This is a genomic window from Streptomyces sp. NPDC059443 (assembly GCF_042750105.1).
Lineage (GTDB): Bacteria > Actinomycetota > Actinomycetes > Streptomycetales > Streptomycetaceae > Streptomyces.
On the sequence record NZ_JBHYVM010000043.1, the window covers coordinates 1 to 55117 of the forward strand.

At 72.2% G+C, this 55117-nt stretch carries 53 protein-coding genes; 27 read left to right on the top strand and 26 right to left on the bottom strand.

The window, feature by feature from the left end; genetic code table 11:
* Positions 1 to 129: 129 nt before the first annotated feature.
* Together lysA and ACFXDJ_RS31570 are read right to left on the bottom strand one after the other, a co-directional pair.
* A complete protein-coding gene (lysA, locus tag ACFXDJ_RS31565) occupies positions 130 to 1470 on the bottom strand; it encodes a diaminopimelate decarboxylase (protein ID WP_384663652.1) in 1341 nt (446 codons plus the stop codon).
* 13 nt (positions 1471 to 1483) lie between these two features.
* Positions 1484 to 1852: an SAV_915 family protein gene (locus ACFXDJ_RS31570; RefSeq protein ID WP_384663650.1), complete on the bottom strand. Its 369-nt coding sequence runs from the start codon at positions 1850 to 1852 to the stop codon at positions 1484 to 1486.
* 560 nt (positions 1853 to 2412) lie between these two features.
* Here ACFXDJ_RS31570 and ACFXDJ_RS31575 point away from each other — a divergent pair.
* The gene (locus ACFXDJ_RS31575; RefSeq protein ID WP_384663648.1) at positions 2413 to 4317 is read left to right on the top strand and encodes a putative Ig domain-containing protein; all 1905 of its coding nucleotides are present in this window, start codon (positions 2413 to 2415) and stop codon (positions 4315 to 4317) included.
* Positions 4318 to 4472: 155 nt separating this feature from the next.
* A complete protein-coding gene (locus tag ACFXDJ_RS31580; RefSeq protein ID WP_384661448.1) occupies positions 4473 to 4925 on the top strand; it encodes a hypothetical protein in 453 nt (150 codons plus the stop codon).
* Positions 4926 to 5001: 76 nt separating this feature from the next.
* On the opposite strand, the gene ACFXDJ_RS31585 is transcribed toward ACFXDJ_RS31580, so the two are convergent.
* Positions 5002 to 5316 carry a hypothetical protein gene (locus ACFXDJ_RS31585; RefSeq protein ID WP_384661451.1) on the bottom strand — a complete coding sequence of 105 codons (315 nt, stop codon included), beginning with the start codon at positions 5314 to 5316 and terminating at the stop codon, positions 5002 to 5004.
* A gap of 227 nt (positions 5317 to 5543) precedes the next feature.
* Between ACFXDJ_RS31585 and ACFXDJ_RS31590 the strand changes: the two genes are divergently transcribed.
* The 3 genes from ACFXDJ_RS31590 (at position 5544) to ACFXDJ_RS31600 (ending at position 7698) form a co-directional block, all read left to right on the top strand.
* Complete coding sequence (locus tag ACFXDJ_RS31590; RefSeq protein WP_384661454.1) at positions 5544 to 6611, top strand: permease; 1068 nt, start codon at positions 5544 to 5546, stop codon at positions 6609 to 6611.
* Positions 6608 to 7408, top strand: a complete 801-nt coding sequence (locus ACFXDJ_RS31595; protein WP_384851042.1) for a TIGR03943 family putative permease subunit — start codon at positions 6608 to 6610, stop codon at positions 7406 to 7408. Before ACFXDJ_RS31590 ends, ACFXDJ_RS31595 begins: the two co-directional genes overlap by 4 nt.
* 137 nt (positions 7409 to 7545) lie before the next feature.
* Positions 7546 to 7698: a DUF397 domain-containing protein gene (locus ACFXDJ_RS31600; protein WP_384661460.1), complete on the top strand. Its 153-nt coding sequence runs from the start codon at positions 7546 to 7548 to the stop codon at positions 7696 to 7698.
* Between the two features lie 112 nt (positions 7699 to 7810).
* Here the strand turns inward: ACFXDJ_RS31600 and ACFXDJ_RS31605 are convergent, their stop codons facing one another.
* The 3 genes from ACFXDJ_RS31605 to ACFXDJ_RS31615 all read right to left on the bottom strand — a co-directional run bounded on the left by ACFXDJ_RS31605 (position 7811) and on the right by ACFXDJ_RS31615 (position 10260).
* Positions 7811 to 8182, bottom strand: coding sequence for a hypothetical protein (locus ACFXDJ_RS31605; protein ID WP_384661463.1), 372 nt, complete (start codon positions 8180 to 8182; stop codon positions 7811 to 7813).
* A 92-nt stretch (positions 8183 to 8274) separates the two neighbouring features.
* On the bottom strand, positions 8275 to 8709 hold the full coding sequence (locus ACFXDJ_RS31610; RefSeq protein ID WP_384661466.1) for a hypothetical protein: 435 nt from the start codon (positions 8707 to 8709) through the stop codon (positions 8275 to 8277).
* A gap of 870 nt (positions 8710 to 9579) precedes the next feature.
* Positions 9580 to 10260, bottom strand: a complete 681-nt coding sequence (locus ACFXDJ_RS31615) for a hypothetical protein (RefSeq protein WP_384661467.1) — start codon at positions 10258 to 10260, stop codon at positions 9580 to 9582.
* Positions 10261 to 10480: 220 nt separating this feature from the next.
* On the opposite strand from ACFXDJ_RS31615, the gene ACFXDJ_RS31620 reads away from it, so the two are divergent.
* Positions 10481 to 10645, top strand: a complete 165-nt coding sequence (locus tag ACFXDJ_RS31620) for an integrase (protein WP_384661469.1) — start codon at positions 10481 to 10483, stop codon at positions 10643 to 10645.
* Between the two features lie 173 nt (positions 10646 to 10818).
* Here the strand turns inward: ACFXDJ_RS31620 and ACFXDJ_RS31625 are convergent, their stop codons facing one another.
* Together ACFXDJ_RS31625 and ACFXDJ_RS31630 are read right to left on the bottom strand one after the other, a co-directional pair.
* Positions 10819 to 12342: an aldehyde dehydrogenase family protein gene (locus ACFXDJ_RS31625; RefSeq protein ID WP_384661472.1), complete on the bottom strand. Its 1524-nt coding sequence runs from the start codon at positions 12340 to 12342 to the stop codon at positions 10819 to 10821.
* Between the two features lie 55 nt (positions 12343 to 12397).
* Positions 12398 to 13744, bottom strand: coding sequence for a GAF domain-containing protein (locus tag ACFXDJ_RS31630; protein ID WP_384661473.1), 1347 nt, complete (start codon positions 13742 to 13744; stop codon positions 12398 to 12400).
* A 656-nt stretch (positions 13745 to 14400) separates the two neighbouring features.
* Here ACFXDJ_RS31630 and ACFXDJ_RS31635 point away from each other — a divergent pair.
* Together ACFXDJ_RS31635 and ACFXDJ_RS31640 are read left to right on the top strand one after the other, a co-directional pair.
* A complete protein-coding gene (locus ACFXDJ_RS31635; RefSeq protein WP_384663576.1) occupies positions 14401 to 14583 on the top strand; it encodes a hypothetical protein in 183 nt (60 codons plus the stop codon).
* Between the two features lie 20 nt (positions 14584 to 14603).
* Positions 14604 to 15158: an MOSC domain-containing protein gene (locus tag ACFXDJ_RS31640; protein WP_384663566.1), complete on the top strand. Its 555-nt coding sequence runs from the start codon at positions 14604 to 14606 to the stop codon at positions 15156 to 15158.
* 78 nt (positions 15159 to 15236) lie between these two features.
* Here ACFXDJ_RS31640 and ACFXDJ_RS31645 read toward each other — a convergent pair whose 3' ends face one another.
* Positions 15237 to 16025, bottom strand: coding sequence for a hypothetical protein (locus ACFXDJ_RS31645; protein WP_384663568.1), 789 nt, complete (start codon positions 16023 to 16025; stop codon positions 15237 to 15239).
* Between the two features lie 134 nt (positions 16026 to 16159).
* Here ACFXDJ_RS31645 and ACFXDJ_RS31650 point away from each other — a divergent pair, with 134 nt between their 5' ends.
* The gene (locus ACFXDJ_RS31650; RefSeq protein ID WP_384663570.1) at positions 16160 to 17074 is read left to right on the top strand and encodes an oxygenase MpaB family protein; all 915 of its coding nucleotides are present in this window, start codon (positions 16160 to 16162) and stop codon (positions 17072 to 17074) included.
* On the opposite strand, the gene ACFXDJ_RS31655 is transcribed toward ACFXDJ_RS31650, so the two are convergent.
* Positions 17059 to 17715 (bottom strand): class I SAM-dependent methyltransferase, encoded by a 657-nt coding sequence (locus ACFXDJ_RS31655; protein WP_384851044.1) that lies wholly within the window; start codon positions 17713 to 17715, stop codon positions 17059 to 17061. The genes ACFXDJ_RS31650 and ACFXDJ_RS31655 overlap by 16 nt on opposite strands.
* Before the next feature lie 181 nt (positions 17716 to 17896).
* On the opposite strand from ACFXDJ_RS31655, the gene ACFXDJ_RS31660 reads away from it, so the two are divergent.
* The 5 genes from ACFXDJ_RS31660 (at position 17897) to ACFXDJ_RS31680 (ending at position 23103) form a co-directional block, all read left to right on the top strand.
* Complete coding sequence (locus ACFXDJ_RS31660; protein WP_384663574.1) at positions 17897 to 18694, top strand: MHYT domain-containing protein; 798 nt, start codon at positions 17897 to 17899, stop codon at positions 18692 to 18694.
* Positions 18695 to 18816: 122 nt separating this feature from the next.
* The gene (locus ACFXDJ_RS31665; RefSeq protein ID WP_384851046.1) at positions 18817 to 21609 is read left to right on the top strand and encodes a nitrate- and nitrite sensing domain-containing protein; all 2793 of its coding nucleotides are present in this window, start codon (positions 18817 to 18819) and stop codon (positions 21607 to 21609) included.
* Positions 21609 to 22052 (top strand): roadblock/LC7 domain-containing protein, encoded by a 444-nt coding sequence (locus ACFXDJ_RS31670; protein ID WP_384664068.1) that lies wholly within the window; start codon positions 21609 to 21611, stop codon positions 22050 to 22052. Before ACFXDJ_RS31665 ends, ACFXDJ_RS31670 begins: the two co-directional genes overlap by 1 nt.
* A gap of 17 nt (positions 22053 to 22069) precedes the next feature.
* Positions 22070 to 22450 (top strand): DUF742 domain-containing protein, encoded by a 381-nt coding sequence (locus ACFXDJ_RS31675; protein WP_371614670.1) that lies wholly within the window; start codon positions 22070 to 22072, stop codon positions 22448 to 22450.
* Positions 22450 to 23103 carry an ATP/GTP-binding protein gene (locus tag ACFXDJ_RS31680; protein ID WP_384664066.1) on the top strand — a complete coding sequence of 218 codons (654 nt, stop codon included), beginning with the start codon at positions 22450 to 22452 and terminating at the stop codon, positions 23101 to 23103. Before ACFXDJ_RS31675 ends, ACFXDJ_RS31680 begins: the two co-directional genes overlap by 1 nt.
* Positions 23104 to 23129: 26 nt before the next feature.
* On the opposite strand, the gene ACFXDJ_RS31685 is transcribed toward ACFXDJ_RS31680, so the two are convergent.
* Positions 23130 to 23558, bottom strand: coding sequence for a PPOX class F420-dependent oxidoreductase (locus tag ACFXDJ_RS31685; protein ID WP_384851048.1), 429 nt, complete (start codon positions 23556 to 23558; stop codon positions 23130 to 23132).
* Positions 23559 to 23698: 140 nt separating this feature from the next.
* On the opposite strand from ACFXDJ_RS31685, the gene ACFXDJ_RS31690 reads away from it, so the two are divergent.
* Together ACFXDJ_RS31690 and ACFXDJ_RS31695 are read left to right on the top strand one after the other, a co-directional pair.
* A complete protein-coding gene (locus ACFXDJ_RS31690; protein ID WP_112449847.1) occupies positions 23699 to 24097 on the top strand; it encodes a roadblock/LC7 domain-containing protein in 399 nt (132 codons plus the stop codon).
* Between the two features lie 132 nt (positions 24098 to 24229).
* Entirely contained in the window at positions 24230 to 25063 is an 834-nt protein-coding gene (locus ACFXDJ_RS31695) for a DUF6397 family protein (protein ID WP_384663930.1), read from the top strand.
* Here the strand turns inward: ACFXDJ_RS31695 and ACFXDJ_RS31700 are convergent.
* From ACFXDJ_RS31700 to ACFXDJ_RS31710, 3 genes are all read right to left on the bottom strand, one after another.
* On the bottom strand, positions 25027 to 25428 hold the full coding sequence (locus tag ACFXDJ_RS31700) for a YchJ family protein (protein ID WP_384663932.1): 402 nt from the start codon (positions 25426 to 25428) through the stop codon (positions 25027 to 25029). The genes ACFXDJ_RS31695 and ACFXDJ_RS31700 overlap by 37 nt on opposite strands.
* Positions 25429 to 25460: 32 nt before the next feature.
* Complete coding sequence (locus tag ACFXDJ_RS31705) at positions 25461 to 26363, bottom strand: acyl-CoA thioesterase (RefSeq protein ID WP_384851050.1); 903 nt, start codon at positions 26361 to 26363, stop codon at positions 25461 to 25463.
* Positions 26364 to 26451: 88 nt separating this feature from the next.
* Positions 26452 to 28974 carry a DEAD/DEAH box helicase gene (locus ACFXDJ_RS31710; protein ID WP_384851052.1) on the bottom strand — a complete coding sequence of 841 codons (2523 nt, stop codon included), beginning with the start codon at positions 28972 to 28974 and terminating at the stop codon, positions 26452 to 26454.
* 145 nt (positions 28975 to 29119) lie between these two features.
* Between ACFXDJ_RS31710 and ACFXDJ_RS31715 the strand changes: the two genes are divergently transcribed.
* Positions 29120 to 29911 (top strand): metal-dependent hydrolase, encoded by a 792-nt coding sequence (locus ACFXDJ_RS31715; protein ID WP_384654957.1) that lies wholly within the window; start codon positions 29120 to 29122, stop codon positions 29909 to 29911.
* On the opposite strand, the gene ACFXDJ_RS31720 is transcribed toward ACFXDJ_RS31715, so the two are convergent.
* Together ACFXDJ_RS31720 and ACFXDJ_RS31725 are read right to left on the bottom strand one after the other, a co-directional pair.
* Positions 29908 to 30720 (bottom strand): polysaccharide deacetylase family protein, encoded by an 813-nt coding sequence (locus ACFXDJ_RS31720; RefSeq protein WP_384654960.1) that lies wholly within the window; start codon positions 30718 to 30720, stop codon positions 29908 to 29910. The genes ACFXDJ_RS31715 and ACFXDJ_RS31720 overlap by 4 nt on opposite strands.
* A 99-nt stretch (positions 30721 to 30819) precedes the next feature.
* Positions 30820 to 32205, bottom strand: coding sequence for a glycosyltransferase (locus tag ACFXDJ_RS31725; protein ID WP_384654963.1), 1386 nt, complete (start codon positions 32203 to 32205; stop codon positions 30820 to 30822).
* 141 nt (positions 32206 to 32346) lie between these two features.
* Between ACFXDJ_RS31725 and ACFXDJ_RS31730 the strand changes: the two genes are divergently transcribed.
* The gene (locus ACFXDJ_RS31730; RefSeq protein ID WP_384654965.1) at positions 32347 to 32757 is read left to right on the top strand and encodes a BlaI/MecI/CopY family transcriptional regulator; all 411 of its coding nucleotides are present in this window, start codon (positions 32347 to 32349) and stop codon (positions 32755 to 32757) included.
* A 48-nt stretch (positions 32758 to 32805) separates the two neighbouring features.
* Here ACFXDJ_RS31730 and ACFXDJ_RS31735 read toward each other — a convergent pair whose 3' ends face one another.
* From ACFXDJ_RS31735 to ACFXDJ_RS31750, 4 genes are all read right to left on the bottom strand, one after another.
* Positions 32806 to 34587 (bottom strand): ABC transporter ATP-binding protein, encoded by a 1782-nt coding sequence (locus tag ACFXDJ_RS31735; RefSeq protein ID WP_384654968.1) that lies wholly within the window; start codon positions 34585 to 34587, stop codon positions 32806 to 32808.
* On the bottom strand, positions 34584 to 36404 hold the full coding sequence (locus ACFXDJ_RS31740) for an ABC transporter ATP-binding protein (protein ID WP_384654971.1): 1821 nt from the start codon (positions 36402 to 36404) through the stop codon (positions 34584 to 34586). Before ACFXDJ_RS31740 ends, ACFXDJ_RS31735 begins: the two co-directional genes overlap by 4 nt.
* A 144-nt stretch (positions 36405 to 36548) precedes the next feature.
* Positions 36549 to 39485 carry an FAD-binding and (Fe-S)-binding domain-containing protein gene (locus ACFXDJ_RS31745; protein ID WP_384851054.1) on the bottom strand — a complete coding sequence of 979 codons (2937 nt, stop codon included), beginning with the start codon at positions 39483 to 39485 and terminating at the stop codon, positions 36549 to 36551.
* A gap of 74 nt (positions 39486 to 39559) precedes the next feature.
* Positions 39560 to 40021: a MarR family winged helix-turn-helix transcriptional regulator gene (locus tag ACFXDJ_RS31750; RefSeq protein WP_384654977.1), complete on the bottom strand. Its 462-nt coding sequence runs from the start codon at positions 40019 to 40021 to the stop codon at positions 39560 to 39562.
* 107 nt (positions 40022 to 40128) lie between these two features.
* On the opposite strand from ACFXDJ_RS31750, the gene ACFXDJ_RS31755 reads away from it, so the two are divergent.
* Together ACFXDJ_RS31755 and mltG are read left to right on the top strand one after the other, a co-directional pair.
* A complete protein-coding gene (locus ACFXDJ_RS31755; RefSeq protein ID WP_384654980.1) occupies positions 40129 to 42036 on the top strand; it encodes an ABC transporter ATP-binding protein in 1908 nt (635 codons plus the stop codon).
* 63 nt (positions 42037 to 42099) lie between these two features.
* Positions 42100 to 42939: an endolytic transglycosylase MltG gene (gene mltG / locus ACFXDJ_RS31760; protein WP_384654983.1), complete on the top strand. Its 840-nt coding sequence runs from the start codon at positions 42100 to 42102 to the stop codon at positions 42937 to 42939.
* Positions 42940 to 42953: 14 nt separating this feature from the next.
* On the opposite strand, the gene ACFXDJ_RS31765 is transcribed toward mltG, so the two are convergent.
* The 4 genes from ACFXDJ_RS31765 to ACFXDJ_RS31780 all read right to left on the bottom strand — a co-directional run bounded on the left by ACFXDJ_RS31765 (position 42954) and on the right by ACFXDJ_RS31780 (position 46778).
* Positions 42954 to 44048, bottom strand: coding sequence for an FAD-dependent oxidoreductase (locus tag ACFXDJ_RS31765; RefSeq protein ID WP_384654986.1), 1095 nt, complete (start codon positions 44046 to 44048; stop codon positions 42954 to 42956).
* Between the two features lie 81 nt (positions 44049 to 44129).
* A complete protein-coding gene (locus ACFXDJ_RS31770; protein WP_384851056.1) occupies positions 44130 to 45491 on the bottom strand; it encodes a cytochrome P450 in 1362 nt (453 codons plus the stop codon).
* Positions 45492 to 45563: 72 nt separating this feature from the next.
* Complete coding sequence (locus tag ACFXDJ_RS31775) at positions 45564 to 46241, bottom strand: HAD family hydrolase (RefSeq protein ID WP_384654994.1); 678 nt, start codon at positions 46239 to 46241, stop codon at positions 45564 to 45566.
* Between the two features lie 57 nt (positions 46242 to 46298).
* Positions 46299 to 46778, bottom strand: coding sequence for an Lrp/AsnC family transcriptional regulator (locus ACFXDJ_RS31780; RefSeq protein ID WP_384654997.1), 480 nt, complete (start codon positions 46776 to 46778; stop codon positions 46299 to 46301).
* A 145-nt stretch (positions 46779 to 46923) separates the two neighbouring features.
* Here ACFXDJ_RS31780 and ACFXDJ_RS31785 point away from each other — a divergent pair, with 145 nt between their 5' ends.
* The 7 genes from ACFXDJ_RS31785 (at position 46924) to ACFXDJ_RS31815 (ending at position 53391) form a co-directional block, all read left to right on the top strand.
* Positions 46924 to 48294 carry a cryptochrome/photolyase family protein gene (locus ACFXDJ_RS31785; protein ID WP_384655000.1) on the top strand — a complete coding sequence of 457 codons (1371 nt, stop codon included), beginning with the start codon at positions 46924 to 46926 and terminating at the stop codon, positions 48292 to 48294.
* Between the two features lie 65 nt (positions 48295 to 48359).
* Positions 48360 to 48953, top strand: a complete 594-nt coding sequence (locus ACFXDJ_RS31790; RefSeq protein ID WP_384655004.1) for a histidine phosphatase family protein — start codon at positions 48360 to 48362, stop codon at positions 48951 to 48953.
* Between the two features lie 80 nt (positions 48954 to 49033).
* Entirely contained in the window at positions 49034 to 50551 is a 1518-nt protein-coding gene (locus tag ACFXDJ_RS31795; RefSeq protein ID WP_384851059.1) for an APC family permease, read from the top strand.
* 42 nt (positions 50552 to 50593) lie between these two features.
* Positions 50594 to 51016 (top strand): universal stress protein, encoded by a 423-nt coding sequence (locus tag ACFXDJ_RS31800; RefSeq protein WP_384663275.1) that lies wholly within the window; start codon positions 50594 to 50596, stop codon positions 51014 to 51016.
* Between the two features lie 199 nt (positions 51017 to 51215).
* Positions 51216 to 52319: a 7TM domain-containing protein gene (locus ACFXDJ_RS31805; RefSeq protein WP_384663274.1), complete on the top strand. Its 1104-nt coding sequence runs from the start codon at positions 51216 to 51218 to the stop codon at positions 52317 to 52319.
* Positions 52316 to 53209, top strand: a complete 894-nt coding sequence (locus tag ACFXDJ_RS31810; RefSeq protein WP_384663272.1) for a sugar-transfer associated ATP-grasp domain-containing protein — start codon at positions 52316 to 52318, stop codon at positions 53207 to 53209. The genes ACFXDJ_RS31805 and ACFXDJ_RS31810 overlap by 4 nt, the downstream gene beginning before the upstream one ends.
* The gene (locus ACFXDJ_RS31815; protein ID WP_384663270.1) at positions 53209 to 53391 is read left to right on the top strand and encodes a hypothetical protein; all 183 of its coding nucleotides are present in this window, start codon (positions 53209 to 53211) and stop codon (positions 53389 to 53391) included. Before ACFXDJ_RS31810 ends, ACFXDJ_RS31815 begins: the two co-directional genes overlap by 1 nt.
* On the opposite strand, the gene ACFXDJ_RS31820 is transcribed toward ACFXDJ_RS31815, so the two are convergent.
* Positions 53378 to 54031 (bottom strand): response regulator, encoded by a 654-nt coding sequence (locus ACFXDJ_RS31820; RefSeq protein ID WP_384663269.1) that lies wholly within the window; start codon positions 54029 to 54031, stop codon positions 53378 to 53380. The genes ACFXDJ_RS31815 and ACFXDJ_RS31820 overlap by 14 nt on opposite strands.
* Positions 54028 to 55117 (bottom strand): sensor histidine kinase (locus tag ACFXDJ_RS31825; protein ID WP_384851062.1); only part of this gene is annotated, 1090 nt, incomplete at its 5' end. The genes ACFXDJ_RS31825 and ACFXDJ_RS31820, both read right to left, overlap by 4 nt.

A 55117-nucleotide genomic window follows, 5' to 3' on the forward strand; every position in this document is an offset into this window, starting at 1 on the left:
CCCGGGTGAGAGTCGCCCTCCGCCCCCCCCCCCCCCCCGCGTTGGGGCGAAGGTCCGGCGGGAGCCCCGGCAGTGCGGCGAGGTGCGGTGCCGGGCGGCGCGGGCCAGGCAAGATCCGGAAGAGGCGGCCTAACCGCCGATGTCCCGGCTGCGGAAGTCCTCCAGCGTCTCGCGCCGTACGAGCAGCCGGGCCGTGCCCTCGTGGACCGCGACGACCGCGGGGCGGCCGACGAGGTTGTAGCCGGAGGCCATGGACAGCTGGTAGGCGCCCGCCACGGGTACGGCGAGCAGGTCGCCGGGGTGGATGTCACCCGGCAGTTCCACACCGTCCGCGAGGATGTCCCCGGCCTCGCAGTGCCGGCCGACGACGGTCGTCGTACGGGGGCAGGCCGTGGAGCGGCGGCCGATGAGGCGGGGCGCGTAGCGCACCCCGTACAGCGCGGGCCTGGGGTTGTCGCTCATCCCGCCGTCGACGGCGACGAACACCTTACCGCCGGTGTGCTTGACGGCGAGGACCCGGTACACAGCGACTCCGGCCGGTCCCACGACCGCCCGGCCGGGCTCGATGAGGAGCCGGGGGACAGCCAGCCGGGCGGCGGCGCAACCTTCGACGAGCTCCGAGCGCAGCCGGCGGGCCAGGGCGATGAGGTCGAGGGCGGGCTCGCCCGGCCGGTAGGCGATGCCGTGGCCGCCGCCCATGTCCAGCTCGGGCAGGACGACGCCGTGCGCGTCGCGGATCCGGGCCATCAGCCCGACCATCCGGCGCAAGGCCACGACGTACGGCTTCACCTCGCTGACCTGCGAGCCGATGTGGCAGTGCAGGCCGGTCAGTTCGAGCTGAGGCTGGGCCAGGATCCGTGCGATGGCGTGCTGCGCGCCCCCGTCGGCGAGGGACAGGCCGAACTTCTGGTCGTCGGTACCGGTGCGGATCTTGTCGTGGCCGCCCGCAGAGACTCCCGGCACCACCCGCACCATGACCTTCTGGCGCCCCTCGGGGCCGACGGCGGCCGCGATCCGGGCGATCTCGGACGGACCGTCGATGACGATCCGTCCGACCCCGAGCCGCAGCGCGGCCTCGATGTCCCGGGGCGACTTGGCGTTGCCGTGCAGCACGATCCGCTCGGGCGCGAAGCCCGCGGTCACGGCGAGCTCCAACTCCCCGGCGGAGCACACGTCGAGGCCGAGGCCCTCCTCGTGTACCCAGCGCACCATGGCACGGGAGAGGAACGCCTTGGCGGCGTAGAGCACGTCGGCTTCGGGGAAGGCGGCCCGGAAGGTGCGGCAGCGTCCGCGCACCTCGCCCTCGTCCAGGACGTAGACCGGGGTCTCGAATCGCTCCGCGATCTCTGCCAGGGGTACCCCGCCGACGGACAGGCCGCCGTGCGGGAGGCGGCCGGTGGACGCGGGCCAGATGGACAGGTCGTCGGCGTCGGCGTCGGCCGGAGTCTCCGGGAGGACGGTGATGCTCATGGCGTGATCCCCTTCAGACGGTCCGGGCGGCGGTTTCGGGTGCCTGCGGGGCAGGAGCCGTGACCGGACCGGTGGCCGTTGCCGCCTTGACCGCCGGAGCGGTGAAGGTCGGGTCGACGGTCATGAGCGACGCTCCGAGCGGTTCGGCCATCGCGCGGAGCGCGGTCTCCGAGAGCCGGATCCACGGCTGCTCCACGCCGAGGGTGGCGGCCAGCCGCTCCGCGGTGGTGAAGCCGACGGCGGTACGTGCACCCAGCGGGGTGCGGAACAGGCGCACCACCACCTGCGCGGTTCCCGGCCGGGCCGGCACGTACAGGGGCGGGGTCCCGGCCGGGACCCGTTCTTCGGGCTCGGGGTCGTCTTCGTACTGGAACAAACACATGGGGCCCTCCCAGAGGAACCACGAGTGGCAGGTGGGGCCCCGGACGCGGGGAGGCGGTCCGGGGCACGACACCGAAGCTATCCCCGCGTCCTGGCACGCGTGGTCACCCCATGACAGGACCTTGACGGCGACCGGCCAAGTCCATACGGATCACTGACGGTCGGCATGGGGGGCCGTCAGAAGCCCAGCGGCCGACCGTGGTCAGGGCAGGGCCGAGTGAGGGGCCGTCAGGGAATCCTGGCCAAACAGTCAAAGGCTGTATCTCCGCGCTATTCGTTGTGCCGCTACGCGCGTGGATTTCGCCCTGGTCCGTACCTGTCGCCTGCGGAAACGTCCTTTTAACTTCTCATTAACTCCATCTGTTGACCGGTGTTCATCAACTCTGCTTTGCTTCGGCTCGGCCGCCAACGGGCCTTCCCCACCTGGTATTTCGTCATGCCGCAGCTGCTTGGCAGCATTCCCGGCATCGTGCGAAATGACCGGCGGCCCCGTCCACGCAAGCGACTACCCGACGCCCACGAGGCGCGCGGGTGGTCGGCATGAGAGAGGCACCCCCAACCATGGGTATACCCCCCACCATCCGCCGGGCGCGGTTCACCGCCCTCAGCGGGCTCGCCACACTGGCGATCGCCGCCGCCGGTCTGGTCGGCGTCGCGGCGCCGGCCCAGGCCCACACCGACCCGACCGGGTCGGGATCGGGATCCGGCATCTCGAACGAGTTCAACCCGTACGCCCCGCAGTACCAGCACGCGTACCGGCACGGCGCGATCCCGGGCGTGCAGCAGTACGAGGCCATGAAGCGCTGGCGGATCGCGCACCAGACGCAGGCGGCGGCCACCGGCCAGCAGACGCTCTCGTACGGCGGCGGCGTCGACGGCATCGGTGTCCAGAGCGGCCACTCCAAGGTCTACCTGGTCTTCTACGGCAGCCAGTGGGGCACCCAGAGCACCGACAGCAACGGGAACGCGAAGTTCTCGGGCGACTCGGCCGGCGCCGCGGGCGCCACGCAGCAGATGTTCAAGGGCATCGGCACCGGCGGCGAGACCTGGTCCGCGGACCTGACCCAGTGGTGCGACGGCCCGAACGTGGCCACCGGCGCGACCAGCTGCCCCTCGAACGCCAACTTCATCCCGTACCAGTCGGGCGGCGTGCTCGCCGGCGTCTGGTACGACAACTCGGCCGCCTCTCCGGCCGGTGCGACGGGACATCAGCTCGGCGTGGAGGCCGTCAACGCGGCTGCCCACTTCGGCAACACCACGGCCGCGTCGAACCGCGACGCCTACTACGTGATCCTGTCGCCCCACGGCACCAACCCGGATGACTACAAGAACCCGACCACCGGTTACTGCGCCTGGCACGACTGGAACGGCGACACCACGCTGACCGGCGGGGCGGCGGCCTCGCCCTACGGCGACATCGCCTTCTCCAACCAGCCGTACAACATCGACCAGGGCGCGAGCTGCGGCGTCGGCTTCATCAACTCCCCCGGCACCCTCGACGGCTACACCATGACGCTCGGCCACGAGTGGCAGGAGATGATGTCGGACCAGAACCCGGCGGGTGGCTGGACCAACCACGTGGCCGGCAGCTCGTACAACGGCCAGGAGAACTCCGACGAGTGCGCCTGGCTGAGGCCCGGCACCACCGGCGGCGCCGCCAACATCACGCTGGGCACTTCCGGCACCTTCGCCGAGCAGGCCAGCTGGTCCAACGACACCAACTCCTGCGCGATCACCCACGCGATCCTCACCCACGGCAACACCGTCACGGTGACCGCTCCGGGCAACCAGACCGGCACCGTCGGCACCGCGGCCAGCCTGCAGATCAACGGCTCGGACTCGGCCGCCGGTCAGACCCTGACCTACTCGGCCACCGGCCTGCCGGCCGGCCTGTCGATCAGCTCCACCGGCCTGATCTCCGGCACCCCGACCACCGCGGGCACCTCCTCGGTCACGGTCACCGCGACCGACACCACCGGCGCCTCGGGCAGCACCACCTTCACCTGGACCGAGAACGGTGTCGTCACCGGCGGCGGCGTCGCCAACGGCGGCTTCGAGACCGGCGACCTGAGCAGCTGGACCGCCACCGGCTCGGCCTCCGCCGTCGCCGCCGCCGCGCACACCGGCAGCTACGGTGCGCAGCTCGGCTCGACCAGCCCGAGCACGACCTCCTCGGTCAGCCAGACCTTCACCGCGCCCACCGGCTCGACCAAGGTCTCCTTCGCCTACAACGTGACCTGCCCGGACACCGTCACCTACGACTGGGCGACCGCCACGCTGAAGGACAACACCACCGGCACCACCACCACGGTCCTGGCCAAGACCTGCACCACGGGCCGCGGCTGGCAGAACGCGTCCGGCGCCCTGACCGCCGGCCACAGCTACACCCTCACCCTGACCAGCCAGGACGACAACTACGCGGGTGACGCGACCTACACCTACTACGACGACGTGACCGTCTCCTGACGCAGCACGCCTGACCAGCGCCGGGGCGGGCCTACGGGCCGCCCCGGCGCCGTCGTTCCCGGGCCGGGCGGATCCGCCCGGGGCCCGCGTACGTCAGATCCGCACCGGTCGCACCGGTCGCGACGTACGCGCAGCAGCACAAGGAGACACCCATCATGTCCATGAAGAGAACCGCCGTCCTCGCACTCGCCCTCCTCGGGCTGGCCGGCTGCGCCTCGACCGATCCGACCACCGTGACCGCGACCGCCGGCTCGCCCGCCGCGACCGGCTCGCCCGCCGGCCCGGCCGTGGTCGTCCTGGACGAGCAGGCGAACCACACCACGGTGAAGGTCGGCCCCGGCACCACGATCCGGATCGACCTGCACAGCACCTACTGGTCGGGCGCCAGCAGCTCCGCCCCCCAGACGGTCCGGCCGGCCGGCGCCCCCTCGTCCGGCCCCTCCCCCTCCTGCCGCCCGGGCGGCGGTTGCGGAACCGTCAGCACCACCTTCACCACCGGCGCGCCCGGCACCGCCGAGCTGACCTCCGGGCGCACCAGCTGCGGCGAGGCCAAACCCTGTGCGCCCGACCAGCAGACGTACACCGTCACCGTCCAGGTCACCGGATAGAGAGCGGGGCAGGAGCAGATCCATCACGCGGCGCTCGCTGGCTCTGGCCGGGAGGGGCCAGGGCCGGTGCACATCTTTAGCAGCGTACGCGCGCAATATCGTCGCGGATCCATACGGCGGCGCGCCGGAAGACCGGCATGCGAATTCCGTCCGGTGCCTCAAGTTCCAGGCCGAGGTCGGAGATCGGGCCCGCGAATTCAAGGAACCCGATGCCTTCAGGGTCTGGTTCGCGCCGGTCCTGCCACTGGGCGAAGGCCGCATAAAGCTCTCGGACCGCCGGCCAGCCAGGTCCGGGGACGAATCGGCAGATGAACCAGGGCATGTCGACCGTGTACTGATGCAGATCGCCGACAAGGTGGGGGCCGTGCATCAAGCGCCACGTCGGTTCCAAAGGGGACTCCAGGTTGGGTGCGGCGGACGACCGGGGGTCAGCCTGACAGCCCGCGCCGGCCGTGTCACGGCCCTCGTCGGGCCCTCCGGAAACGACCGGGAGACGGCCCTCCTGTCCTGATCGAGCCGCTGGGCGAGAGCTGAATATGATTGTCGTCGGCTATTGTGTCCCCGCTCGCGCGGGGCCACCTCCGGTCGGGCTGGGCGCGGTCCGCCGCGCCTCGACGGATGAAGAGCGAGGGACGCAGCGTGGTTGAGGGCTCGGGGAGTGCGGCGATTGCGCCACCACGTCCTTTCGACCCGCATGGCGGCGAGGACGACGCGGGCCGACGGCGCCGGGCGACGACCGGCACGGTCCGCTCGGCCCTCGTCGGAGCCGTGGTGGTCGCGGTGCTCGCCGGACCGTGGCTGGAGCGGCTGTTCGGGCTTGCGGCGTTCGAGACGTGGCGCACGGTGCTGATGGCCATCGTCGTGCAGGGAGTACCGTTCCTGCTTCTCGGCACCGTCGTCTCGGCGGCCATCGGCGCGTTCGTCCCCGCCCGGATCTTCTCCAAGATCCTGCCCCGCAACCCCGTCCTCGCCGTTCCGGTGGCCGGTGTGGCCGGAGTGGTGCTGCCGGGGTGCGAGTGCGCCTCGGTGCCGGTCGCGGGCAGTCTGATGCGCCGGGGCGTGGCTCCCGCGGCGGCCCTGACGTTCCTGCTCGCCGCGCCCGCCGTCAACCCGGTGGTGTTGGTCGCGACGGCGATCGCGTTCCCCGGCAAGCCCGAGATGGTGGTCGCGCGGCTCGTTGCCTCGCTCGTCACCTCGGTCGTCATGGGCTGGCTGTGGATCCGGTGGGGGCGCGAGGAGTGGCTGCGGCTGCCGACGGGGCATGCGGATCACGCACCCGGCGCGGGCCGGATGGAGGCCTTTCGGCGCGGGCTGGAGCACGACTTCCTGCAGGCGGGCGGGTTCCTGGTGGTCGGCGCCATGGCCGCGGCGACCTTCAACGTCCTCGTACCGCCGTCCGTCCTGCAAGCGTTCTCCGGTTCTCCATGGCTGGGCGTCCTGGTGGCGGCGGCGCTCGCGGTCCTCCTGTCGGTGTGCTCGGAGGCGGACGCGTTCGTCGCGTCCTCGTTCACCGGCTTCTCGCCCACCGCCCGCCTCGCCTTCATGGTGGTGGGCCCGATGGTCGACATGAAGCTGATCGCCCTCCAGTCGGGGGCGTTCGGGCGGGCGTTCGCGGTGCGGTTCTGCACCGGCACGTTCGTCGTGGCGATCCTGTGCTGCGTACTCGTCGGAGGCGTACTCCTGTGACTGGACGACCCCCCTCCCGCGTGGCACAGCCGGGCCTGCTGAGCGGACTCGGTCCGCCCGTCCTGCTGGCGCTGACCGGCACGGGCCTGCTGCACACCACCGTGCGCAGCGACGTGTACCTCCGGTACGTGAAGGAAGGGCTGCGGCCGTACCTCGTCGCGTCAGGATTCCTGTTGGTCGCCCTGGGCCTCGCGGGGCTGGCAGTCGAGCTGGTGCGCCGGGTGCGGCAGCCGCTGGACGAGCACGCTGAAGGGCACGACGAGCACACAGAAGGGCACGACGACCACGGGCACGGGGGAGCCACGCGCATCGCCTGGCTCCTCGCCGTGCCCGCCCTCACCCTGATGTTCGTCGCCCCGCCGGCGCTGGGCTCGTACACGGCCTCGCGGGACGGGGCCGCGGCCGGCGTCGAGCAGGCCGCCTACGAGGACCTGGCGGACGCGCCGACCACACCCATGGCCATGGAGGAGTTCATCGGGCGCTCCGTGCACGCGCCGAAGACCCTGCGCGACCGCACGGTCCGGCTGCTCGGATTCGTCTCCGCCGGCAAGAGCCCGGACACCTGGTACCTCAACCGCCTCAAGCTCAGCTGCTGCGCGGCGGACGTGCGGACCCTGCGCGTGGAGATGCGCGGCGTGAAGGCGCCCGACAAGGACACCTGGGTCGAGGTCACGGGCGTCTGGCGGGGCGACGAAGTCGCTGCCGAGAACCCCGTCCCGACCATGGAGGTCGGTGGCCTGAAGCCCATAGGCCAACCGCGCAACCCCTACCACGACGCGCCGCCCACGGACGGCTGACGGCTGAGTCCTCGATCGGGCCGTCTCCTTCTTCGGCCGTCGCCTCGACGAGCACGAGGCGCAGTCCGTTGAGCAGCCCGCCTCATACCGGAAGCCCGTACCGGCATCGGGCAGGCCTGGATGTAGGTCATCAACCGTTGGACAGCGGTAGCGAGGGTGACAACCGCGTCGAGGTCGCAGCCTGCGCCGACGCCGTCCACAACCGGGACTCGAAGGTAAACGCTGGCATCGAACTGGCGGTGACGCTCGGCTCCTGGGCCGCATTCGTAGGCGGGGTCACGCAGGCCTGAACTGCGCGGAGCAGCGACAACAGGGCCTCCTGGCATTGCTCGGGTTGGTGTGTACCCCCGGGCTGCCAAGAGGCCCTGGCGTCATGCCTGGACCATCAAAACGTACGGTTCCTCAGTCGCGTGGGAGGCAAGAGCCGTCAGGGTTGTGCCCTTCGACCGTGGCGCCGGCCTCCCCCGGATAGATGGTGGCATTGATACAGACTCGGCCTTCGCTCAGCCCGATTCTGGCGGGACGTCCGCCACTTGCAACCTTGATGTCGACCTGCGCCGACGAAGTCAAGGTGAGAGCGGTTCTCGTGCGGCCTCGGAGCTGGTCCTCGGTCAGTTTTGGCTCGTCCTGAAGGTCCTTGGCCAGAGCTTCCATGGCCGCTCTACGGGGTTCGGCGCTCTGCTCTTCGGCGGGGGTGAGGGTCTCCCGCTTAGGCGCGGGGTCGGAGGTGGCGAACTGCGGACCGACGTGCTGGAAGAACTGCCAGAGGAACACGGCGGCGAGTGAGAGAAGGACGAGCGCACACCCGAAGAGCAGGTATCGCCCGGTCCTTCGGGTATTGCTATGACCCTCAGGGGGATTGGCCATCAGATCGCGCCGTATCCGATGTCGCGCAGCTGCTGTTCCATGACCTTCGCGTAGCCCGAGGTTCCGGAGCTGTTCGGGTGGAAGGACTCCCGGCTCAGGCATGCGCCGCCCGCGACGTCCCACAGGCAGAAGGTCGGCTTGGTCTCCACGGCGTCGGGGAAGTCCTTGTTGTGGAAGTCTCCGTTCCCGTTGGGCCCCGCAACGATGGCCTTGACCCACTCGTCGTTGTCGCAGGTGCCGTGACCGGAGAAGGTCGGGATGGGGTCGGCGTAGGAGACGTTCACGTGGTCGACGTCATGGAGGGCCTTGACGGCCGAGTCCTGCTTCCCGTTGACGTACTTGGCGAGGTCGCCGAGCGCCTTCTGCTCGTTCAGGTTGAAGAGGCCCGCAGTCGCGCAGGCCCTGGTCCGGCTCATGAGTTCGGGGTGTCCCATGACCGCTATGGTCGCCTTTCCGGCCCGGGCTCTGATACTGCCCCGAGGCTGTCGATTCCGCCACTGGCCGCGCCTGGCTCGCCCTGCAGAACACCGTCCACGCGCGCGAACACCTCGTAGGCCGGCCCGGCATCGCCGACGAGACGTACGGCCTGCACGGACGCCTGTCCGGCCTCGCTACAACCCTCAGCCGGAAACATCCCGGCCTCGCCACCACCACCTTCGCCGAGCGCGCCGCCGCCGTCCTCGGATAGGTTCCCGGAAATCGGCCGCTCCAGCGGTCTGACGGGGTTGAATGCCCGAGCAGGCCAGGTCTGGGCTGGCACGATCGTCCTCCCCCGTCCCGACTTCGATTACTGACCTTGAAGTCGTAGTCGTCTTGTCGTAGGGGGTCGAACCTCTACGGTTGTGTGATGGGGAGCGGGTTGCCTGTCGCTCGGTCGACGACCTTACGGGCATCCAGCGGTTTCTTGAGCGTGAAGCTCACCGGGGCCAGCCTGATGTTCGCTGTACAGGCTTCCCCCTTCTTTTCCTCTGTCGTGAGCGTCAGGGTCAGGGAGACCGTGGTGTCGGTCTCGGTACCTGAGAGCTTGCCCCTTTGGCATCCCCCCACTGGGATGACCGTCGTGAGGGTCCGGCCGTCCGAGCTGATGGTGGTCGCTCTCGTGATGGGCTGGGAGGTTGAGGAGGGCCCCGACTCTGGGATGCCGGCTTGGTCGGCTTGCCCGCAGCCGCCGAGCGTGAAAGCGCCGAGCAGGGCCGTCAGGGTTGCCCGCGCGCGAAGTGAGCGTGGATTCATGCCGGTGTGACGCATCAGGCTTGCCCCCGGTTCCTGCGGGGACAGCAGCGAGTGAGGGCGGATGGCCTCCTTTAGGATCGCCACCCGCCCTCACTGCCGAGTTGCGTTGTCGGGTTCAGCTTCAGTCCGAACTGGTTGAAGATGTCCGTGGCCTCGGTCCAGTAGACGTAGTTGCCGGCATAGGTCTGGTACGGGCTGGAGAGGGCTGAGACGACCCCTCGGGCCTGGCGCGTGGAACCGGTCTTGGTGAAGACCATGGTGCCGCTATCGCCGTGGGCGACGGTCCATTGGGCGTTCGGAAGCCGGGTGCCCTGAACCCCCCTCGCGGTCCAGCCGTTGTCCATGGAGTAGGTGATGTCATCGTTGATGACCCGGATGCCGCAGACGGTGCCTTGCTGCATGAAGAAGGACGCTGCACCGTTCTGGCACACATCAGGGTCACCGTTGTGCGAGTAGGCGTAGCTCACCGGTGCGTAGCCGGTGGACTCGCTTACGTCGGCGTTGTTGTCGGCGCCGATGAGCATTTCGGCGTCCCAGTTGGTGGCGATGCCGGAGACGGTACCGACGTAGTTTCCGGTCTGGATGTTCAGGCCGTCGTAGAAGTGGCCGAACGAGGGTGTCGGGCCCGCTCCGGTGTAGATGCGCTCTCCGTCGTTGAAGCAGTGCCCGGCGGTCACCATGACACGGACGTTGTCGCTCTTGCGGACTGCGGGCAGGCCGGCCGAGCAGTAGGAGCTCCCGTTCGTGATCACGTCGCCGGCGCTGAGGGAACACATCGACCGTTTCGGTGTGACGTTGGATGGCCGTCTCTTCCGTAACGCGGCTGGCAACTACGTTGATGCGTCCGCCTGCGGCACCACGTGGGCGCGGGCATGTGCGAAGGCCCTCGCAGGCCATGAGTAGTCGTCGCTCCTCGCCAAGAGGCCCTACGACCTTCGCCACGCAGGCATCTCGTTCTGGCTGCACTCCGGCGTGGATCCGGCCGAATGCGCCCGCCGGGCCGGCCAGAGCATCCAGGTCCTGTTCCAGTACTACGCCACGTTTCTGGACTGCCTGCAGGAGCATTCCAACCGCCTCATCGAGGAGTCGATGCAGGAGTGGAGCCGTCGGAGCGCGGACGCCGCTACTACGGACTGATCCAGAATCTGGCCCGTGTATGGCCCGGAACAGCTGGTCAGAGGTGGGAGACGGGTGGGAGGAACTGGGAGAAGCGGTACATTTTCCAGCGCTGCCGCGAACGGAGCACTCCAGTGAATAAAGAAGGCGCCTGCTGGGCAAAAGCCCAGGTCAGGCGCCTTCTTGCGTGTGGGCTAGAAGAAGCCCAGCTTCTTCGGTGAGTAGGACACCAGAAGATTCTTCGTCTGCTGGTAGTGCTCCAGCATCATCTTGTGGGTCTCCCGGCCGATGCCGGACTGCTTGTAGCCGCCGAAGGCCGCGTGGGCGGGGTAGGCGTGGTAGCAGTTCGTCCAGACGCGGCCCGCCTGGATGGCGCGGCCCGCCCGGTAGGCCGTGTTGATGTCGCGGGTCCACACGCCCGCGCCCAGGCCGTACGACGTGTCGTTCGCGATGCGCACGGCGTCGTCGAAGTCCTGGAACGAGGTCACCGAGACGACCGGGCCGAAGATCTCCTCCTGGAAGATCCGCATGCGGTTGTCGCCCTCGAAGATGGTCGGCTGGACGTAGAAGCCCCCCGCCAGTTCGCCGCCGTGCTCGATGCGCTGACCGCCCGTCAGGATCTTCGCGCCCTCCTGCTGGCCGATCTCCACGTACGACAGGACCTTCCTCAGCTGCTCCTCCGAGGCCTGTGCGCCGATCATCGTGTCCGTGTCCAACGGGTGGCCCGGCACGATCAGTTCCGTACGGGCCACGGCCGCGTCGAGGAAGTCGCCGTAGCGGCCGCGCTCGATGAGCGCGCGCGACGGGCTGGTGCACACCTCGCCCTGGTTGAGGGCGAACATGGTGAAGCCCTCCAGGGCCTTGTCGCGCAGGTCGTCGTCCGTGGTCCAGATGTCGTCGAAGAAGAGGTTGGGGCTCTTGCCGCCCAGCTCCAGCGTGACCGGCTTGAGGTGCTCCGCCGCGTACTGCATGATCAGCCGCCCGGTGGAAGTCTCCCCGGTGAAGGCCACCTTCGCCACGCGCGGGCTGGAGGCCAGCGGCTTGCCGGCCTCCTCGCCGAAACCGTTGACGATGTTCACCACGCCCGGCGGCAGCAGGTCGGCGACCAGGCTCATCCAGTAGTGCACGGACACCGGGGTCTGCTCGGCCGGCTTCAGCACCACCGTGTTCCCGGCGGCGAGCGCCGGGGCCAGCTTCCAGACCGCCATCAGGATCGGGAAGTTCCACGGGATGATCTGCGCGATCACGCCCAGCGGTTCGTGGAAGTGGTAGGCCACCGTGTCCTCGTCGAGCTGGCTCAGCGCGCCCTCCTGGGCGCGCAGCGCCCCCGCGAAGTAGCGGAACTGGTCGATGGCCAGCGGCATGTCGGCGGCCAGGGTCTCGCGGACGGGCTTGCCGTTCTCCCAGGTCTCCGCGACCGCGAGGGCCTCCAGGTTCTGTTCCATCCGGTCCGCAATGCGCAGCAGCAGCGTGGAGCGTTCGGCGATCGAGGTACGTCCCCACGCGGGCGCGGCGGCGTGCGCCGCGTCCAGCGCGCGCTCCACGTCCTCGGCCGTGCCGCGCGCGACCTCGGTGAAGGTCTCGCCGGTCACGGGGGAGGGGTTGGGGAAGTAGCGGCCGAGGGCCGGCTCTACGTACTCACCGCCGATGAAGTGGCCGTAGCGGGACGCGTACGACATGAGCGCCCCTTCGGTACCGGGCGCAGCGTAACGGGCCATGGTGGTCCTCCCCTTGCCGGGCGCCGGCCTCCGTCGGACGGCGCTCGCGGTGAGGCTAGGGGCGGACAGGTTGCGGGTACGTTGCACGGCCGCGCGGTAACCCCCTGTGGGAAGACGCGAGTTCCGGGCCGAGCTCCGGGCCGAGCTCCGGCCCGAGTTCCGCGTCCAGGGCCCGTACGCGGGCCAGCGCGGCCGTCCGGCCGGCAGTCGGCAGCGCCGCCGCCAGGGCCCGCCACACCTCCGGGTCGTCCGCTCCCCACGGACTGCACACCCAGTCGGTCAGCAGCCCCGCGTCGGCCCGTGCGATCACGGCGGCCCGCGCCTGGTCCTCGATGCGGCGCCTCAGCCGGACGATGCCCGGCGCGGTGGACACGGGGAGCAGCGGGCCCGGGTAGCGGGCCAGCGCCGCCGAGACCGCCCCCGAGGCCAGGTGGCGGGTGACGGCGGTGAAATCGGCCTCCAGCGGCGCGGCCGTGCGGTAGGGGCGGGAGAGCGGGGCCCGGGGACCCAGCAGACCACGCAGCCGCGACATCTCGGCACGCAGGGTCACCGGGGACACCGACTCGTCCTCGTACAGGGCGATCGCGAGCTCGTCCCCCGACAGACCCTCGGGATGGTGCGCGAGCAGGGCCATGATCTCGCTGTGCCGCCGCCCGAGCCGGACCTCGCGGCCGCCGCCGACCAGCAGCGCCTCGTCCCGGCCGAGCGCGGTGAGGGAGTCCCCGGCGGCCCTCGGGAGCGGAGGATCCAGCAGCGCGAGTTGGGCCTCCGCCGCGCGCGCGACCGCCCGTACGAAGGCGAGGGAATGCGGGTGGGCCAGCCAGTCGCCGCCGGTCACGTCCACGGCGCCGAGCAGCCGGCCCGTGCGGGGGTCGCGGACCGGAGCCGCCGCGCACGTCCACGGATGCACCCGGCGGCTGAAGTGCTCGGCGCCGAAGACCTGGACCGGTTCCCCGACCGCCACCGCCGTGCCGGGCGCGTTCGTACCCATCTCCGTCTCCGACCATCGGGCCCCCGGCACGAAGCCGAGGCCCTCGGCCCGCCGCATCGTGGCGGACGCGCCCTCCACCCAGAGCAGGCCGCCCCCCGCGTCGCACACCGCCAGCAGGTGCTCCCCGTGCGCGGCGAAGGCTCCCACGAGGTCCCGGAACAGCGGCAGCACCCGGGCCAGCGGATGCTGCTCCCGGTACGCCAGCAGTTCCGACCCGGCCAGCTCCACCCGGGGCGTGCACTCCGGGCTGACCCTGGCGCGGGCGCAGCGGCGCCAGGACCGCGCGATGACCGCCCGGACCGGAGCCTCGACCCGCCCGTCCCGGGTGAACGCGGCGTGGGCCCGTCGAAGTTCCCGCGCCCGCCGGACGGGATCGGCCCCGCCGGGCAGAGCCACCGAAGGATCGTCCATGTCGCCCTCCCGTGCCGCCGCGGTGCCCTGGTGCCCGGAGCGTCCCCATCGTCGTCCCGCCCCGCCGCCCCGACAAGCGGTACGTCGGCCAGTACGCCGACCACTCCCCGCCGTCCGCGTGCCTACGAGGGCCGTTGGCCGCCGCCCGACCCAGCGCCCGCAGCAGCCTCAGCCGGCTGTTGCGGAGCTTCCGCTTCCGTTGCGCCGTGCCCCTCGGGTTCGTCCGGCGGGTCAGCCTTCGCGCCCTTGCGGCAGCAACAGCAGCGCGGGTCGAGACCTCTGGTCCCATTCCGCTTCGGTGAACTCCTTGGATTGGCACGCCACTCCGGTGCGCCGTCCCGTCCGTCCCGGTTCCGTACTGCGGTACTTAAATGTTCCGACCCGGCTTCGATCTCGGCGACGCCGTCCGGCGCCTTCGGGAGCTGGCCGAGACGGCGGTGAGGGCGTCGGCCTGACGCCGCGGCGTCAGGAGCCGTGACAACGAGTGACCCGGGAGCCGTGCACGGACATCGATCCGTGCGCGGCTCCCGGCGCTTTCCGCCGCCCGGGTCCCTTGGCCGGGTCCTGGCGGCGACGGGGGGTACGCGTTCGGGAACGCGGGAGCGGGGGTGCGCGTTGAGTGGGGTAGTGGCCGACGGAGAAAGAGGTGTCCGCAGATGTCCACGAGCGGAAAGGTCGCGGTTGCCGGAGTCGCGGCAGCCATCGTGCTGTTCTGGGTGGTCGGGTTCTGGGCGGGACTGCTGGTCCTGATCGGTGTGCCGACGGCCGCCTACCTCCTGCTGGACTCCTCCCAGCGTCGTAGGCTGCGGGGTATATCCAGGAAGCAGATCGGCCGCTGAAGGCGGCATAAGGGGGGTCCATGAGCACGGGGCGGGCGGCACAGGTCGCGGCGGTCAGCAGCAACGGTGTCTATTCGTTCACCAAGCCCACGCGCGAGAGCATCACGCTCCTCGAAGGGCTCGGGGTCGAAGGCGACGTCCACGCGGGGATCACGGTCAAGCACCGTTCCCGCGTGGCCCAGGACCCGACGCAGCCGAATCTCCGACAGGTGCACCTGATCCACCGGGAGCTGTTCGAGGAGGTGGCCGAAGCGGGGTACGAGGTCGCTCCGGGCCAGCTCGGGGAGAACGTCACCACGGAGGGCATAGACCTCCTCGGCCTGCCGACCGGGACGCTGCTGCGCCTGGGCCCGGACGCGGTGGTCGAGGTGACAGGCCTGCGCAATCCGTGCCTGCAGATCGACGCCTTCCAGCACGGGCTGCTCAAGCAGGTGGTGAGCCGGGACGACGAGGGCAATCTGCTCCGCAAGGCCGGAATCATGGGCGTGGTCCACCGGGGCGGCACCATCCGCCCCGGCGACACCATCGAGATCACGCTCCCGCCGACCCCGCACGTCCCGCTCGATCGCGTCTGAGCAGAGCTAAGCCGAGCCGGGCCGAGCCGGGCATGGTCGTACCGACGCCTGCCCGGCCTGGCCCCGGCCTGGGGCCGCTCAGACCGGCCGTACCGCGACGCGGTCCAGCGCCGCCAGCAGCTCCGACAGCTCCGGGAGTTCCGCGCCCCCCTGGTGGGGCACCGACAGGACCTCGCCCGGCTCCTCGTCCAGCAGGACGAAGGCCGCCCCGCCGGTGCGGGCCACCAGCGACCACCCGGGCCCGTCCACCCGCAGCGTCCGGGTCTCCTCGTCCGCGAAGGAAGACCGGACCCGGCCCGGCGGAGGCGGGCTCTGCGTGTACCCCAGCGCCTCCTTCAGCGCCCGCGCCAGCCCCGGGTGCGAGGCCGCGGCCGCCCCGCCGTCCGAGGCCACGCGCTCGCTCCACTCCGCCCACTGCCGGGCGATCTGGTCGGCGCCCATCCGCCGCTGCGCCGCCCCCCAGGCCTCGGCCGACGGCGGTGTGAGCGGCACCCGCCCCGTGCCGTCCGCGCCCTGCTGCGGATCGTGCGGTTCCGGTATTCCCGCGGCGGCCACCGACAGTTCCAGCGGCCAGCCGGCCAGGGAGACCACGATGGAGCGTTCGTCGGGGGACAGGTCGTACTCCATCCCGCAGTCCCACGAGGCGATGGCCATGGCCACGAGTGAGACGTCGTCCACCACGACCGTCCACCGCGCGCCCTCCTCGTCCTGCCCGAGCACCAGCCCGTATCCGGCCGCCGCCGAGGGCACACCCAGCAACGAGCACGCCTCGGGGAAGTCGTCACCCAGGATGCTCGGGAACTGCGCGGGGGTCAGCAGTACGGCGGTCAGCACGTACAGCGAACCGCCCTCGTCCTCGTCGGACACGTGGCCTCCCGGTAGCTCTCTTGTCGGCGCACCCTAACCAGCGGGTAACCGCCGCGTCGAGAGCTCGCGGGAGGCGATTTCCAAGCCCGCCACCTGCACGTAGAGTTGGCCACCCGCCACAGAAAGGGAACCCGGTGCAGCGTTACGACCGGCTGAGGGAGATCCTCCGGCTCGATCCGGACAAGGACTTCCTGGCCATCTACCGGCTCACCGCCACCTACGAGTTCCCCTGGGACTTCACCCGCGCCCTGGAACTCGCCCTCTTCCGCACCTACGCCGTCCCGAGCATCGGCGGGCTCCTCGCGGACACCGCCGAGTTCACCGAGCGCTCCCAGAAGCGCTACGACGACACCGCGCTGCTCCTCGACGCCGTCGTCGAGCACGGCTTCGAGTCCGACACCGCGCGCACCGCGATCCGGCGCGTCAACCAGATGCACCGCAGCTTCGACATCACCAACGAGGACATGCGCTACGTCCTGTGCACGTTCGTGGTGATCCCCGCCCGCTGGCTCGACGCCTACGGCTGGCGCCCGCTGACCCACCACGAGCGGCGCGCCTGCGCGAACTACTACGCCACCCTCGGCCGCCACCTCGGCATCACGGACGTCCCGGGCTCCTACGAGGAGTTCGAAACGACTCTGAACGCCTACGAGGACGCCCACTTCGGCTGGGACGAGGGCGGCCGGAAGGTCGCCGACGCCACCATCGAGCTGATGGCCTCCTGGTATCCGGCGCGCCTCGCGCCCGCCGTCCGCCGGGGCAGTCTCGCCCTCCTCGACGAGCCGCTGCTCAGCGCCTTCCGCTACGAGACTCCGCACCCCGGTGTCCGCCGGCTGGTCCGGGGCGCGCTGCGGCTGCGCGGGCGCGCGGTGCGGTTGCTGCCCCCGCGCGAAGCACCGCATTACGCCCGCCAGAATCCGGAGATCAAGAGTTACCCCGGGGGCTATGACGTGGGCGAGCTCGGCACGTTCCCCGTGCCCGGATCGGGCGGGTGCCCCGTACCGCATCCACGCCGCCCGGCCGGAGCGGAGGCTCAGCCTCCGGCCTGACCCGGACCTGCCTCCGCGGACCCCGTGCGGACCGCCAGCGCGAGGAAGCGGGTGTCCTCGTCGGCGTACGAGGTCAGCCGCCAGCCCGAACCGGCCAGCAGCGGGCCGAGGTTCTGCTCGGCCCGCAGGTCGTCCGGGGTCAGCTCGCGGCCGTGGCGCGCCGCGAGCGCGGCTCGCCCGATCGGGTGGAACAGTGCGAGCCGTCCGCCGGGGCGGACCACGCGGGCGAGTTCGCGCAGGTTGGCCGCGGGCTCCGGCAGGTGGGCGATGAGGCCGGCGGCGAACACGGCGTCCAGCACCTCGTCGCGCAGCGGCAGCCGTGCCACGTCCGCGAGCAGCAGCGTGCCTTCGGCGTCCCGGCCGGCTTCCCGCGCGGCGCTCAGCATCTGCGGGGTGACGTCGGCGCCGAGCACGGTTCCCGAGGGGCCGACGGCCGCGCGCAGCGCGGTCATCGCCCGCCCGGTGCCGCAGCCCGCGTCGAGCACCCGGTCCCCGGGCCGCAGCCCGAACTCGGCCACGGCGGTCGTGAAGGCGGGCCCGTCCTCGGGGAACTTGCGGTCCCAGCCGGCCGCGCGTGCGCCGAAGAACTCCTGGACGTGGTGCTGGTCCTGTGCGCGCTCCTGCGTGCGGTCTTCGCTCATGTGCCCATGATCCCCCACCTGATGCCCCCACCCGGGCGTTGGCACATGCCTGCGGAACGTGTGCAAGGTGGCACGTGGTGTGATCGAAGATGAACGTAGCTCTGTCATATTCCAGCAGTTCCAGTGGCTTTCGAAATGCGCCCCTTGTTCGCGCCCTCACCCGGACTAGCGTCCCGTGGCCATGGGACACCTGGACCACGCCGCCTATGGCTGGCTTACCCCCGCGCTGTCATACGTGATGGCTTCGATCGGCGCTGCCCTCGGGCTGCGCTGCACCGTCCGCGCGCTCGACGCGACGACCGGAGCCTCCCGCCGCAACTGGCTCCTCACGGCGGCCTCCGCCATCGGGACCGGCATCTGGACGATGCACTTCGTCGCGATGCTCGGCTTCCACGTCACCGGAACCGAGATCCACTACAACGTGCCGCTGACCATCCTCAGCCTCCTCGTCGCCATGGTCGTCGTCGGAGCCGGAGTCTTCGCCGTCGGCTACGGCAAGGACCGGGGCCGGTCCCTCGTCCTCGGCGGCCTCACCACCGGCCTCGGCGTCGCGAGCATGCACTACCTCGGCATGGCGGCCCTGCGCCTGCACGGCACGGTCTCCTACGCGCCGCTGACGGTCGGACTCTCCGTCGCCATCGCCGTCGTCGCCGCCACCGCGGCCCTGTGGGCCGCGCTCAACATCAAGTCCCCGGCGGCCGTCGCCGTCGCCTCGCTCGTCATGGGCGCCGCCGTCAGCAGCATGCACTACACCGGCATGTTCGCCGTCGCCGTCAACGTCGTCCCCTCGGACGAGGCGCTGCCGGGGGCCACCGCCATGCAGTTCATCTTCCCGCTCGCCGTCGGCCTCGGCTCCTACCTCTTCATCACCTCCGCGTTCGTCGCGCTGTCCCCGACCGCCGACGAGCGGATGGCCTCCGCCGCGGCTTCCGCCGACCGGCGCCTCGGCGAGCGGGGCGCGCCCGCTTCGGCCCTTTGAGTCGACGGTCATACCGGGCACGCCCGTCACACCGGTCATGCCAGTCGCACCGGCCGCCGCCTCGCCGCAGCCATCGCCCCGCCACCGTCACGTACGCCCGCACCGCCCGGAACGAGGAGCCCATGCGCAGACCCCGCAGATCACCGGAAGCAGCGGCGCCGCGGCCACCCGCGCCTGCGGCCGACCGCGGTAAGGGGACGGGCCGCCGGGCTCACGCCGGACCGCCCGCCGAGGAGCCGGCGGACCTCGGGGGCGGCGCCCCGTTCCCGGTCATGCCCGGCGGCGGCGGTGGAGGTGGCGGTGGCGGTACGGGCAAGGGCAGCGGCAGTGGCGGCGCGGGCGCCGGCGGTCCGCGACTGCGGCTGCGCCCCGCCACCGTCCGCGCGAAGATCGTCTCGCTGCTGATGGTGCCGGTGGTCTCGCTGCTCGCCCTCTGGGGCTTCGCCACCGTGGACGCGGCCCAGGACATCGGCCGCCTCAGCCGCGCCCAGCAGGTCGACCGGGAGCTCAGGGCGCCGGTCGCGGCGGCCGTCACCGAGTTGCAGGCCGAACGCCGCGCCGCCGTCCGCCTGCTGGCCGACCCCACCGCCGGTCAGGCCGCGGCGGCCCAGACCCCCGGCCAGCCGGGCGCCCTGGACCAGCAGGCGAGCCGCACCGACGCCGCCGTACGGGCACTGCGGCTCGGCGACCGCAATACCGTGGCCGACTCCGGCGAGTACCGGAGCGACATCGTGGTCCGGCTGCGCGCCTTCGTCGCCGCCGCCGACGCGCTCGGCCCCGTGCGCAAGGAGATCGCCGCGCGCCGTGCGACCCCGGACGCCGCCTACGAGACGTACACCGGCTTGATCGACTCGGCTCTGGAGGTCGGCGGAGCCCTCTCCGGCGGCGGCCGGGACGCGGAACTCGGTTCCGACGCCCGGGTCCTGCTGGAGTTCGCGCGAGCGGGGGAGCAGCTGTCGCGGGAGGACGCGCTGCTGACCGTGCCGGGGCCGCGCGGCGGCGAAACGCTTCGACGGCTTACCGGCGCGGTCGAGACCCGCCGGGCCCTGACGGACGCCGCCGCCCGGGACCTGCCCGCGGCCCAGCAGGGCGCCTGGCAGTCCGTGGCCAAGAGCGCCGTCTACGCCGATCTCACCGGCGCCGAGGACCAGGCGCTGGCCGGTCCGGCGGGCAGCCCGGCCAAGGACGGCTCCGCCAAGGACAGCTCCGCCAAGGACACCCGCGCCGGGGCCGCGCCCGGGGCCGCGCCCGTACCCGCCGGCTGGGAGGCCGCGTACACCTCCGTCTCCGCCTCCATGCGGGAGATCGAGAACGCCGCCCACGCGGCCTCCGCGGACCGCGGCGACCCGGTCGGCGCGGGCGTGATCGCCCCCGCCGGAGTCGCCGTGGTGCTGGGCCTGGCCGCCGTGGCCGCCTCGCTCGTCATCTCGGTCCGCATCGGCCGGGCCCTCGTCGTCGAGCTGGTCTCACTGCGCAACACCGCCCTGGAGATCGCCCACCGCAAACTCCCGCAGGCCATGGACCGGTTGCGGGCCGGCCAGGACATCGACGTGGCCGCCGAAACCCCGCCGGGCCCGGCCGCCGAGGACGAGATCGCCCAGGTCGGCGAGGCGCTGGCCACCGTCCACCGGGCCGCGCTCAGCGCCGCCGTCGAACGCGCCGAACTGGCCAGCGGCGTGAGCGGGGTTTTCGTCAACCTCGCCCGGCGCAGCCAGGTCCTGGTGCACAAGCAGCTCACCCTGCTCGACTCGATGGAACGGCGCGCCGACGACCCGAACGAGCTCGGCGACCTCTTCCGCCTGGACCACCTCACCACCCGGATGCGACGGCACGCGGAAAGTCTGATCATCCTGTCGGGTGCGGCCCCGGGGCGTGCCTGGAGGATGCCGATCCCGCTGACCAACGTCGTACGGGCCGCGGTCTCCGAGATCGAGGACTACCCGCGCGTCGAGGTCCGCCAGCTCGCCGAGGCGGCCGTCATCGGCGGGGCCGTGGCCGACCTCACCCACCTGCTCGCCGAACTCATCGAGAACGCGACCCAGTTCTCCCCGCCCCACACCAAGGTCCGGGTCAGCGGCGAGCCGGTCGGCGCCGGTTACGTCCTGGAGGTCGAGGACCGGGGGCTCGGCATGGGCCGCGAGGCCCTCCAGGAGGCCAACCGGCGCATCGAGCAGTCCGAGGCGCTCGACCTCTTCGACAGCGACCGGCTCGGGCTCTTCGTGGTCAGCCGCCTCTCGGCCCGCCACGGTGTGAAGGTGCACCTGCGCACGTCGCCGTACGGGGGCACCACAGCCGTGGTGCTGCTCCCGAACTCCCTGCTCCAGGGGGCCCTCACGGCCGCCGCCCCGCCCCCCGCCGACCGGCCGCGGGACCGCTTTCCCGAGCCGGAACCGGCCCGGGCCGCAGCCCCGGCCTCGCCCTTGACCCCGGAGCCGGCCCCCGGGCGGGCCCCGGAGCCGTCCCAGGCGGTGAGCGTCGTACGGGACGACGTGCGCGGGATCCCGGTCCCGGACCGGAGCCCCCTGAGGGAGGAGCCGCGTCCCGCCCCGGTGGCCCCGCTGCGCACGCTCGGCTCCGGTGGCGGGGTTCCCCGTACGCCCGCCCCGGTGACCGCGGCGGCCTCGCCCGCCCCGGCCGTCCCCCCGGGCCCGGCCGGGGCCACGGTGACCGAACTGCCGCGCCGGGTCCGCCAGGCCAGCCTCGTCCCGCAGCTGCGCGAGGCCCCCGCCGCCAAGGCTCCGGCCGGAGCGCGCGGCGCCGAGGACCCTCCCGGGCGCAGCCCGGAGCAGGCGCGCGACCGGATGGCGGCGTACCGGGACGGCTGGGTGCGCGGCACGCGGGCGAGTACCGGGGCGGGCATCCACGAGAACTCCCCTCACGCAGGCAGCGAAGGCGAAGGCGAAGGAGCACGGTGATGATCGAACATCAGAGAATCGACCTCGAAGGCATCCGCAGGTCAGGCGAACTGGACTGGCTGCTGGACGAGCTCGTGGTCCGGGTCCGCGAGGTCCGGCACGCGGTGGTCCTGTCCAACGACGGCCTGGCGGTGGGCGCCTCCAGCGCGCTCAGCCGGGAGGACGCCGAACACCTGGCGGCCGTGGCCTCCGGCTTCCACAGCCTGGCCAAGGGCGCGGGCCGGCACTTCCACGCCGGGGGCGTGCGCCAGACGATGGTGGAGATGGACGAGGGTTTCCTCTTCGTCGCGGCCGCCGGCGACGGCTCCTGCCTGGCCGTGCTCAGCGGGGCGGGCGCCGACATGGGGCTGATCGCCTACGAGATGGCCCGGCTGGTGAAGCGGGTCGGCGAGCACCTGTACACCCCGCCGCGGTTCTCGGCGCGCCCGCCGGCCGCCGGTTGAAGACGGCGGTCCGGAGCATGAACGGCCAGTGGTACGACGCCGACGCGGGCCCGCTCGTCCGTCCGTACGCCATGACCGGCGGGCGTACGAAGCCGGGACCGCACGGGGTCCGGTTCGACCTGATCGCCCTGGTCGTCGTGGACCCGGCGGGGACGGACGAGGCGGCCGAGTCGCTGCTGGAGCCCGAACACCGGGCGCTGCTCGGCCTGTGCCGGGACGAGACCCAGTCGGTGGCGGAGCTCGCGGCGGACGCGGACCTCCCCGTGGGCGTGGTGCGGGTGCTGCTCGGGGACCTGCTGGAGGCCGGACACGTCAAGGTCAGCCGGCCGGTGCCGCCGGCACAGCTGCCGGACGAGCGGATTCTGCGTGAAGTCATCGAGGGATTGCGAGCGCTGTGATGGGACTGCACGACAACGGGACCGGGACCGCGGGCGACCCGGGCGCCGGAACCGAGGACGGCGAGCTGGCCGCGCTCGCGCTGAAGATACTCGTGGCGGGCGGCTTCGGCGTGGGCAAGACCACCCTGGTCGGTTCGGTCAGCGAGATCCGGCCGCTGCGGACGGAGGAACTGCTCAGCGAGGCGGGGGAACTGGTCGACGACACGGGCGGGGTCGACCAGAAGACGACCACGACCGTGGCCATGGACTTCGGGCGGATCACCATCCGGTCGGGGCTCTCGCTGTACCTGTTCGGGACGCCGGGACAGGACCGGTTCTGGTTCCTGTGGGACGAGCTGTCGCAGGGCGCGCTGGGAGCGGTGGTGCTCGCCGACACGCGGAGGCTGGAGGACTGCTTCCCGGCGGTGGACTACTTCGAGCACCGGCGGATCCCGTTCGTGGTCGCCGTCAACTGCTTCACGAACGCGCGGCGGTACGCCTCGAACGAGGTGGCGCGGGCGCTGGATCTGGATCGGGGGACACCGGTGGTGCTGTGCGACGCGCGGGACAGGGATTCGGGGAAGGAAGTGCTCATCCGGCTGGTGGAGTACGCGGGGCGGGTGCACACGGCCCGGCTACTGGACTCGGTGGAGCCGCAGGCCGATTCGGTGTGAAGCGGACCGGCCTGCGGACGCGTGTGTCAGTCGGTCACCCCGCGCACGGTGATGACCTTCTCGATGCCGACGCGGACGAGGAGTTCACCGGGAACGGCGTTGCGGCGGCCGAAGGCCTCGCCCTGGTCCTCTCCCATGTACCGGGCGCCGATCCGGGACGCCCAGGGGAGCATTTCGTCCAGGTCCTCGCTGATTTCGGCGCGGCCCTGGAGGACGACGTAGGAGTACGGAGGCCGGTCGTCGTCCACACAGAGCGCGACCCGGCCGTCGCGGGCCAGATTGCGCCCCTTGACGGTGTCCTTTCCGGTGTTGAACACGAAGGAATCTCCGTCGAGAACGAACCAGATGGGAGCGATGTGGGGGCTTCCGTCCGCGCGGACGGTGGACAGTTTTCCGGTGCGGGTGGAATGGGAGACGAACGCCCGCCATTCCTCTTGAGTCATCTTCTTCACCATGGGTCCATCCTCCTTGCCGGAAAGCAGCTGGTGGGGAAGGCTGGCGGCACGAGTACGCGGGGGGGGCGGGGGGGGGGGGGCCGGGCGGGGGGGGGGGGGGGCGCGCCGGGCCCCCCCCCCTCGACGGGGAGGGACTGAATATGGCTCTGGACAAGCAACTTGACTGGTTGCTGGACGATTTGACCCGCCGGGTCCAGCAGGTCCGGCACGCGGTGGTGCTCTCCAACGACGGCCTGGTGACGGGGGCGAGCGCGGGCCTCGCGCGGGAGGACGCGGAGCATCTGGCCGCCGTCGCGGCGGGGTTGCAGAGCCTGGCGAAGGGCTCGGGGCGGCACTTCCGGGCGGGTGAGGTGCGCCAGACGATGGTCGAGTACGACGAGGGGGTCCTCTTCGTGATGGCGGCGGGAGCGGGCAGCTGCCTGTGCGTCCTGAGCGCCGCCGAGGCCGACATCGGGCACGTCGCGTACGAGATGACGCTGCTGGTGAACCGGGTGGGCGAGCACCTGGGCGTCGCGGAGCGGCGGATCACCGGGGGCTGACCTGCCTGACCTGCCTGACCTGCCTGACCTGCCTGGCCTGGTCTTTTCGGGATATCCACAGCCCCCGCGGGGTGTCGTCGCGCTGAGTTACGGTCTTCACACACGGTAATCGCTTGTGGTGGGGAGAGCGTGATGACGAAGACGAATACGCAGACGTCGGTGACGGCGCGGACGCCGGGGACCCTCGTGCGCGGGGAAGCGGTCGAGGGACTCGTGGGCGGCGGGCAGGCCGCGGAGGAGCTGGGGCTGAGCCGGAGCGAGTTCGCCCGCGCCGTCCAGCTGGGCATCGTGCGCGCCGGTCCGCCGGGACCCGGCGGGGCCGCCCGCTTCACCCGGACCGAGCTCGGCCGGGTCCGGTCGGTCGAGGGGCTGCCGGACACGCTGCGCGAGCGCGTCGAGACGGTGGCGGGAGCGGAGGCCACGGCCGCCGCCCTGGGAGTCGGCCCGAGCAGGTTCACCCGGCTCGCGCGCTGCGGGCACGTTACCCCGGTGGGATACCGGATCAACCGGTACCGGGCGGTGGTCTGGCTCTATCTGGCCGCGGAGCTACGGGACTTCGCGGCGGCCAAGCCCGGGATGCTGCGCGGCAGCGCCCCGCCGGCGGACCGGGAGCTGATGGCGGCCAAGGCCGACCTGCGGCCCCGGAAGTGGCGGGAGCGGCACGTCGGGCTGCTGCTGAGACGGACCGCCGACCCCTGGGAGAGGGCGGCCGTACTGGCTTCCGTACTCCCGGACTCGGATGTGCGCGAGACGGTACCCGACCCGGCCGAGCGGATCCTGCTCGCTGCGCTCGCCCCGCCCGCGCCCTATGGGCACCCGCAGCTCCCGGCGGCCGCCGCCGTGGCGGCCCGGCTGCTGGTGGCGGAGGCTTCGGACGAGATCCACTGGTACCGCACCAGCCTCGACTTCGCGCTGACCGGAGCCCGGGGTCAGTCGAAGTCGACGGGGGAGAGGGGGCCGACGTAGACCCAGGCTCCGGCCTCGCGGGAGAAGCTGCTGTGCTCGTGCAGTGAGCCGGTGTGCCGGCCCTCGCGGTAGTGCGCCCGGAACTCCACCGAGCCCTCCGTCTCGAACATTCCGCCGCGCTCGGTGGCCAGGATCTCCAGCCGCTCCCAGCGCTGCCCGGGATCCAGGTCGAGGCTGTCCGGCCGGGTCGAGGGATGCCAGGAGCGCAGCAGGTAGGCGGTGTCACCGACGGCGAAGGCGCTGAAGCGGGAGCGCATCAGCAGTTCGGCGGTGGGCGCCTGCCGCTCGCCGGAGTGGAAGCGGCCGCAGCACTCCGGGTAGGCGGCGGGCAGCCCGCAGGGGCAGGGGAGGGCCGGGGTGGGCATGGGTGCACTCAGTTCTTCGGGGAGGGGACGGATTACTGCGGCGACACAGGCGGCTGCTTGGAGGCCTTGGAGCCGTACGGGCGGAAGAGGCCTTCCTGGACCACCGAGACGAGCAGCCGGCTTTCGAGGTCGTAGATCCGGCCGCGGGCCAGGCCCCGGCCGCCGTGCGCGATGGGTGACTCCTGGTCGTACAGGAACCACTCGTCCGCCCGGAACGGCCGGTGGAACCACATGGCGTGGTCGAGCGAGGCCATGTCGAAACCGCGCATGCCCCACAGGGGTTCCACGGGGATGCGCACGGCGTCGAGGAGGGTCATGTCACTGGCGTAGGTGAGGGCGCAGGTGTGCACGAGCGGGTCGTCGCCCAGCGGGCCGACGGCGCGCATCCACACCGCGCTGCGCGGATCGGCGTCCTTGAGCTCCTCGGGGGTCCAGCGGAGCCGGTCCACGTACCGGATGTCGAAGGGCTGGCGGCGGGCCATCCGCTCCAGCGCCTCCGGCAGCGCGCCCAGGTGATCGCGGATCTCGTCCACGACCTTCGGGAGCGTGTCGGGATGGGGGAAATGGCGGGGAGGCAGCTGGTGCTCGATGCTGCCCTCCTCCGGGTGATGGAAGGAGGCGGTCAGATTGAAGATGGTCTTGCCCTGCTGGACCGCGGTGACCCGGCGGGTGGTGAAGGAGCGCCCGTCGCGCACCCGCTCCACCTGGTACACGATCGGCACCCCGGGGATGCCGGGGCGCAGGAAGTACGAGTGGAGGGAGTGGACCGGCCGGTCCACCTCGGTGGTGCGGCCGGCCGCCACCAGCGCCTGCCCGGCGACCTGGCCGCCGAACACGCGCTGGAGGGACTCCTGGGGGCTCGCGCCCCGGAAGATGTTGACCTCGATCTGCTCCAGGTCGAGCAGATCGACCAGCCTCTCGGCGGGGTTCGTCATCAGAGGATCTCCACTGTCGGGGCCGGCGCCCGTGGTGGCGCCGGTTCGGTTGCGGTTGCGGGTCCCCCCGGACGGAGCCCGGGGGAGGTCAGAGCTGGCCGAGCTCGCCGACCGAGGTGACGCGGATGACGGCCCGGCCCTCCTCGTCGGACGCCGCGAGGTCGACCTCGGCGCTGATGCCCCAGCCATGGTCCCCGTTGGGGTCGGCGAAGGTCTGGCGGACGCGCCACAGGCCGTGCGCCGGGTCCTCCTCGATCTGGAGCAGCTTGGGGCCGCGGGCGTCGGGGCCGGTGCCGAGGTCGTCGTACTCGTCCCAGTAGCCGTCCAGGGCCTCGCCCCAGGCGTCGGCGTCCCAGCCGGACTCGCCGTCCAGCTCGCCCAGCACGTTGACGTGGTCCAGGGCGGCCAGCTCTACCCGGCGGAACATGGCGTTGCGGACCAGGACGCGGAAGGCGCGGGAGTTCGCCGTGACCGGCTTGACCTGGTCGGCCTTCTCCTGGGCCTGCTCCGCCGTCTCCACCTCCGGGTTCGCCAGCTGCTCCCACTCGTCGAGCAGGCTGGAGTCGACCTGGCGGACCAGCTCGCCGAGCCAGGCGATCAGGTCCTGGAGGTCCTCGGACTTGAGGTCGTCGGGGATGGTGTGGTCCAGCGCCTTGTACGCGCTCGCCAGATAGCGCAGCACGATGCCCTCGGTGCGGGCCAGTTCGTAGTACGAGGTGAACTCGGTGAAGGTCATCGCGCGTTCGTACATGTCGCGGATGATCGACTTCGGGGAGACCGGGTGGTCGCGGACCCACGGGTGGCTCTTGCTATACACGCCGTAGGCGTGCAGGAGCAGCTCTTCGAGGGGCTTGGGATAGGTGATCTCCTGGAGCCGCTCCATGCGCTCCTCGTACTCGACCCCGTCGGCCTTCATCGCGCCCACGGCCATGCCGCGTTCCTTGTTCTGCTGGGCGGCGAGGATCTGGCGGGGATCGTCCAGCGTGGACTCGACGACCGAGACCATGTCCAGCGCGTAGGAGGGGGACTCCGGGTCCAGCAGGTCGAAGGAGGCAAGCGCGAAGGTGGACAGCGGCTGGTTGAGCGCGAAGTCCTGCTGGAGGTCGACGGTCAGCCGGATCGAGCGGCCCTCGGCGTCGGGGGTGTCGAGCTTCTCGACCACCCCGCCGTCGAGCAGCGAGCGGTAGATGGCGATGGCCCGGCGGATGTGCCGCAGCTGGGCCTTGCGCGGCTCGTGGTTGTCCTCCAGCAGGTGGCGCATCGCCTGGAAGGCGTCCCCGGGCCGGGCGATGACCGACAGGAGCATGATGTTGGTGACCTTGAAGCGCGAGGTCAGCGGCTCCGGGTCCGCGGCGATGAGCTTCTCGAAGGTCGTGTCCGACCAGGCGACGAAGCCCTCGGGGGCCTTCTTCCGGACCACCTTGCGGCGCTTCTTCGGGTCGTCGCCCGCCTTCGCCAGGGCCTTCTCGTTCTCGATGACGTGCTCGGGCGCCTGGGCCACCACGTAGCCCGCCGTGTCGAAGCCGGCCCGGCCGGCGCGGCCGGCGATCTGGTGGAACTCGCGGGCGCGCAGCGTGCGGACCCGGGTGCCGTCGTACTTCGTCAGCGCGGTGAACAGCACCGTGCGGATGGGGACGTTGACGCCGACGCCGAGGGTGTCGGTACCGCAGATGACCTTCAGCAGACCGGCCTGGGCCAGCTTCTCCACCAGGCGGCGGTACTTGGGCAGCATGCCCGCGTGGTGCACCCCGATGCCGTGGCGGACGTAACGGGAGAGGTTCTGGCCGAACTTGGTGGTGAAGCGGAAGTTGCCGATCAGATCGGCGATCTTGTCCTTCTCCTCGCGGGTGCACATGTTGATGCTCATCAGCGACTGCGCCCGCTCGACCGCCTGGGCCTGGGTGAAGTGCACGATGTAGACCGGCGCCTGCCGGGTCTCCAGCAGCTCGGTGATGGTGTCGGTGATCGGCGTCGTGACGTACTCGTACGACAGCGGGACGGGCCGGGTCGCGGAGCGGACCATCGAGGTGGGCCGGCCCGTGCGCCGGGTCAGGTCCTCCTCGAAGCGCTTCATGTCGCCGAGCGTCGCGGACATCAGGACGAACTGCGCCTGCGGCAGCTCCAGGATCGGGATCTGCCAGGCCCAGCCGCGGTCCTGCTCCGCGTAGAAGTGGAACTCGTCCATCACGACCTGGCCGATGTCGGCGTACTTGCCGTCCCGCAGGGCGATCGAGGCCAGCACCTCGGCGGTACAGCAGATCACCGGGGCGTCCGAGTTCACCGAGGCGTCGCCGGTCAGCATGCCGACGTTCTCGGTGCCGAAGAGCTTGCACAGGTCGAAGAACTTCTCCGAGACCAGGGCCTTGATCGGAGCGGTGTAGAAGGTGACCTTGTCCTGGGCCAGCGCCGTGAAATGGGCGCCCGCCGCGACCAGGCTCTTGCCGGAGCCGGTCGGTGTGGAAAGGATCACGTTCGCGCCGGTGACCACCTCCATCAGCGCCTCCTCCTGAGCCGGGTACAGGGTGATGCCCTGGTCCTCCGCCCACGAGGAGAAAGCCTCGAAGAGGGCATCGGGGTCGGCGTTCGGCGGGAGCTGATCAATGAGGGTCACACCCCCCATCTTGCCTGGCTTCCCCCCGGATGAGGGAACCGGCGGACGGAAGGAAGATCATCGACGGTACGCTGTGCCGTCGACAAGGCCCGAGCGACACCGTCAACAGGGCCCGACCAGCACACAAACGGGGCGGGGAACGACCATGATGGGTCCGGCGCACTCACTGTCGGGGGCAGCGGCCTGGCTGGGGGTGGGCGCGGCGGCAGCCGCCGCCGGGCACCCGATGCCCTGGCCCGTCCTCGTCGTCGGAGCCCTCATCTGCGCCGGAGCCGCCCTGGCCCCCGACCTCGACCACAAGTCGGCGACGATCTCCCGCGCCTTCGGCCCGCTCTCCCGGGGCCTGTGCGAGGTGGTCGACAAGATCTCCTACGCGGTCTACAAAGCCACCCGGGCCCCGCGCGACGCCCGCCGCACCGGCGGCCACCGCACCCTGACCCACACCTGGGTCTGGGCCGTCCTGATAGGCGCCGGCTCCTCCGCGCTCGCCGTCACCGCCGACCGCTGGGGCGTGCTCTTCCTCCTCTTCGTCCACCTGGTCCTCGCCGTCGAAGGCCTTCTGTGGCGGGCCGCCCGGATGTCCAGCGACGTCCTGGTCTGGCTGCTCGGCGCCACCGGCGCCTGGATACTGGCCGGGGTGCTCGACCAGCCCGGCAACGGCTCCGGCTGGCTCTTCACCGGCCCCGGCCAGGAGTACCTGTGGCTCGGCCTGCCGATCGTGCTCGGCGCCCTGGTCCACGACATCGGCGACGCCCTGACCGTCTCCGGTTGCCCGGTCCTGTGGCCCATCCCCATCGCGGGCAAGCGCTGGTACCCGCTCGGCCCGCCGAAGATGATGCGCTTCCGCGCCGGCAGCTGGGTGGAGCTCAAGGTCCTCATGCCGGTGTTCATGCTCCTCGGCGGAGTCGGCGGAGCCTCTGCCCTCGGCTTCTTCTAGCCGTCCAGCCCTTCCCGCGAAGGGCCGGTCCGGAGTCTGCGGGGGTCGGGGGAGACCGGCTGCGCAGGCGGCCCGAACCGGTGGGCTCGCAGTGGTCCCACCTCCAGTCCGCGCTGCGCGCAGGTGTCGAGGATCATCGGCAGCGCGCCCAGGGTGGCCCGCCAGGAGCCCGGCGCCGAGGTGACGTCGCTGTCGTGGAGCAGGATGGTCCCCCCGCCGCGCAGCTGGTCCGTGACGGTCCGGTGCACCGACTCGGGGGTGGCCCGGCGGCTCCAGTCCCTGCCCCACGCGCTCCACAGCACCGTCGAGAGTCCGAGCCGCCGGGCGGCCAGGTGTGCCGAGCCGCTCATGGCCCCGTAGGGCGGCCGGAACAGCTCGGGGGCCCGGCCGGTGATGTCCCCGATGCAGTCACGGGCCCTGCGCAGGTCGTCGAGGGTGGCGCGCGGGCCCCGCAAGGGCAGGGGGCGGTGGAGCCAGCCGTGCATCGCTATCTCGTGCCCGGCGTCCGCCATCTCCCGCAGCAGCCCGGGGGCCCGGCGGCTCATGGAGCCGAGCACGAAGAACGTGGCGCGGATGCCCCGTTCGTCGAGGGCGCGCAGGAAGAACGGCGTGGACAGTGGATCGGGGCCGTCGTCGAAGGTCAGGGCCACGTGATCGGGCCGGCCGAGTCCCGAGAGTCCGGGCACGAGGCGGTTTCGCACCGGGTTCAGGGCGACGAGGGCGGGTGCGCACTGGGCGACGGCCAGGGCCGGGGCCGTGAGGCAGGCCAGGCGGGCGGCGGTGCGGAGCGCGGATGCGGATGTGGTCATGCGGGTTCCTTGGGGTTGCGGAAACGGCTGGTGCGGCCCGTGCGGCTGTGGTTCGCAGGGCAGGCCGCCAGGCCGCCAGGCCGCCAGGCCGGCAGGCGGTCAGCGGTGAACGACGTGCAGCAGCGTCCAGCTGCTGTGGGCGACGGCTGCCTCCGTGCTCTCGGGCGCGGTGAGCGCGACCCCGGCGACGACGGCCACGGTCAGCGCGGCCGCGGCGGCCCTGCGCCGCGGGGATCCACCGCGCGCCCGCCGGATGCCGGTCGGCCGGTGATCCCCGGACCCGGACCCTGCCCCGTCGCGCGTAGCGCGGGGCGCCGGGGTGAGGACGGAGCGTACGGCCGCGTCCGGGCCGGAGTCCGGCGGGGTGTCGAACAGGGCGAGCCCGGCGGCTCGTCGGGCCGTTCCCTCCGCCCCGAGCAGCACCCGGGACAGGGCCGCGGAGAGATCTTCCGCCCGCCGGACCCAGGGGGCCAACCCGGCCTCCTCCAGCGCGGCGGCGTTGGTCCGCCCGTGCCCCGGTATGCAGTTGTAGGAGATCACGGGCAGACCGCTGGCGAAGGCTTCCAGGGAGGTGAGCCCGCCCGCGTTCTGCACCAGCACATCGGCGGCGCGCATCAGGGAGGGCATGTCCGCCACCCAGGTGAGCACGTGCTCCACACCGGCCAGGCGCAGTCTCCGGGCGAGCCGTTCGTTACGGCCGCAGACGACCACGGGCGTGGCCACGCCGCCGGCGCGTATCTCCGAAGCCGTGCGCGCGACGTCGCCGACGCCCCAGGAGCCGGCGACCAGCAACGCGAGGGGTTCGGTGGCGGGCAGGCCGAACCGCGCCCGCGCGGTGGCCCGGTCGCCGCCGGACGCGGGGGCGAACTCCGGCGCGACGACGGGGAAGGTGGTCCGGACCCGGGCCGCTCCCGCCCTCCTCGCCTGCTCGGCGGGCACGGGGTGTGCGGCGAGATGGACGTCGATCCCGTCGGCCACCCAGGTCGGATGGACCGAGAAATCGGTGAGGTAGGTGAACGTCGGCACGCTCAGGCGCCCGTCCCGCCGCAGGGCGCCGAGCACCTGACTGGCGAGCGGGTACGTGGAGACGACCGCGCGGGTGCCGGGCGGCAGGGCGGCCAGTGTGCGGGCCTCGGCGGCGCGCAGGGCGGTGGCGGCCGGCCGTCCGCCACCGGGGCGGTCGGTGGCGGCGTAGATGCGCTCGAACATCCAGGGGGCGTGTTCGAGCATCCGGTGGTACGAGGCGTTGAGCAGCCGTCCGACGGGCGGAGGCAGCAGGTCCAGGAAGTCGTGGCGGGTGACGCCGACACCCGCGAGGGTGAGCCGGCGCGTCAGCTCGGCGGCGGCTCCGTCATGACCCGCCCCGACGGAGGCGGAGATGATCACGACGGTGCCGGCCCCGGTGTCCGACGCGTTGCCGTCGGATCGGTCGTGGAGCGCCACGTGGACCTGCTTCCCCTGGATGCCGGTGGTGCGGCGAAACACTACAACGTGTAGTAGTTCATGGGGTGACCTGCTGGGAAAGCGCCGGAAAACGTGCTCAGACTTTGCGAGAACAGGTAGATTGCCGGGTTGTGGTGCGAAAGTCCGATGACGTATCGGGCACCCGACGGCGAGGTGGGTGGCGTGAGCGGGGCCGGAACGGGAACCGGGGCGGCTGACCGACGGGCGCGGGGCAAGCCCCGCCGGGCGGCGGGCGAGTTGGAGAGCAGCGTGCTGGGCGTCCTGTGGTCCGCGCCCGGCCCTCTGACGGTGGCCCAGGTCAACGACCGGCTGCCCGGGGACCTGGCGCACACCACGGTGTTGACGATCCTCACCCGTCTCTACGAGAAGGGCCTGCTCACCCGGGGGCGCGCGGGGCGCGGATTCGCGTACCGCCCCGTCGGCGACGAGGCCACGCACACGGCCGAACAGATGCGCTCGCTCCTGGACGGCGGAACGGACCGCGAGGCGGTCCTGGCCCGCTTCGTGTCCGAACTCCCTCCCCGTGACGAGGAACTTCTGCTCAAACTGCTCGCGGGAGCCGAACGCCCCTGACGGTCGAGGCCGTCAGGGGCGTTCAGTGGCCGGCTGCCCGCAGCCGGCTCAGCCGTGCCAGGAGCGCCACAGGGCCGCGTACGCCCCGTCGGCCTCGACCAGGGCGTCGTGCGAGCCGAGCTCGCTGATCCGGCCGCCCTCGACCACCGCGATCACGTCCGCGTCGTGCGCGGTGTGCAGCCGGTGGGCGATCGCGATCACCGTGCGGCCGTCCAGCACCCGGGCCAGCGAGCGTTCCAAGTGCCGGGCCGCGCGCGGGTCCAGCAGCGAGGTCGCCTCGTCCAGCACCAGCGTGTGCGGGTCGGCCAGCACCAGCCGGGCCAGCGCGATCTGCTGCGCCTGTGCCGGGGTCAGCGCCGTGCCGCCCGAACCGACCTCGGTGTCCAGACCGGCGTCCAGCGCCCGCGCCCACCCGTCCGCGTCCACCGAGCCGAGGGCCTCCCACAGCTCGGTGTCGGCGGCCCCGGTGCGCGCCAGGCGCAGGTTGTCGCGCAGCGAGCCCACGAACACGTGGTGCTCCTGGTTGACCAGGGCCACGTGCTCGCGCACCCGCTCCGCCTGCATCCGCGACAGCCGCGCCCCGCCGAGGGTGATCTCGCCGGTCCGGGGCGCGTAGATGCCCGCGAGCAGCCGGCCCAGCGTGGACTTGCCCGCGCCCGAGGGCCCGACCAGGGCCATCCGGGTGCCCGGCGGCACCGACATCGACACCTGGTGCAGGACGTCGACGCCCTCGCGGTAGCCGAAGTGGACCTCGTCCGCCCGGACGTCCCGGCCGTCCGGGGAGACGGCCGCGTCGCCCGCGTCCGGCTCGATCTCCCGTACGCCCACCAGCCGGGCCAGCGAGACCTGAGCGATCTGCAACTCGTCGTACCAGCGCAGGATCAGGCCGATCGGGTCCACCATCATCTGCGCGAGCAGCGCGCCCGTGGTCAGCTGCCCCACCGACATCCAGCCCTGGATCACGCAGTACCCGCCGATCATCAGCACCGCGCCGAGGATCGTCACGTACGTGACGTTGATGACGGGGAAGAGGACCGTCCGTAGGAACAGCGTGTACCGCTCCCAGGCCGTCCACTCCTTGATCCGCCGCTCCGACAGCTCGATCCGGCGCGCGCCGAGGCGGTGCGCCTCGATGGTGCGGCCCGCGTCCACCGTCTCGGTGAGCACGGCCGCGACCGCCGCGTACCCGGCCGCCTCCGAACGGTAGGCCCGGGGCGCCCGCTTGAAGTACCAGCGGCAGCCGATCACCAGCACGGGCAGCGACACCAGCGCGGCCAGCGCCAGCGGCGGTGCGGTCACGGCGAGCGCCCCGTAGAGCAGCCCCGCCCACACCACGCCGATGGCGAGCTGGGGCACGGCCTCGCGCATCGCGTTGGCCAGCCGGTCGATGTCGGTGGTGATCCGCGACAGCAGGTCACCGGTTCCGGCGCGCTCCAGCACGCCCGGCGGCAGACCCACCGAGCGGACGAGGAAGTCCTCGCGCAGATCGGCCAGCATCTCCTCGCCGAGCATCGCCCCGCGCAGCCGGACCATCCGGACGAACAGGGTCTGGACGACCAGGGCCAGCGTGAACAGCAGCCCGACGCGCCCCAGGTGCAGTTCGCGCGCCCCTTCCGTGAGCTGGTCCACGACCTGGCCCAGGAGGTACGGGCCCACCATGGAGGCGATCACCGCGACCGTGTTGACCGCCACCAGGACCACGAAGGCCCGCCTGTGGCGGCGGAACAGGCCGCGCACGTAGCCCCGTACGGTCGCCGACGTGCCCACGGGCAGGGTCGCGGCCGTTTCGGGGGCCGCCGGATCGTATTGCGGCGGCGCCACGCCGATCATGCGGATTCCTCGATCTCTGTGAGTACGGCGTCCGGCCGTCCGGCCTTCCGCTGCGAGAGCCGCTGTTCGTCCTCGGTCTCGCGGGTGACGACCGCGCGGTAGCGCGGTTCGCCGTGCAGCAGTTCGCGGTGCGTGCCGCTCGCCGCCACCGCGCCCTCGTGGATCAGGACGACCCGGTCGGCGTGGTCCAGCAGCAGCGGCGAGGAGGCCAGTACCACCGTCGTGCGCCCCGCGCGCAGCTCAGCGATCCCGTCCGCGATCCGAGCCTCGGTGTGCGAGTCGACCGCCGAGGTCGGCTCGTCCAGCACCAGCACCTCCGGATCGGTGACCAGCGACCGCGCCAGCGCGAGCCGCTGGCGCTGCCCGCCGGACAGGGACCGGCCGCGCTCGGTGATCCGGGCGTCCATCGGGTCGTCCACCCCGTCCGGGGCGGACTGCAGCAGCGCGTCCAGCACGTCCGCGCACTGGGCCGCCGCCAGCGCCGCGCGCGGCTCGACCGTCCCGGAAGCCGGTACGTCGAACAGTTCGCGCAGCGTTCCGGACAGCAGCACCGGATCCTTGTCCTGTACGAGGACCAGCGTGCGCGCGGTGTCCAGCGCGAGCTCGTCCAGCGCGACCCCGCCCAGCAGGACGGAGGGACCGCAGCCGTCCTCCATCGGGTGGCCCCCGAGGCGTTCGGCCAGCCGGCCCGCTAGGTCGGGGTCCCCGCAGACCACGGCGGTGAACCGGCCCGCCGGGGCCAGCAGCCCGGTCTCCGGGTCGTACAGGTCACCACCGGGGGCGGGAGGGCGCGGGGCCGTCCCGGCCTCGGCCTCGGCTTCCGTCCGGGTCAGCGACAGCACCCGGGCGGCCCGCTTGGCGGAGGGGCGCGAGAAGGAGTACGCCATCGCGATCTCCTCGAAGTGCCGTAGCGGATACAGCATGGTCGCCACCGCGCTGAAGGCCGCGACGAGTTCGCCGACCGCGAGCCGGCCGTCCAGCACGAGCGCGGACCCGTACCAGACGACCGTGATCAGCAGGATCCCCGGCAGCAGCACCTGGACCGCGGAGATCAGGGCCCACATCCGGGCACTGCGCACGGCCGCCCTGCGGACCTCCTGCGAGGCCTCGCGGTAGCGGCTGAGGAACAGTTCCTCGCCGCCGATGCCGCGCAGCACGCGCAGGCCCGCCACGGTGTCGGAGGCCAGCTCGGTGGCCTTGCCCGCCTTCTCCCGCTGCACGTCGGCGCGCTGGGTGGCGCGCGGCAGCAGCGGCAGGACGGCCAGGGCGAGCACCGGCATGCCGATGGCGACCACCACACCGATGGCGGGGGCGTAGAAGAGCAGCGCCACGCAGCCGATGAGGAGGGTGAGAGCGGCGGCGAGGAAGCGGGAGACCGCCTCGACGAACCAGCCGATCTTCTCCACGTCGCCCGTGGACACCGCCACCACCTCGCCCGCCGCGACCCGCCGGGTCAGGGCGGCGCCCAGCTCGGCGGTCTTGCGCGCCAGCAGCTGCTGGACCCGCGCGGCGGCGGTGATCCAGTTGGTGACGGCGGTCCGGTGCAGCATGGAGTCGCCGAGCGCGATCGCGACGCCGAGCAGGGCGATCAGGCCGCCGACCCACAGCAGCCGGGCGCCGTCACGGTCGACGACGGCGTCGACACCCAGGCCCACCGCGTACGGCAGCCCGGCGATGCCGCAGAAGTGGAGCATTCCCCAGCTCAGGCTTTTGGCCTGTCCGCCGAGTTGGCCGCGCCCCAGCCACCAGAGGAACCGGGGGCCGGAGCGAGCATCGGGTACCCCTGGGTCCGGATACGGAAGATCGCTGATCTGCATGACGCCCCATGACTGGTCGAGAGTTCCAAACCGTGCAAGGTTCGCGTTCCGGACCGGGTCGGGGCAATCGATTTTCCGTTGGCCAAAGCTTCCGGCGGTGAGGGTTTCGGCCTCAAGGCCTCAGAGGCTCAAAGGCTCAAGCGCTCAAGGGCGAGTGGCGCGCTCCAATTCCAGCAGGGCCGAGTAGTAGCTCCGGCCGGTGGCCCGGTCCATGCCCACCTCGCACATCCGGTTCGCCGACAGGTGCGCGTCGAACTCCCGCGCCGTCACCTCGGCCGCCTCGCGCGCCGTCGCCGACTCCGTCAGCTCGGGGTGCAGCATCCCGCGGTCGCCCGCGAAGGCGCAGCACCCCGCGTCGTACGGGACGACCACCTCGTCCGCGCAGGCCTCGGCCACCGCCCGCAGCTGCGCCTCGTCGTCCAAGTGCCGCATCGAACAGGTGGGGTGGAGCACCGCGGACCCGATCGTGCGCCGGATCTCCAGGTGCGGGAGCAGCTCCTCGGCCGCCCAGACGATGGAGTCGACGATCCGCAGCTCCGCGTGGAGCGCCCGGTTGTCGTCCGTGAGGTACAGGACCACCTCGTGCGAGATGCCCAGGGTGCAGGAGGACGCGTCGACCACGAGCGGCAGCCGGCCACCGGCCGTCCAGCCCCAGGCGGCCTCCACGATCCGGTTGGCCATCACCCGGTTGCCGGCCTCGTACCCCTTGGAGTGCCAGATCGTCGCGCAGCAGGTGCCCGTCACGTCCCGGGGGATCCACACCGGCCTTCCGGCACGCTCCGAGACCGCCACGACGGCCTCCGGGAGGGAGGGGCCGGGGCGGCCTTCGGGGCCGCCGAAGATCCGGTTGACGCAGGCCGGGTAGTACACGGCGGCGGCGCCGACCCGCCGGGTAGCGGGCAGTTTCCGGGCGGCGGCGCCGGGGATCTGCGGCAGCCACTCCGGGACCAGGTCGGGCCGTACGGCTCTGCGCGCGAGCCCCGTCACGGCCTCCAGCACCCGGTCCCCGACGGTGTCGGTGATCTTGTCGGCGGCGGCCACGGCCAGCCGGGCGGCGGCCTCGACCGTCCGGAACCTCTGGGCGGCCAGCGCGGCGGTGCGCTCCTCGCGCGGGCTGTGGCGGCGGTGGCGGAAGTCCTTCATCAGGGCGCCGGTGTCGATGCCCACGGGGCAGGCGAGTTTGCAGGTGGAGTCGCCGGCGCAGGTGTCCACGGCGTCGTAGCCGTAGGCGTCGAGCAGTCCGCCGAGGACGGGGGAGCCGGGCTGCTGGCGCATCATCTCCCGGCGCAGCACGATCCGCTGGCGCGGAGTGGTCGTCAGGTCCTCGCTGGGGCAGGTCGGTTCGCAGAACCCGCACTCGATGCAGGGGTCCGCCACGGCCTCCACCTGCGGGATCGTCTTCAGCCCGCGCAGGTGTGCCTTCGGGTCGCGGTCGAGGAGGATCCGCGGGGCGAGCACCAGGTCGGGGTCGATCACCCGCTTGGTGCGCCACATCAGTTCCGTGGCCCGGGGTCCCCATTCCAGCTCCAGGAAGGGGGCCATGTTGCGGCCGGTGGAGTGCTCGGCCTTCAGTGAGCCGTCGAAGCGTTCCACGGTGAGCCGGCAGAAGGCGTCCATGAAGGCGGCGTACCGCTCGACGTCGGCCGGTTTGGCGGCGTCGAAGGCGAGGAGGAAGTGGAGGTTGCCGTGGGCGGCGTGACCGGCGACGGCGGCGTCGAAGCCGTGCTCCGCCTGGAGTTCGAGCAGCGCCTCGCAGGCCTCGGCCAGCCGGGACGGGGGGACCGCGAAGTCCTCGGTGATCAGGGTGGTGCCGGAGGCACGGGCCCCGCCGACGGCGGTGACGAAGGCCTTGCGGGCCTTCCAGTAGCCGGAGATGGTCTTCGCGTCGCGGGTGAAGGCATTGGTCGCCGAGGCCACCGGCGCGACCAGGTCCAGCCGGGCCAGCACCCCGGCGGCGCGCCGCTCGTACTCCGCGCGGCCGGCTTCGTCCGGGGCGCGGAACTCCACGAGCAGGGCGGTGGTGTCCTTGGGCAGCCGGGCCCAGTCCGCGGGCACGCCCTCCACGGCCACCGAGGCGCGCAGGGTGTTGCCGTCCATGAGCTCGACGGCCAGGGCGCCGGCCTCGTTGAAGAGCGGCACGGCCGCGGCCGCGGCGGGCAGCGAGGGGAAGAACAGCAGGGCGCTGGTGAGCTCGCGGTCCAGCGGCAGGGTGTCGAAGACGACCTCGGAGATGAAGCCCAGGGTGCCTTCGGAGCCGACCATCAGCCCGCGCAGGATCTCCACCGGCGTGGAGCCGTCGAGATAGGCGTCGAGCCGGTAGCCGGTGGTGTTCTTGATCTCGTACTTGGCCCGGATGCGGGCGACGAGCTCCGGATCGGCCTCGATCTCCTTCTTGATCTCCATCAGCCCGTGGCACAGGGCCGGCTCGGCGTGGGCGAGCTCCTCGTCGGCGAGCGGACCGGCGGTGTCGACCACGGTGCCGCTCGGCAGGACGAAGGTGAGGGAGGACAGGGTGCGGTACGAGTTCCTCGTGGTCCCCGCCGTCATGCCGGAGGCGTTGTTCGCGACGACCCCGCCGAGGGTGCACGCGATGGCGCTGGCCGGGTCGGGGCCGAGGATCCGGCCGTGGCGGGCGAGGGCGGCATTGGCCCGCAGCACGGTGGTGCCCGGCTGGATCCGGGCGCGGCGGCCTTCTTCGAGCACCTCGACCCCGGCCCAGTGGCGGCGCACGTCGACCAGGATGTCCTCGCCCTGGGCCTGGCCGTTGAGCGAGGTGCCGGCGGCGCGGAAGACGACCTCGCGCTGCTTGCCGTGGGCGTAGGACAGGACGGTGGAGACGTCGTCGATGTCCTCGGCGACCACCACGACCTGGGGCACGAACCGGTACGGGGAGGCGTCCGAGGCGTAGCGGACCAGGTCGGAGATCTTCCAGAGGACCTTGTCGGCGCCCAGCAGCTCGGTCAGCTCGCGGCGCAGGGTCTCGGGGGTCCCCGTCGCCCGCCGGTCGGGCACCCGGTCGGGGGCGGGGGCGGTGACGCTCCGCGGCCGCAGGGCCCCCGGCTTCGGTTCCAGCAGCGGCATGCGCAACCCCTCAACTCGCTCGGCTCACTCGTTCGGAGCAGTCGCGGCTTTCTCCCGGCCGGCCCGCCACCTGGTCAGCAGTGCAGCTCCGGCGGGGCGTCCGCCAGCGCGTTCAGCAGACCGCCGAGCACTTCGCGCTGACCGGCGGTCAATGGAGCCAGGATCTCCTCTGCGGCGTCGGTTCGCGCGTTGCGCAGCCGGCGCAGCGTGGCGCGGCCGGTGTCGGTGAGCTCGATCCGTATGACGCGGCGGTTCGCCGGGTCGGGCGCGCGGCGCACGCAGTCGGCGGCCTCCAGGCCGTCCACCAGCGTGGTCACGGCGCGGGGCACGACCTCCAGGCGGGCGGCGAGGTCCGCCATCCGGGGCGGCTGCGCGGTGGAGAGATGGGCGACCGTGCGCAGCAGCCGGGACTGCGCCGGGGTGATGCCGAGCGGCTCCAGATGGCGTTTCTGGATGCGGTGGAGCCGCCGGGTCAGGCGCAGGAGCTGCTCCGCCAGGATGCCGTCGGTGCTGTCGGTCTCGGAAGCGGTGCTCATGGTGCGGTCCTCATAATGGGAACAGTATCAGGACCAGATTCATTGTGAGTATAGGTAACAATGAGCTATGCTCATTCGAGTCTGGTCAGCTGTCATGAAGGAGGCCCATGCGCCCCAAGGAACCCGAGTGGACGCCCTCGAAAGAATCCCTCGACCCCAGCGGTCCCACCCCGGCCGAGCGGCCGCGCGAGCTGCGCCGCATCGCCGGCCTGTTCCGGCCCTACCGCGGCCGCCTCGGCATCGTCGCCGTACTCGTCGGCGCCTCCTCGTTGGTCGGCGTGGCCTCGCCGTTCCTGCTCAAGGCGATCCTCGACGTCGCGATCCCGCAGGGCCGCATCGGGCTGCTCAGCCTGCTCGCCCTCGGCATGATCGCCACCGCCGTCGTGACCAGCATCTTCGGCGTCCTGCAGACCCTCATATCCACGACCGTCGGCCAGCGCGTCATGCACGATCTGCGCACCGCCGTCTACGCGCAGCTCCAGCGGATGCCACTGGCCTTCTTCACCCGCACCCGCACCGGCGAGGTGCAGTCCCGCATCGCCAATGACATCGGTGGCATGCAGGCCACGGTCACCTCCACGGCGACCTCCCTCGTCTCGAACGCCACGGCCGTCATAGCCTCCGTCGTCGCGATGCTCGCGCTCGACTGGCGGCTCACGCTCGTCTCGCTGTTCCTGCTGCCCGTCTTCGTGTGGATCAGCCGCCGCGTCGGCAGCGAGCGCAAGAAGATCACCGCGCAGCGCCAGAAGCAGATGGCCACGATGGCCGCGACGGTCACCGAGTCCCTGTCGGTGAGCGGCATCCTGCTCGGCCGCACGATGGGCCGCGCCGACTCGCTCACCACCTCCTTCGCCGAGGAGTCCGAGAAGCTCGTCGACCTCGAAGTGCGCTCCAGCATGGCCGGGCGCTGGCGGATGTCCACCATCGGCATCGTCATGGCCGCCATGCCCGCGCTCATCTACTGGGCGGCCGGCATAGCCCTGCAGACCGGTGCGCCCTCGCTCTCGGTCGGCACCCTCGTCGCCTTCGTCACCCTCCAGCAGGGCCTGTTCCGGCCCGCCGTGAGCCTGCTGTCGACCGGTGTCCAGATACAGACCTCCCTCGCGCTGTTCGCCCGCATCTTCGAGTACCTCGACCTGCCGGTGGACATCACCGAGCGCGAGGACCCCGTCCGCCTCGACCGTGCCAAGGGCGAGGTCCGGCTGGAGGACGTCCACTTCGCGTACGACGCCAAGAGCGGCCCGACGCTGACGGGCATCGATATCACCGTCCCGGCCGGAGGCTCCCTCGCCGTGGTCGGCCCCACCGGATCCGGCAAGAGCACGCTGAGCTATCTCGTGCCCCGGCTCTACGACGTCACCGGCGGCCGTGTCGCCCTCGACGGGGTGGATGTGCGCGATCTTGACTTCGACTCGCTGGCCCGCTCCATCGGCGTGGTCTCCCAGGAGACCTACCTCTTCCACGCCTCCGTCGCCGACAACCTGCGCTTCGCCAAGCCGGACGCCACCGACGAGGAGATAGCCGAGGCTGCCCGCGCGGCCCAGATCCACGAGCACATCGAGTCCCTGCCCGACGGGTACGACACCTTGGTCGGAGAACGCGGGTACCGGTTCTCCGGCGGTGAGAAGCAGCGCCTCGCGATCGCCCGCACCATCCTGCGCGACCCGCCGGTGCTGATCCTCGACGAGGCCACGAGCGCCCTGGACACCCGCACCGAGCACGCCGTGCAGCGCGCCATCGACAATCTCTCGCAGGGCCGCACCACCATCACCATCGCCCACCGCCTCTCCACCGTCCGCGACGCCGACCAGATCGTGGTGCTCGACGCGGGGCGGATCGCGGAGCGGGGGACCCATGAGGAACTGCTGGCGGCCGACGGCCGGTACGCGGCGCTGGTCCGGCGGGACCGGGAGACCGCGCTCACGCCGGAGGCCCTCACCTCGGACGGGCTCAAGCCGGGTGCGCTCAAGCCGGACACCCTGCGCGGGACCGAACCGGCCCCGGTAAATGTGTGATCGTATGACTGGAACACGGGCAAGATGTCATAAATATGACGCTTCGCGGGTTAGCGTTTCCGCATGCGTCAAGAGAACCGGCCGCCACCACCGCGCCGTTCCCGGCTGACCCGCCGGGGTCGGCTGGCGCTCTTCCTCGGCTCGCTCGTGGGACTCGGGACAGCCGCACTGATCCCGTTGCTGCCCGGCGAGGAAGCGCCCCAGAAGCCGCGCCAGTTGCTGATCCCCGAGGGCTGGCGGGCCCCGCAGGTCTACGCCGCCATCGACCGCGAGCTCAAGCTCCCGGCAGGCTCCGCCCAGGCGGCCGCCGCGAAGACCGCGCTGCCCCTGCCCCCGGAGGCCAAGGGCAATCCGGAGGGGTACCTCTTCCCGGCCACCTATCCGGTGACGTCCGAATCCACCCCGGCCACGCTGCTCACGTACATGGTCGAGACGGCGAACAAGAAGCTCGCCACCAAGGCCGTCGCGGACGGCGGCAAGGCCCACGGGATGACCCCGTACCAGACGGCCACCCTTGCCAGCATCATCGAGGCGGAGGCCGCCACCCGCGGGGACATGGGCAAGGTCGCCCGGGTGGTGCACAACCGGCTGGCGAAGTCGATGCCGCTCCAGATGGACTCCACCATCAACTACGCCCTGAACCGTGCCACGGTGGACACCAAGACGAGCGAGACGAAGATCGACAGCCCCTTCAACACGTACGAGCGCCAGGGCCTGCCACCCACACCGATCGACAGCCCCGGCCTGGACGCCATGGCGGCCGCGGTCGCGCCGCCCCCGGGGGAGTGGCTGTACTTCGTCACCGTGAAGGCGGGCGACACCCGCTTCTCGAAGACGTACGAGGAGCACAAGCGTCACGTGGCCGAGTTCAACCGGCTCCGGTCGGCCTCGAAGAAGACCTGACGGCGCGAGGGCCGCTAGCGGACTTCGGCCGGGGTGCGCGCGAGCAGCCGGTGGATCTCGCGGACCGCGGAGCCGCCGGCCCGGTTGGCGCCGATGGTCGACGCCGAAGGCCCGTAGCCGACGAGGTGGATCCGCTCGTCGCGGACCGCGCGCGTGCCGTCGAGCCGGATGCCGCCGCCCGGTTCGCGCAGTCGCAGCGGGGCCAGGTGGTCGATGGCCGCGCGGAAGCCGGTGGCCCACAGGATCACGTCCGCGTCCACCCGCCGCCCGTCGGCCCAGGCGGCCCCCCGGGCCGTGAGGTGGTCGAACATCGGGCGGCGCTCCAGCACCCCCGAGGCCAGGCCGCCGCGGACCGCCTCGTTCAGCGGCAGGCCGGTCACGCTGACCACGCTCTGCGGAGGCAGCCCCCGACCGACCCGGTCCTCCACCAGGGCCACCGCCGCGCGGCCCTCGGCCTCGCCGAAGTTCCCGTCGCGGAACACCGGGGGCCGCCGGGTGACCCAGGTGGTCTCCGCCGCCACCTCCGCGATCTCCAGCAGGTGCTGCACGGCCGAGGTGCCGCCGCCCACCACGATGACCCGGGCTCCGGCGAACTCGCCCGGCCCGGGATAGTTCGCCGTGTGCAGCTGACGGCCGCGGAAGGTCTCCTGCCCCGGGTAGCGCGGCCAGAACGGCCGGTCCCAGGTCCCGGTGGCGTTGATCAGCGCCCGCGCCGACCAGGCGCCGGACCCGGTCTCCACGAGCAGCCGCCGCCGCGCCCCGTCGCGTACGGCCGTGACGTCGACCGGTCGGCGCACCTGGAGCCCGAAGCGCTCCTCGTACGCGGCGAAGTACTCGGAGATCACCTCGGAGGACGGCCGCAGCGGATCGGCCCCGGTGAGCTCCATCCCCGGCAGCGCGTGCATCCCGTGGACCCTGCCGTAGGTGAGCGAGGGCCAGCGGAACTGCCAGGCGCCGCCCGGACGGGGCGCATGGTCCAGGACCACGTGCCCGATGCCCGCCCGCGCCAGGTGATAGGCGCTGGACAGCCCCGCCTGCCCCGCACCGACCACCACCACGTCCACGGCTGCCGCTACCGCTGCCGCGTCCCGCTCCAAGAAATCGTTCACGGTTCTACCAACCGGGCGCGGCGACGGGATCTTCCCGCGAGCTCCGAGCTCCGAGCTCCGGCCGCCGGCCGCCGGCTTCCGTTACGCCCGGCTCGCGCGCAGGGTCGCCGGGACCGCGCCGACCGGCTGGAGGGTGAGGCCCGGGAGGACCTTGGCGCGGGTGGGACCGCTGTCCAGGTGGAAGCGCTGGGCCAGGACGGCCAGGACGAGGGCGGCCTCGACCAGGGCGAAGCGGGCGCCCAGGCAGGCGCGGGGGCCGCCGCCGAAGGGGAACCAGGCGTGTTCCGGGACCGGGTGCGGGGCGTTCGCGTCCCAGCGCTCGGGGCGGAACGCCTCCGGCTCCGGGAACCAGCGCGCGTCCCGGTGCATCGACCACGGGCTCACCCACACCGACAGCCCGGCCGGGACGGGCCGCCCGCCGAGCTTCGCGCCCTCCGTGGCCACCGCGGAGATCAGCCAGATCGGCGGATAGATCCGCAGCGCCTCCTTGACCACCTGCTGGGTCCAGGGCAGCCGCGCGTAGTCCTCGTAGGTGGGGAGGCGGCCGCCGAGCACCCGGTCGAGTTCCTCCGTCAGGCGCTCGCGGGCCTCGGGCGCCCCCGACAGGAGCTGCCAGGCCCAGGTCAGGGTGGTCGAGGTGGTCTCGTGGCCGCCGATGTAGAGGGTGATCGACTCGTCGCGCAGCTCCGTGCGCGAGAGCGGGGCTCCGTTCTCGTCCCGGGCGGCGAGCAGGCGGCTCAGCAGGTCGTCCCGTTCCTCGCCGGCCGCCGAGGCCGCCTCGTGTTCCCGTATGACGTGCTCGATCTCCCGGTCGAGGACGGCCACCGCCGCCCGCATCCGGCGGCGGCCCGGGGTCTGGACCCACGGCGGCAGGAACAGGGTCAACCCCCTGAATTCCGCGCTCAGTTCCCGCTGCGCCGTGGCCATGGCCGCACTGATCGGTTCCTCCCGTCCGGCGGCGTCGCTCCCGAACAGGGTGCGCACCGCGATCCGTTGGGTGAGTCCGGCCATCTCCTTGTGCACGTCGATCCGTTCGCCCTCGCGCCAGCCGGAGGCCAGTGCGTCGGCGCACTCCACCATCGTGGCCGCGTACGAGCGCACTTGGCGCGGCCGCACGGACGGCTGGACCAGTGCCCGCTTGCGCCGCCAGTCGTCGCCGGTGGCGACGACCACCCCGTTGCCGAGCAACTGGCGGAAGGCCCAGCCCAGTTCGGTGGGTTTGAAGGTGGATTCGACGGCGCCCAGCAGCTCGCCGACGTGCTCGGGCCGCGAGACCAGCACATTGTGCTGAGGGCCGAGCGCCCAGGGCACCCAGTCGCCGTACTCGTCGCGCAGCGACTCGAAGAAGGCCAGCGGATCGCGGGCGAAGGCGGGGAGGTTCCCCACCAGGGGCCACCGGCGCGGTCCGCGCTCGGCGCCCTGAGGCAGCAGGGTGGCGGTCACCCCGGCATGGTGACAGCGCCGCCCCCAAGGCGCCAGAGGCTCAGGCGGTCCGAGCCTTCGGCCGCCAGAAGCTCAGGCGGCCTGTCGGTCGCTGACCCAGGCGTAGGCGGTGTCCGCGCTGAATTCCCGCTGTCCGGAGGGAAAGAGCAGTCCGGCCCCCGCGAAGGCCGGGTCGCCGGCGGTGGCCGCCACGTACGGGATCGCCACGCAGTGCATGCCCGCCGCCCGGGCGGCCAGGGCGCCCGGCGCCGCGTCCTCGACGACCACGCAGTCGGCGGGCTCCGCACCCAGGCGCCGCGCCGCCTCCAGGAACACGTCCGGGGCGGGCTTGCCCTGCGCCACCTCCTCGGCGGAGACCACCGTGGTCAGCAGCGCGTCCAGCCCGGTACCGGCCAGGACCGCGTCGATCGCCTCGCGCGAGGAGCCGGAGGCCACCGCCATCGGGACGCCGTCGGCGTGCAGCCGCTCCACGAACGCGCGCATCTGCGGATAGGCCTCGGTGTGCGTGCGGGCGAGCTCCAGGTACGCGGCGTTCTGCTCGGCGAGCAGCTGCTCCACCGGGGCCTGGATCTCGTACCGGTCCCGGAGGATCTTCAGGGTCTCCAGCGTGCCGATGCCGATGTAGGGGGAGTGGTCCTCCCAGGTGAAACCGGGGACTCCGTGCCGCTCCAGGGTGCGGCGCCCGGACTCGTAGTAGTTCGGCTCGCTGTCCACGAGGGTGCCGTCGAGATCGAATATGACGGAGATCATGCGGTGTGCCCGTCCTGCCTGTACCTGTACGGTCCTGTACCTGTCCCGACCATCTTGTCAGGATTTGCTCGCGGACCGGCCCACGGACTCGACCAGCGGCAGCAGCCGGTGCGGGACCCGCTCGCGCAGGGCCACCTCGGTCCGGGTGCGGACCACGCCGGGAAGGCGGATCAGCCGCTGGATCACGTCCTCCAGATGCTCGTTGTCCCGGGCGGCCACCCGGGTCAGCAGGTCCCCGCCGCCGGTGATGGAGAAGGCCTCGATGATCTCGGGTACGGAGGCCAGCGCGTCGCCGACCTCGTCCAGGTGCCCCTGGGTGACCTCGATGTGCACGAAGGCCAGGACCGGATGTCCGAGCGCGGCGGGGGACAGGAAGGGCCCGGTTCCGGTGATCACCCCGGTGCGCTCCAGCCGGTCGAGCCGGGCCTGGAGGGTGCCGCGCGCGACTCCCAGGATCCGGGCGTACTCGCGGATGCTGGTGCGCGGCTGCTCGATCAGCAGGCGCAGGATCCGTGTGTCGAGCTCGTCCACCGCCATGCCGCGACTGTACCAACGCGCCACCCGAAAGCCTGGCGGCGGCAGCGGCGGCGCATCCGGAGGGAGGTCCGTGCCGAAGTACCTCGTGACAGTCCCACCACCCAGCCCCGCCCCGCCCCACCCGACCCCACCCGGAGCGAACCCCATGAACCTTGCGGTGGTCCTCTACACCTCCGACCTGCGGTTGCACGACCATCCACCGCTGCGCGCCGCCCTGTCCTCCTCGGGGCAGGTGGTCCCGTTCTTCGTCCGCGACCCCGCGATCACCGCCCCGCCCAACCGGCTCGCCTTCCTCGCCGACTGCCTCGCCGACCTCGATTCCGGGCTGCGCGCCCGCGGCGGCCGCCTCGTCGTCCGCTCGGGTGACGCCGTCGCCCAGACCGTCTCCCTCGTACGGGAGGCCGACGCCGACGAGGTGCACATGGCGGGCGGGGTCAGCGCGTACGCGCACGCCCGCGAAGACCGGCTGCGCGCCGCCCTCGAAGCCGAGGGCCGGCGGCTCCACGTCCACGACTCCGTGATCACCGCCGTGGCCCCGGGGGCCGTCCTTCCCGCCGGGTCGGACCACTTCGCCGTCTTCACCCCGTACCACCGCCGCTGGGCGGAGCAGCCCCTGCGCGCCGGCGCCCCCGCGCCCCGCGGTACCGTCCGGGTCCCCGACGCCGTCCGCTCCGATCCGCTGCCCGAGCGCGCCGCCGTCACCGGCACCTCACCGGGACTGGCCCGCGGCGGCGAGGGCGAGGCCCGCCGGCTGCTCGCCCACTGGCTGCGCTCCGGCCTCGACCGCTACCCGGAGACCCACGACGACCTGGCCGGCGACGCCACCTCCCGGCTCTCCCCGCACCTGCACTTCGGCACGCTCTCGCCCACCGAGGCCGTCCACCGGGCCCGCGCCGCCGGCGGCCCCGGCGCGGAGGCCTTCGTACGGCAGCTGTGCTGGCGCGACTTCCACCACCAGGTGCTCGCCGCCCGGCCGGGGGCGGCCGCCCGGGACTACCGTGCGCGCGGGGACGGCTGGCGCACCGGCCCCGCCGCCGAGGAGGAGATCCAGGCCTGGAAGGAGGGCCGGACCGGCTACCCGGTGGTCGACGCGGCCATGCGCCAACTGGCCCACGAGGGCTGGATGCACAACCGCGGCCGGCTCCTGACGGCGAGCTTCCTCGCCAAGACCCTGTACGTGGACTGGCGCGTCGGCGCCCGCCACTTCATGGACCTGCTCGTCGACGGGGACCTCGCCAACAACCAGCTGAACTGGCAGTGGGTGGCGGGCACGGGCACCGACTCCCGCCCCAACCGCGTCCTCAACCCGGTCCGCCAGGGCCTGCGTTACGACCCCGGCGGCGGCTACGTGCACCGCTGGGTCCCCGAGCTCGCGGGACTCCCCGCGCCGCGCGTGCACGAGCCGTGGCGGCTGCCCGCACCGGAACGGGCCCGCTACGACTACCCCGACCCGGTGGTCGAACTCGCCGACGGGCTCGACCGCTTCCGCCGCGGCCGCGATCGAGGCGCCGGGTGACGGCCCGCGGTCCCGTCCGCCCCGTCCTTCGACGCCGGCGGGCCGCAGGGACTAGGGTCCTGAGCGTGAGTGATCTACTGCTGGTGAGGCACGGCGAGACCGCGTGGAGCGTGACCGGGCGGCACACGGGGCGCACCGACGTCCCGCTGACCGCCCACGGCGTGGAGGAGGCGATCTCGCTCGCCCCCTTCTTCCGGGACCGCCGACCGGCCCTGGTGCTGACCAGCCCGCTGCGCCGGGCCGCCGCCACGGCCGAGCTCGCCGGGCTGCCCGGAGGCGTCGCCGACCCCGATCTGTACGAGTGGGACTACGGCGGCTACGAGGGCGTGACCACCGCCGAGATCCTGCGCGAGCGCCCCGACTGGTCGCTGTGGACCGACGGGGTCCCGCCCGGCGACGCCGAGCACCCGGGCGAGAACGCGGCCCAGGTCGGCGCCCGCGCGGACCGGGTACTGGCCCGGGTGGCCGAGGTGCTGCGCGCGGACGGGGGCGATGTCGTCCTGGTGGCCCACGCACACCTGCTGCGCGTGCTGACCGCCCGCTACCTCGGTCTGCCGCCCGAGGACGGCCGCCTCTTCCTGCTCCGCACGGGCACCTTCAGCGTGCTGTCCACGGAGCACGGCCTCCCGGTCGTCGCGGGCTGGAACACCAGCCCCTGACCTCTGGCCCCTGACGTCCGGCCCCGCCGTCGCGTGTCTCCCGCCTCGCGCGCCGACGTGGTCTGCGTGACGATGCGTACATGGGCCACGAAGACCACGTCGGCGGCACGGGGATCCCGGAAACGGACCCGGACGCGAGGCTCCAGGCCAACGCGATCGGATTCCTCGACGCGCTCGTCATCGGTTTGAACTCGACCTCGCCCGCCTACTCCCTGGCCGCGGTCATCGGTCCGATCGTCGCCCTCGCCGGGATCTACGCGCCCGGCGTCATGCTGGCCTCCTTCGTCCCGATGCTGCTGATCGCCGCCGCCTTCTACTACCTCAACAAGGTCGACCAGGACTGCGGAACCACCTTCTCGTGGGTGACGCGGGCCATGGGCCCCTGGGCCGGCTGGCTCGGCGGCTGGGCCATCGCGATGACCGGCGTCCTCGTCATCGGTTCGCTCGCCGACGTGGCCGTCCACTTCGGACTGCTCGCCGCCGGCCTCGACGGCTGGGCGGCGAACCAGGCGGTCCGCCAGGGCCTGACCGTCGTGGTGATCCTGGCCATGACGGCCGTCTGCGTCATCGGTACCGAGATGTCCGCCCGGCTCCAGGACGTCCTGATCCTCGCCCAGGTCTTCTTCCTGCTGGTCTTCGCGGTGGTCGCCATCTACCGGGTCTACGCGGGCACCAGCACCCTCGGCGGGATCAGACCCTCGGTGGACTGGCTCAACCCCTTCGGCGCCGGTGGCACCGCCCTGACCGGCGGACTGCTGCTCGGCGTCTTCATCTACTGGGGCTGGGAATCGGCGGTCAACCTCACCGAGGAGGTGGAGGACTCCGCCACCGCGCCGGGCAAGGCCGGCATCTGGTCCACCGTGGTGCTCCTGGTGACCTACCTGTCCGTCGGCTACGCGGTCGTCGCCTACGCGGGCACCAAGTTCCTCTCCGAGAACGCGGGCGAGGAGGAGGCCGTCTTCGCCGTCCTCGCGCACGAGGTCATGGGCGGCTGGGACTGGATGGTCCTGCTCGCCGTCTGCACCTCCGCCCTCGCCTCCACCCAGACCACGATCATTCCCGCTTCCCGTACCGCCCTGTCCATGGCCCGCCGGCACGCGCTGCCGCCGCACCTCTCGCACATCCACCCGCGCTTCCACACCCCGGACGTGAGCACCTGGTGGGTGGCGGTCATCGCCATCGCCTGGTACCTCGTCGTCAACCAGATCAGCGAGAACGCCCTCCTGGACTCCCTGACGGCCCTCTCCCTGCTCATTTCCTTCTACTACGCGCTCACCGGCGTGGCCTGCGCCGTCTACTACCGCCGCCACCTGCTGGAGAGCGCGCACAACTTCCTGCTGATCGGCCTCGGCCCGGTGGTCGGGGCCGGCCTGCTGGCCTGGCTGCTGGTGAAGTCGGTCTCGAACATGTCGAACCCGGAGAACTCCGCGAGCGGGGTCTCCTGGTTCGGACTGGGGCCGCCGCTGGTCATCGGGATCGGGATCGCCGTCACGGGAGTGCTGGTCATGTGCTTCTGGCGGATCCGCGACGGCCGCTTCTGGCAGGAGCGGCGCGGGGTCGCCGACCCGGAACTCGTCCGCGGCTTCAAGAAGCCCTGAGCACGTGACACCCACCCCGACGGGAACCCGAGAGGAGCCCCGATGTCCGTAGTCCTCGGGTACGACGAGTCGCCCGGCGCGGAGCGCGCCCTGCGCGTGGCGCTGGAGGTGGCCACCGCCTTCGGCGAGCCGCTCGTCCTCGTCTACGGGGCGGCCGCCCCCGGCTCCACCGGCGAGGAGTACCGCGCGCACCGGGAAGCCGTCCGCGAGGCGGGCCGCAGCGCCCTCTCCCGCGCGGTGGAGGCCGCCGACGAGGCGGGGGTTCCCTCCACGGTCGAGGTGGTGGACGAGAAACCGGCCCAGGCCCTGCTCGACGCCGCCGAACGCCACCGGGCCCGGGTGATCATCGTCGGCAGCTGGGGGGACAGCCCGATCCGCGGCGCCCTCCTCGGTTCCACCCCGCACAAACTCCTGCACCTCTCCCCGGTCCCGGTGCTCTGCGTCCCGACGGAGAGCGCCCCGTAGCCGTAGCCGTAGCGCCCCGCGCGCGCAGCCACGTACGCGTAACTTTCGTTGCCCCTCCCGGGCCGATCGTTACTACTGCGCGCCGTTGCCGTTCCTCGAAGCTGGCCATGTGTATGACCTGCGAAAAGACGAAGCAAGCGTGGACGGCGCCGACCGGCCGCCTTCCCCCGAACACCGAGGCGGGCGCAGGAGGGCGCCGGTGCTCTTCAAGGTCCTCGCGGCCGTAGCCGCCCTCGGACTGCTCCTGCTCGGCGTGCTCAGCACCCCGGACCGTGCGCTGATGCGCTCGTCGGAGGTCATCGGGGAGCGGGAGATGATCCGCATCGGCGGACCGAACGGCAAGACGGCCGAAGTCCTCGCCATGATCGACACGGGTGCGTCCTCGTCCTCGATGGACACGAAACTGGCGAAGGAGCTCGGCTTCGATCTCGCCAAGGCTCCCCGGGTCACCGTTGGTTCGGCCCTCGGCCGCGAGGAACGACCCGTAGTCGACTCCACGATGCACCTGGCCGGCCGGACGTTCACGGCCAAGACCAACGTCAACAACCGGTCCAAGCGCGAGACCCCCGTACTCCTCGGCCGCCAGGACGTCCAGGGACTCCACGTGGCCGTGGGGAAGCGACTGCTCACCCAGCCCGACGCGGCCACCGCGCCGTCCGCCCTGCGGATCCTGTTCACCAAGGCCCCGGCGATCGACCCCGTGTCGATGATGGCGCTGCTGCCCCTGGCGGCCCTCGTGATCGTCCTGTTCCGCGTGGTCGTCGGGCTGAACACGCTGGGCACCTTCAGCCCGGTCCTGCTGGCGCTCGCGTACGCACAGTCCGGCCTGCTCCTGGGCGTGCCGCTGACCCTGGTGATGTTCGCGTTCGGCTTCTCGATGCAGCCCCTGCTGCGCCGGCTGCACCTGCCGCGCGTCGCGCGCCTCGGGGTACTGATCGCCGTGGTCACCTCGGGGCTGATCGCCGCTCAGCTCACCCTGGGAGGCTTCGGGCTCTCCGACGCCTGGGGCATGTCCCTCCCGGTCGTCGTCACCGCGATCATCACCGAACGGCTGTGGGAGCAGTGGGACCTCGACGGCATCCGGTCCGCCGCCGTCGGCGCGGCGCTGACCATGGGCACCGCCGTACTCGTGGCGCTGCTCCTGCTCACCCCGCACGTGCGCCACCTCGCGGAAGCCGTACCGCTCCAGCTGGCGCTGGTCTGCGCCGTGTGGACGGCGATCGTCGGAACGTACCGCGGGCTGCGGCTGAGCGAGCTCTTCAGGTTCGCACCGGCCGCCAAGGCCCAGGACGTCGCCTCGTGAACCGGTTCCGCGGCTGGGATCCGGTGATGGGCATGAACCTGCGCAACGCCCGGATCTCCGAACACAATCCGTCGGCCGCCATCCGGCTGGTCAACGACAAGTACGCCACCAAAGAGGTGCTGGAGTCCGTCGGCGCGCCCACCTCTCCCACGCTGGCCCTGCTGCGCTCCCGCCGGGAGATCGCCGCACTGGACTGGGATGCCCTGCCCGACTGCTGGGCGCTGAAACCGAACCAGAGCCTGGGCGGCAACGGCATCCTGCTCGCCTTCGGCAGGCGGCGGAGGCAGTGGCACTCCTCCTCCGGCAAGAGGATCTCCCGGGCGGTGGTCGCCGAGCAGCTGCGCCGCATCCTGGACGGGGAGTTCTCCCCGCGCCCCACCGACTGGGCGATGTTCGAACCACTGATCCGGGCCCACCCGGACCTGGAGCGCCTCTCCCACCAGGGACTCCCCGACATCCGGGTGATCTGCCACGGCGACCGGCCGCAACTGGCGATGCTGCGCCTACCCACCCGCTTCAGCGGCGGCCGGGCCAACCTGCACCAGAAGGCCATCGGAGCCGCCGTCGACCTGGCCACCGGCCGGATCACCCACGCCCTCGTCGGCAAGGAGCCGACCGAGACCCACCCCGACACGGGCGAACCCCTGATCGGCAGGGCCGTGCCGCACTGGCCGCAGGTGCTCGACGCGGCCCGCCGGTGCGCGAGCGCGACCGGCCTTCGCTACCTGGGCGCGGACATCGTCGTCGACGCCGACCGCGGGCCGCTCATCCTCGAAGTCAACGCCCGCCCGGGTCTGCAGATCCAGAACGTCACCGGGCACGGCCTGATGACGGCGACCACCCCCACACCCGCCCCCACCCCCACACCCGAACACCTGAGGAGGCACTGATGCGCTGGACCGCGCTGGTGGCCAAGACCGTCGTCGCCGGGGCAGCCGGTGCGTTCCTGGCCGTGAGCGCCGCCGGGGCGCCGCCGCCGCGGCAGGCGCCGGGCCCGGAAGGCACCGTCGAGGTGCCGGCCGGTCAACACCGGGCCACGGAACGGCCGTCCAGCAGTCCTACCGGACGCTGAGCCCGGCGTCGTGGGCCAGGACGGCCGCCTGGACCCGGTTGGCGCAGCTCAGTTTGGTCAGCATCCGGCTCACGTACGCCTTGATCGTGCCTTCTCCGAGGTGCAGTCGCTTGCCGATCTCCGCGTTGGAGGCGCCGGTGGCGACCATGGCGAGCACCTCCAGTTCGCGGTCGGTGAGATCGGCGATCCGGTCGATCCGCGGGTCGGCCGGACCCTCGGGGCCGCTGAGGTACTGGTCGATGAGGTGCCGGGTGATCTGCGGGGACACGACCGGCGCACCGCCCGCGACCGTGCGGACGGCCTGGATGAGCTCCTGAGGGGTGCTGTCCTTGAGCAGGAACCCCGCCGCTCCCGCTCTCAACGCCCGCTCCACGTAGGCGTGCTCGCCGAACGTGGTCAGCATGAGGACGCGTACCGAAGGGGCCCGGGCGGCGATCCGCTCCGCCGCGTCGAGTCCGTCGGTGCCCGGCATCTGGATGTCGAGCATGGCCACGTCGACCTGGTGCTCGACGGCCAGCTGGAGCGCCTCGTGCCCGTTCGAGGCCTCCGCCACCACCTCGATGTCGCCGGCGTGTTTGAGGACCAGTCTGATTCCGGCGCGGACCAGCTCCTGGTCGTCGGCAAGGAGAACGCGTATCACAGCAGGAACCTCGTGGTCTGTGGTGTCGGTCGGAGGGAGACGGGCGGCCCGGTGTCCCCGTGGCGTGCGGGGGCCTCGCGCGAGACGCCGCTCCGTTCGGGCTCCGGCGGCCCGTCCTCCGGCGGGTAGGGGACGAAGGCGAGGGTGACGAACTGCAGGGCGACGGCGCTCACGACCCCGAGGCCCATGGCCGCGGCGGTCGCGGTCTGGTTCAACCACGTCCGCGCGGCTGCCGTCAGCGCCTCCCGGCCCTCGGACCCGGCCGGGTGCGGGACCGCCGGGCCGCCGTCCAGGGGGATGCGCGCCACGACGGCGTAGCCGCCGTCGCGGGTGGGGCCGGCCAGCAGCGTGCCGCCGAGCAGGCGGACCCGTTCGTCCAGGCCCACCAGCCCGAGGCCGCCGCCGGGCAGCCGCCGCACCGAACGGCCTTCGGGCTCGGGGCCGTTGCGGACATCGACCCGTACGTGCCCGGAGCCGCTGCGGACGGACACCCGTACGGCCGCCCCCGCGGCGTGCTTGTGGACGTTGGTCAGCGCCTCGCGGATCACCCGGTGCACCGCGCGCCGGGCGGCGGGGGCCGCGCCGGCCAGGTCCCGGCCGGTCCACTCCAGCGTCACGGCGACTCCGGCCGCCCGGGACTGGGAGACCAGGACGGCGACATCCGCCCGGGTGCCCGTCTCGGCGGTCAGCGGCTCCGACGCACCCGTCGCCGGACCTTCGGCACGCAGCACCCCCAGGACCCCGCGCAGCTCGTGCATCGCCTGCCGTACGGTGCTGTGCACCAGCACCGCGCTGCGATGGACCTCCGGATCGTCGGCCGCGCTGGCCAGTTCCAGCCCGCCGGAATGCAGGGCGATGAGACTCAGCCGGTGACCGAGCAGGTCGTGCATCTCGCCGGCGATCCGGGACCGCTCCCGGGACCTGGCCTGTTCCTCGGCCGAGCGCTGCGCCCGTTCCAGGTAGGCGTTGCGCTCCCGGAGCGCCTGGACCAGCCGTGGGCGCGGGGCCGCCCCCCCCCCCCGCCCACCGCGCCGGCCCCCCCACACCAAACCGCGGACGAGCACCAAGAATAACCAGTGAGGTATA

Excerpts from the sequence above, each read along its gene's own strand:
- lysA (WP_384663652.1), bottom strand. The coding sequence starts at position 1,470 with ATGAGCATCACCGTCCTCCCGGAGACTCCGGCCGACGCCGACGCCGAC.
- ACFXDJ_RS31570 (WP_384663650.1), bottom strand. The coding sequence starts at position 1,852 with ATGTGTTTGTTCCAGTACGAAGACGACCCCGAGCCCGAAGAACGGGTC.
- ACFXDJ_RS31575 (WP_384663648.1), top strand. The coding sequence starts at position 2,413 with ATGGGTATACCCCCCACCATCCGCCGGGCGCGGTTCACCGCCCTCAGC.
- ACFXDJ_RS31580 (WP_384661448.1), top strand. The coding sequence starts at position 4,473 with ATGTCCATGAAGAGAACCGCCGTCCTCGCACTCGCCCTCCTCGGGCTG.
- ACFXDJ_RS31590 (WP_384661454.1), top strand. The coding sequence starts at position 5,544 with ATGAAGAGCGAGGGACGCAGCGTGGTTGAGGGCTCGGGGAGTGCGGCG.
- ACFXDJ_RS31610 (WP_384661466.1), bottom strand. The coding sequence starts at position 8,709 with ATGGGACACCCCGAACTCATGAGCCGGACCAGGGCCTGCGCGACTGCG.
- ACFXDJ_RS31625 (WP_384661472.1), bottom strand. The coding sequence starts at position 12,342 with ATGGCCCGTTACGCTGCGCCCGGTACCGAAGGGGCGCTCATGTCGTAC.
- ACFXDJ_RS31630 (WP_384661473.1), bottom strand. The coding sequence starts at position 13,744 with ATGGACGATCCTTCGGTGGCTCTGCCCGGCGGGGCCGATCCCGTCCGG.
- ACFXDJ_RS31635 (WP_384663576.1), top strand. The coding sequence starts at position 14,401 with ATGTCCACGAGCGGAAAGGTCGCGGTTGCCGGAGTCGCGGCAGCCATC.
- ACFXDJ_RS31640 (WP_384663566.1), top strand. The coding sequence starts at position 14,604 with ATGAGCACGGGGCGGGCGGCACAGGTCGCGGCGGTCAGCAGCAACGGT.
- ACFXDJ_RS31655 (WP_384851044.1), bottom strand. The coding sequence starts at position 17,715 with ATGAGCGAAGACCGCACGCAGGAGCGCGCACAGGACCAGCACCACGTC.
- ACFXDJ_RS31660 (WP_384663574.1), top strand. The coding sequence starts at position 17,897 with ATGGGACACCTGGACCACGCCGCCTATGGCTGGCTTACCCCCGCGCTG.
- ACFXDJ_RS31665 (WP_384851046.1), top strand. The coding sequence starts at position 18,817 with ATGCGCAGACCCCGCAGATCACCGGAAGCAGCGGCGCCGCGGCCACCC.
- ACFXDJ_RS31670 (WP_384664068.1), top strand. The coding sequence starts at position 21,609 with ATGATCGAACATCAGAGAATCGACCTCGAAGGCATCCGCAGGTCAGGC.
- ACFXDJ_RS31675 (WP_371614670.1), top strand. The coding sequence starts at position 22,070 with ATGAACGGCCAGTGGTACGACGCCGACGCGGGCCCGCTCGTCCGTCCG.
- ACFXDJ_RS31680 (WP_384664066.1), top strand. The coding sequence starts at position 22,450 with ATGGGACTGCACGACAACGGGACCGGGACCGCGGGCGACCCGGGCGCC.
- ACFXDJ_RS31685 (WP_384851048.1), bottom strand. The coding sequence starts at position 23,558 with ATGGTGAAGAAGATGACTCAAGAGGAATGGCGGGCGTTCGTCTCCCAT.
- ACFXDJ_RS31690 (WP_112449847.1), top strand. The coding sequence starts at position 23,699 with ATGGCTCTGGACAAGCAACTTGACTGGTTGCTGGACGATTTGACCCGC.
- ACFXDJ_RS31695 (WP_384663930.1), top strand. The coding sequence starts at position 24,230 with ATGACGAAGACGAATACGCAGACGTCGGTGACGGCGCGGACGCCGGGG.
- ACFXDJ_RS31700 (WP_384663932.1), bottom strand. The coding sequence starts at position 25,428 with ATGCCCACCCCGGCCCTCCCCTGCCCCTGCGGGCTGCCCGCCGCCTAC.
- ACFXDJ_RS31705 (WP_384851050.1), bottom strand. The coding sequence starts at position 26,363 with ATGACGAACCCCGCCGAGAGGCTGGTCGATCTGCTCGACCTGGAGCAG.
- ACFXDJ_RS31715 (WP_384654957.1), top strand. The coding sequence starts at position 29,120 with ATGATGGGTCCGGCGCACTCACTGTCGGGGGCAGCGGCCTGGCTGGGG.
- ACFXDJ_RS31720 (WP_384654960.1), bottom strand. The coding sequence starts at position 30,720 with ATGACCACATCCGCATCCGCGCTCCGCACCGCCGCCCGCCTGGCCTGC.
- ACFXDJ_RS31735 (WP_384654968.1), bottom strand. The coding sequence starts at position 34,587 with ATGATCGGCGTGGCGCCGCCGCAATACGATCCGGCGGCCCCCGAAACG.
- ACFXDJ_RS31740 (WP_384654971.1), bottom strand. The coding sequence starts at position 36,404 with ATGCAGATCAGCGATCTTCCGTATCCGGACCCAGGGGTACCCGATGCT.
- ACFXDJ_RS31745 (WP_384851054.1), bottom strand. The coding sequence starts at position 39,485 with ATGCCGCTGCTGGAACCGAAGCCGGGGGCCCTGCGGCCGCGGAGCGTC.
- ACFXDJ_RS31750 (WP_384654977.1), bottom strand. The coding sequence starts at position 40,021 with ATGAGCACCGCTTCCGAGACCGACAGCACCGACGGCATCCTGGCGGAG.
- ACFXDJ_RS31755 (WP_384654980.1), top strand. The coding sequence starts at position 40,129 with ATGCGCCCCAAGGAACCCGAGTGGACGCCCTCGAAAGAATCCCTCGAC.
- mltG (WP_384654983.1), top strand. The coding sequence starts at position 42,100 with ATGCGTCAAGAGAACCGGCCGCCACCACCGCGCCGTTCCCGGCTGACC.
- ACFXDJ_RS31775 (WP_384654994.1), bottom strand. The coding sequence starts at position 46,241 with ATGATCTCCGTCATATTCGATCTCGACGGCACCCTCGTGGACAGCGAG.
- ACFXDJ_RS31780 (WP_384654997.1), bottom strand. The coding sequence starts at position 46,778 with ATGGCGGTGGACGAGCTCGACACACGGATCCTGCGCCTGCTGATCGAG.
- ACFXDJ_RS31785 (WP_384655000.1), top strand. The coding sequence starts at position 46,924 with ATGAACCTTGCGGTGGTCCTCTACACCTCCGACCTGCGGTTGCACGAC.
- ACFXDJ_RS31795 (WP_384851059.1), top strand. The coding sequence starts at position 49,034 with ATGGGCCACGAAGACCACGTCGGCGGCACGGGGATCCCGGAAACGGAC.
- ACFXDJ_RS31800 (WP_384663275.1), top strand. The coding sequence starts at position 50,594 with ATGTCCGTAGTCCTCGGGTACGACGAGTCGCCCGGCGCGGAGCGCGCC.
- ACFXDJ_RS31815 (WP_384663270.1), top strand. The coding sequence starts at position 53,209 with ATGCGCTGGACCGCGCTGGTGGCCAAGACCGTCGTCGCCGGGGCAGCC.